Annotated in this window: 35 protein-coding genes and 1 pseudogene (1 of these 36 only partly in view); 25 read left to right on the top strand and 11 right to left on the bottom strand. The window is 71.2% G+C overall.

Features of this window, described 5'->3' with window-relative positions; all coding sequences use genetic code 11:
• From TFC3_RS38180 to TFC3_RS21890, 5 genes and pseudogenes are all read right to left on the bottom strand, one after another.
• Window positions 1-636, bottom strand: a pseudogene (locus tag TFC3_RS38180) (cytochrome P450); the annotation flags it as partial.
• On the bottom strand, window positions 633-1,370 hold the full coding sequence (locus TFC3_RS21905) for a glycosyltransferase family 2 protein (RefSeq protein ID WP_067503061.1): 738 nt from the start codon (window positions 1,368-1,370) through the stop codon (window positions 633-635). The gene TFC3_RS21905 and the pseudogene TFC3_RS38180, both read right to left, overlap by 4 nt.
• Window positions 1,367-2,779 carry a class I adenylate-forming enzyme family protein gene (locus TFC3_RS21900; protein WP_067503058.1) on the bottom strand — a complete coding sequence of 471 codons (1,413 nt, stop codon included), beginning with the start codon at window positions 2,777-2,779 and terminating at the stop codon, window positions 1,367-1,369. Before TFC3_RS21900 ends, TFC3_RS21905 begins: the two co-directional genes overlap by 4 nt.
• The gene (locus TFC3_RS21895) at window positions 2,776-3,507 is read right to left on the bottom strand and encodes a glycosyltransferase family A protein (RefSeq protein ID WP_067503055.1); all 732 of its coding nucleotides are present in this window, start codon (window positions 3,505-3,507) and stop codon (window positions 2,776-2,778) included. Before TFC3_RS21895 ends, TFC3_RS21900 begins: the two co-directional genes overlap by 4 nt.
• The gene (locus tag TFC3_RS21890) at window positions 3,504-4,517 is read right to left on the bottom strand and encodes a 3-oxoacyl-ACP synthase III family protein (protein WP_067503053.1); all 1,014 of its coding nucleotides are present in this window, start codon (window positions 4,515-4,517) and stop codon (window positions 3,504-3,506) included. The genes TFC3_RS21895 and TFC3_RS21890 overlap by 4 nt, the downstream gene beginning before the upstream one ends.
• Before the next feature lie 126 nt (window positions 4,518-4,643).
• Here TFC3_RS21890 and TFC3_RS21885 point away from each other — a divergent pair, with 126 nt between their 5' ends.
• A complete protein-coding gene (locus tag TFC3_RS21885; RefSeq protein ID WP_067503051.1) occupies window positions 4,644-6,218 on the top strand; it encodes a Na+/H+ antiporter in 1,575 nt (524 codons plus the stop codon).
• Complete coding sequence (locus TFC3_RS21880) at window positions 6,215-6,481, top strand: UBP-type zinc finger domain-containing protein (protein WP_067503048.1); 267 nt, start codon at window positions 6,215-6,217, stop codon at window positions 6,479-6,481. Before TFC3_RS21885 ends, TFC3_RS21880 begins: the two co-directional genes overlap by 4 nt.
• Before the next feature lie 43 nt (window positions 6,482-6,524).
• On the opposite strand, the gene TFC3_RS21875 is transcribed toward TFC3_RS21880, so the two are convergent.
• Together TFC3_RS21875 and TFC3_RS21870 are read right to left on the bottom strand one after the other, a co-directional pair.
• Complete coding sequence (locus TFC3_RS21875; RefSeq protein WP_067503046.1) at window positions 6,525-7,349, bottom strand: patatin-like phospholipase family protein; 825 nt, start codon at window positions 7,347-7,349, stop codon at window positions 6,525-6,527.
• Window positions 7,346-7,525, bottom strand: a complete 180-nt coding sequence (locus TFC3_RS21870) for a hypothetical protein (RefSeq protein ID WP_067503042.1) — start codon at window positions 7,523-7,525, stop codon at window positions 7,346-7,348. The genes TFC3_RS21875 and TFC3_RS21870 overlap by 4 nt, the downstream gene beginning before the upstream one ends.
• Before the next feature lie 276 nt (window positions 7,526-7,801).
• Between TFC3_RS21870 and glgX the strand changes: the two genes are divergently transcribed.
• From glgX to treZ, 3 genes are read left to right on the top strand one after another with little or no spacing between them, the layout of a single operon-like run.
• Window positions 7,802-9,913 (top strand): glycogen debranching protein GlgX, encoded by a 2,112-nt coding sequence (gene glgX, locus TFC3_RS21865; RefSeq protein ID WP_067503039.1) that lies wholly within the window; start codon window positions 7,802-7,804, stop codon window positions 9,911-9,913.
• A complete protein-coding gene (gene treY / locus TFC3_RS21860; protein WP_067503036.1) occupies window positions 9,913-12,186 on the top strand; it encodes a malto-oligosyltrehalose synthase in 2,274 nt (757 codons plus the stop codon). Before glgX ends, treY begins: the two co-directional genes overlap by 1 nt.
• Window positions 12,183-13,916, top strand: a complete 1,734-nt coding sequence (gene treZ / locus TFC3_RS21855; RefSeq protein ID WP_067503033.1) for a malto-oligosyltrehalose trehalohydrolase — start codon at window positions 12,183-12,185, stop codon at window positions 13,914-13,916. The genes treY and treZ overlap by 4 nt, the downstream gene beginning before the upstream one ends.
• Window positions 13,917-13,981: 65 nt before the next feature.
• On the opposite strand, the gene TFC3_RS21850 is transcribed toward treZ, so the two are convergent.
• On the bottom strand, window positions 13,982-14,683 hold the full coding sequence (locus TFC3_RS21850) for a hypothetical protein (RefSeq protein WP_067503030.1): 702 nt from the start codon (window positions 14,681-14,683) through the stop codon (window positions 13,982-13,984).
• An 81-nt stretch (window positions 14,684-14,764) separates the two neighbouring features.
• Here TFC3_RS21850 and TFC3_RS21845 point away from each other — a divergent pair, with 81 nt between their 5' ends.
• From TFC3_RS21845 to TFC3_RS38175, 5 genes are all read left to right on the top strand, one after another.
• Window positions 14,765-15,877, top strand: coding sequence for a transporter substrate-binding domain-containing protein (locus TFC3_RS21845; protein WP_082772215.1), 1,113 nt, complete (start codon window positions 14,765-14,767; stop codon window positions 15,875-15,877).
• Window positions 15,874-16,917: a hypothetical protein gene (locus TFC3_RS21840; RefSeq protein WP_067503027.1), complete on the top strand. Its 1,044-nt coding sequence runs from the start codon at window positions 15,874-15,876 to the stop codon at window positions 16,915-16,917. The genes TFC3_RS21845 and TFC3_RS21840 overlap by 4 nt, the downstream gene beginning before the upstream one ends.
• Window positions 16,918-17,008: 91 nt before the next feature.
• Window positions 17,009-17,731, top strand: a complete 723-nt coding sequence (locus tag TFC3_RS21835) for a PP2C family serine/threonine-protein phosphatase (RefSeq protein ID WP_067503024.1) — start codon at window positions 17,009-17,011, stop codon at window positions 17,729-17,731.
• A 102-nt stretch (window positions 17,732-17,833) separates the two neighbouring features.
• Window positions 17,834-20,332 (top strand): bifunctional diguanylate cyclase/phosphodiesterase, encoded by a 2,499-nt coding sequence (locus TFC3_RS21830; RefSeq protein ID WP_236718247.1) that lies wholly within the window; start codon window positions 17,834-17,836, stop codon window positions 20,330-20,332.
• A gap of 113 nt (window positions 20,333-20,445) precedes the next feature.
• Window positions 20,446-21,051 carry a hypothetical protein gene (locus tag TFC3_RS38175; protein ID WP_161952653.1) on the top strand — a complete coding sequence of 202 codons (606 nt, stop codon included), beginning with the start codon at window positions 20,446-20,448 and terminating at the stop codon, window positions 21,049-21,051.
• A 91-nt stretch (window positions 21,052-21,142) separates the two neighbouring features.
• On the opposite strand, the gene hrpB is transcribed toward TFC3_RS38175, so the two are convergent.
• Window positions 21,143-23,614: an ATP-dependent helicase HrpB gene (gene hrpB / locus TFC3_RS21820; protein WP_067503019.1), complete on the bottom strand. Its 2,472-nt coding sequence runs from the start codon at window positions 23,612-23,614 to the stop codon at window positions 21,143-21,145.
• A gap of 28 nt (window positions 23,615-23,642) precedes the next feature.
• Between hrpB and uraD the strand changes: the two genes are divergently transcribed.
• The 12 genes from uraD (at window position 23,643) to TFC3_RS21760 (ending at window position 36,513) form a co-directional block, all read left to right on the top strand.
• Complete coding sequence (gene uraD, locus TFC3_RS21815; RefSeq protein ID WP_236718246.1) at window positions 23,643-24,137, top strand: 2-oxo-4-hydroxy-4-carboxy-5-ureidoimidazoline decarboxylase; 495 nt, start codon at window positions 23,643-23,645, stop codon at window positions 24,135-24,137.
• On the top strand, window positions 24,134-24,457 hold the full coding sequence (gene uraH / locus TFC3_RS21810) for a hydroxyisourate hydrolase (RefSeq protein ID WP_067503013.1): 324 nt from the start codon (window positions 24,134-24,136) through the stop codon (window positions 24,455-24,457). Before uraD ends, uraH begins: the two co-directional genes overlap by 4 nt.
• A gap of 6 nt (window positions 24,458-24,463) precedes the next feature.
• Complete coding sequence (gene pucL, locus TFC3_RS21805) at window positions 24,464-25,324, top strand: factor-independent urate hydroxylase (RefSeq protein ID WP_067503009.1); 861 nt, start codon at window positions 24,464-24,466, stop codon at window positions 25,322-25,324.
• On the top strand, window positions 25,321-26,661 hold the full coding sequence (locus TFC3_RS21800; protein ID WP_067507220.1) for an 8-oxoguanine deaminase: 1,341 nt from the start codon (window positions 25,321-25,323) through the stop codon (window positions 26,659-26,661). The genes pucL and TFC3_RS21800 overlap by 4 nt, the downstream gene beginning before the upstream one ends.
• 163 nt (window positions 26,662-26,824) lie before the next feature.
• Window positions 26,825-28,285, top strand: coding sequence for a DUF1996 domain-containing protein (locus tag TFC3_RS21795; RefSeq protein ID WP_236718245.1), 1,461 nt, complete (start codon window positions 26,825-26,827; stop codon window positions 28,283-28,285).
• 187 nt (window positions 28,286-28,472) lie between these two features.
• Complete coding sequence (gene aceB, locus TFC3_RS21790) at window positions 28,473-30,002, top strand: malate synthase A (protein ID WP_067503001.1); 1,530 nt, start codon at window positions 28,473-28,475, stop codon at window positions 30,000-30,002.
• A gap of 5 nt (window positions 30,003-30,007) precedes the next feature.
• The gene (locus TFC3_RS21785) at window positions 30,008-31,162 is read left to right on the top strand and encodes an aldolase/citrate lyase family protein (RefSeq protein ID WP_067502999.1); all 1,155 of its coding nucleotides are present in this window, start codon (window positions 30,008-30,010) and stop codon (window positions 31,160-31,162) included.
• Window positions 31,163-31,188: 26 nt separating this feature from the next.
• On the top strand, window positions 31,189-32,502 hold the full coding sequence (allB, locus tag TFC3_RS21780) for an allantoinase AllB (RefSeq protein ID WP_067502998.1): 1,314 nt from the start codon (window positions 31,189-31,191) through the stop codon (window positions 32,500-32,502).
• Window positions 32,503-33,507 carry an allantoicase gene (gene alc / locus TFC3_RS21775; RefSeq protein ID WP_067502996.1) on the top strand — a complete coding sequence of 335 codons (1,005 nt, stop codon included), beginning with the start codon at window positions 32,503-32,505 and terminating at the stop codon, window positions 33,505-33,507.
• Window positions 33,508-33,523: 16 nt separating this feature from the next.
• Entirely contained in the window at window positions 33,524-34,720 is a 1,197-nt protein-coding gene (locus TFC3_RS21770) for a phosphotransferase family protein (protein WP_067502994.1), read from the top strand.
• Between the two features lie 19 nt (window positions 34,721-34,739).
• Window positions 34,740-35,834 (top strand): protein-L-isoaspartate O-methyltransferase, encoded by a 1,095-nt coding sequence (locus tag TFC3_RS21765; RefSeq protein WP_067502993.1) that lies wholly within the window; start codon window positions 34,740-34,742, stop codon window positions 35,832-35,834.
• Between the two features lie 40 nt (window positions 35,835-35,874).
• Window positions 35,875-36,513, top strand: coding sequence for a DUF4241 domain-containing protein (locus TFC3_RS21760; RefSeq protein WP_067502990.1), 639 nt, complete (start codon window positions 35,875-35,877; stop codon window positions 36,511-36,513).
• Window positions 36,514-36,569: 56 nt separating this feature from the next.
• On the opposite strand, the gene TFC3_RS21755 is transcribed toward TFC3_RS21760, so the two are convergent.
• Complete coding sequence (locus TFC3_RS21755) at window positions 36,570-37,856, bottom strand: hypothetical protein (protein ID WP_067502988.1); 1,287 nt, start codon at window positions 37,854-37,856, stop codon at window positions 36,570-36,572.
• 76 nt (window positions 37,857-37,932) lie between these two features.
• Entirely contained in the window at window positions 37,933-38,055 is a 123-nt protein-coding gene (locus TFC3_RS40070; protein ID WP_255363784.1) for a hypothetical protein, read from the bottom strand.
• A gap of 118 nt (window positions 38,056-38,173) precedes the next feature.
• Here TFC3_RS40070 and TFC3_RS21750 point away from each other — a divergent pair, with 118 nt between their 5' ends.
• The 3 genes from TFC3_RS21750 to TFC3_RS21740 form a co-directional block, all read left to right on the top strand.
• Window positions 38,174-39,751: a phospholipase D-like domain-containing protein gene (locus tag TFC3_RS21750; RefSeq protein WP_067502985.1), complete on the top strand. Its 1,578-nt coding sequence runs from the start codon at window positions 38,174-38,176 to the stop codon at window positions 39,749-39,751.
• A 72-nt stretch (window positions 39,752-39,823) separates the two neighbouring features.
• Window positions 39,824-41,188 (top strand): sensor histidine kinase, encoded by a 1,365-nt coding sequence (locus TFC3_RS21745; protein ID WP_067502983.1) that lies wholly within the window; start codon window positions 39,824-39,826, stop codon window positions 41,186-41,188.
• Window positions 41,185-41,762 carry the 5' portion of a response regulator transcription factor gene (locus TFC3_RS21740; RefSeq protein WP_067502981.1) on the top strand. The gene runs 61 nt beyond the window's last position, so only the first 578 of its 639 coding nucleotides appear in the window; it begins with the start codon at window positions 41,185-41,187; its stop codon lies beyond the right edge, outside the window. Before TFC3_RS21745 ends, TFC3_RS21740 begins: the two co-directional genes overlap by 4 nt.

Genomic DNA, 41,762 nt, shown 5'->3' with positions numbered 1-41,762 from the left:
GGGGAGAGCGGCGATCGTCGTGGTTATGGCTGCTACCGCGAGCATGGTGGCCAGGCCGTCGCCATCACCGTCGCGCGACAGCAAGGCCGACAGGCGGGCTGCGGCATCGGTGGCGCGGCGGGGGGTTCGGGTGCTGTGCCAGCCGGGGAGGTGGGCGCGGGCGGCGGTGGCTGCGGCTGTGGTGGCGTGGGTGGCCAGGGTCAGGGGGTCGGCCGGCACGTTGAGCAGGGCGGCGGCGGTGGCGCCGGCGGCTTCGGCGACCAGGGGGACCAGGTCCACCTCCTCATCCTCGGCCAGGGGTTGCAGACGGCGGCTGAAGATGCCGGTCCAGATCGGGCGGAGGCGAGCCACGTCGATCCTGCTCGCAGCGTCGCGGCGGGTCTGGCGGTGGGCGGTGCCTTGCTGGTCGAACAGCAGGCTGCCGCCGGTCAGCCGGCCCGCGGCGCCGCCGGTGGTGCCGGGGGCGGTGCGGTCCAGGGGAACGGTGGTGAGCGCGGCTACGTAGGCGTCGCGGTCGTGCACCAGCAGGGTCCTGCCGAGCCGGAGTACGGGGCGGTGCCGGGTGGCCGCGAGCAGCGCGAACAGCACGGGATGGCTGGCCAGGTAGACGCGGCGGTCGCGGGTGCGGCCTCTCATCGGATGTGCACCTCCTCGGACGACGGGGGGACATATCGGCGGTTCCAGCTCCACAGCAGCGTCCGGAGGGGGCCCCAGGCGCGCAGGCGGCGCAGGCTGGCCTGCACGACGAACTCCTCAGCGCGGATGATCCGCTCGGTGTGCTGGCGGGCCCGGTTGAGCAGGGTGACGTCCTCGGAACCGTCGCGCAGGTCCTCGCGGGCGGTGCCGCCGCAGCGCAGGTACAGCTCGGCGGTGATGGCGAGGTTGTGGCCGTGGATCAGCACGAACGGGGCCCGGGCGGAGGGACTGCGGTGCAAGAGCCGGCCGGCGCGGGCGAGCAGCCGCATTGTCAGGGGATAGCCGGCGCGCTGGAACCAGGAGGGGTGCTCGTCGGCGCGCGGGAGGCTGCGGCCGCAGACCAGATCAGCGGAGTCGAGCAGCTTGCGGCCGGTGGCGACCCAGCTGGGATCGGGCAGGCAATCGGCATCGGTACGAAGAAGCTTGCCCGCCCCGCCCCGGATCGCATGCCGGAAACCCGTGTCAGCCGCCGTGCCCGCGCCGGGCAACGGCTCACCGATCACCTCGACGTCGCCGGGGAAACCAGCGGCGATGCGCGCCGTGCCATCGGTGGAGGCGTTGTCCACGACGACCAGGGTGAAGTCCGCGTCGGACTGGGCGGCGAGCGCGGTGAGCGTACCGGCGAGGAGTTTTTCTTCGTTGTAAGCCGGCACCACGACGGCCAGGTCTCTCATGATGCCGCCGCCAACCGGGTGGCCGCCGCGCGATCGGGCTTGCGCGAACGCCCGGCCAGCGGCACGTCCGCGACCACGACGGCGTCCGGGCGGGCCGACCCCATCCGGCTCAGCGGCTCGCGCAACGCCGCCCGGACCTGCTCCGGCGACGTGCCGGCGGACGGCTGCACGACCGCGACCACGCGCTCGTCGCCGTCGTCCGCGGGCACGCCGACCAGCACCGCCAGCTCGACGCCGGGCACGTGCAGGGACGGCTCGTACAGGCCGGGGTAGATGTTCTCGGCGCCGCGCAGGATCATGTCCTTGGCCCGGCCGCCGAGCACGAGCCGGGAGCCCGCCAACCGTCCGATGTCACCGGTCTCGATCCACTCATGGGGTTGCTCGCCGAGGTAGCGATCCGCGGCGTTGGGGCCGGCCAGCAGCACCTGACCGGCGTCGTCGATCCGGGCCCGCACCCCGGGCAGCAGGTCACCGGCCAGGTCGCCGCCGCCGGTGTGCGCGTTCTTGGCGGTGGCTTCGACAACGGCGGCGGGGAACACCTCGGTGAGCGCGTACACCCCGAACGCCTGGTCGGCGCCGGCCCGGCGGACCCGGTTGAGCAGCGTGGCGCTGACCGGGGCGGATCCGCTGTAGACCCGGCCGGTGAAGCGGGTGCCGGCGGCCAGCTCGGCGCGTAGCTGCGGCGGGGTCAGATAGGTGGCCTGCGGCCGCAGCTTGCTCAGCGACCGGGTGGACAGGGCGACCGGGGCGCCGCCGGCCAGCGAAGGCACGAGCACGAAGAACGTGCCGCCCAGCACGGGCCGGCCGGGCCGCGGTGCGACCAGGTCGTGCACGGTGCGCATGCCGGCTTCCAGGCTGGCGCGGGTGTGCACCACCGCGCGGGGACGGCTGGTGGTGCCGGAGGTGAACACGATCACCGCGTCGCCGTCGCCGTCGTAGCCCGCCGGACGCGGGCCTGGGAGCGGCGCGAGCACGGGGGCGGTGCCGGGCAGGCGGCGGCCGATGGTGGCCACCGGGGCGAGCGCGCTCAGCTCGGGCAGGGCGAGCCGGGCGCGGCGGGCCAGGGGAGCGGCCCATCCGGCGACGGCTTGTGCGGCGGCGTCGGCGAGCACCAGCCGGGGCTCGGCGAGGCGCAGGCGGGCCAGCAGCACGTCCGGGCCGGCGGTCGGGTCCAGCACGGCGATGCGCAGGCCCAAGTGGTACGCCGCCAGCAGCACGGCCAGCGACCGCGCCCCCGGCCGGATGGCCAGCCCGACGGTGTCCCCAGCGGTCAGGCCCTCGGCGTGCAGCGCGGCCGCGTAACCGCTCAGCAGCCGTTCGATGTCGCCGCGCGTGGCGACCCCGCGGCGGCCGATGATCGCCGCTTGATCGTCGTCGGGCTGCAGCGCCGCGATCAGGGAGCCGATCATCGGGGGTCCACCGTGAGTGAGCCACTGCCGCGGTCGAGGTACCACTTGGCCGTGCCGGCGATGCCGTACGCGCTGAGCCGCCGGGTCGAATTCTCCACCACCATGTGCCGGCTGTGCCGGATCGCCCGGGTGGTGCGGCGCACCCGGTTGAGGAAGGTCCGATCGGTGGGCGAGGGCCGCCGGGGCATGCCCCCGCAGGCCAGGTAGAGCTCGGCGGTGATCGCCATGTTGTTGCCCGCGTGCATGCGGTAGGGCGCCAGGAACTGCCCGGAGCGGTGGGCCGGGCGCAGCCGGCCGAACCCGGCGGCGAGCGCCACCAGCACCCGGAACAACGCCCGCCCGGCGATCCCGTGCTCGTCGCGGCGCGCGGTGATCCGCCCGCACATCAGCCCGGCGCCGCCGGTCAGCCCGGATCGAGCCGCGGCGAGCCAGCCCGGCCGGGGCAGGCAGTCTGCGTCCGTACGAGCCAGCAAGGTCGCACCCCGCGCGATCGCGTAGCGAAAGCCCGAGTCCACGGCGCACCCCACGCCCTTCTCCGGCTCGCTCAGCACGTGCACCGGAAACGCCGCGGTGAAGGCGCGGGCGATCGCGGCGGTGTCGTCGGACGAGCCGTTGTCCACCACGAGCAGCTCGAACGCCCGGTCGGTCTGAACCGCCAGCGCCGCCAGGGTCTGCCCGATGCGGGCGGCTTCGTTGTAGGCGGGCACGATCACCCACAGCTCGGTCATGACGGCACCTCCCACACCATCGTCATCAGCGAGACGCCGCCGCCGAGCCCGACCATCAGCACCCGGTCGCCGGGGTTGAGCCGTGGCTGGACGCGGTCGAGCTGCACGCCGATCGTGGCGCTGGCGATGTTGCCCAGCTCGGGCACGGTGATCACCAGCTTGTCCTCGGGCACCCCGGCGATCTCGGTGAAGCGCCGCAGGTACGGCATGGTCACCTGGTGGACCAGCACGGCCGCGTAGTCGTCCCATCCGAACCCGGTCCGGTACGCCACCCGCTCCAGCAACCCCGGCCCGATCTTCTCGAACACCCCGCGCAGCCGGGTCCCGTCGCCGGTGAAATAGGTGTGCTCGTCACCGCGCGGATGCCGGGAACCGCCGCCGAAGATGCCCCCGACCGCCCAGTGCTCGGAGTGGGTCTCGCTGTCCACGTCGAGGATGCCGCCGCTGGGGACCGGCTCGAGCAGCACCGCCGCGCCCGCGTCGCCGAACGTGTAGCCGGCCAGCGCGCTGCGGGCCTGCACCATGCCGTCCAAGCGCGGCCGCATCGCCCGGGTCGGGGTTTCGCCGGTGACCACGAGCGCCCGCCCGGCGCGCCCGGCCAGGATCATCGCCCGGGCCAGGTCGATGCCGTTGAGGAAGCTGTTGCAGGCATTCGTGACGTCCAGCGCGTGGGCCCGGCTGCCCAGCTCGGCCTGCACCACGTGGGCGGTGGCCGGTTCGATCATGTCCCGGGTGGCCGAGGCGAACACCAGCAGATCGAGGTCGAGCGGGTCGAGCCCGGCCGCGGCGAGCGCCCGGCGGGCCGCGGTGACGGCCAGATCGGAGGCGTACTCCTCGGGGCCGGCGATGCGGCGCCGTTCGATGCCGGTGGCGCGGGTCATCATCGCCGGGGGCAGCGGGAGCCCGCTCGCGGCGGCCACCCGCTGCTGCAGCTCGGCGGTGGTCACCTCCTGCGCGGGCAGCGAACTGGCCACCGCGGTGATGCCCACCCGCTCAACGATCAAGGTCATGGGCGCAAGCTTCTCCCGTAAGACCCCCCTGGTGCCTGAGTAGAACGGCCTATTTCCGCTGGCGTTGACGGCTTACGTGGTTGCCGCCATACGGCTGAGGCGGTGCATCCCCCTAAGCTCTGCGGCATGGAAAGCATTGTCGAGACGGTCGTGGTGGTGGCGATCTCCGTGCTCGGCGCGGCCCTCGCCCGCCGGCTCGGCTTCATCGCCCCCCTCGTGCTGCTGGTGGCCGGTCTCGGACTGTCGTACGTGCCCGGCGTTCCCGCGGTGCACCTCGAGCCGGAGCTCGTGCTGATCGGCATCCTGCCCCCGCTGCTGTACGTGGCCGCGCTGCAGACCAACCTGGTCGCTTTCCGCGCCGCGATCCGGCCGATCCTGCTGCTCGCCGTCGGCCTGGTGATGCTCACCGCGTTCGTCATCGGTTTCGTCCTGCACGCCCTGCTGCCCGACGTGCCGCTGGCCGCCTGCGTGGCGCTCGGCGCGGTGGTGGCCCCGCCCGATGCGGTGTCGGCCACCGCGATCGCCCGGCGCATCGGGCTGCCCCGGCGGATCGTGGTCATCCTGGAGGGCGAGAGCCTGCTCAACGATGCGACAGCGCTGGTCACCGTGCGCATCGCGGTCAGCGCGCTGCTCGGCTCGGCGGTCGGGTTCTGGGAGATCACCGGCGAGGTGGCGCTCAAGGCCGGGGCCGGTGTGCTGCTCGGCCTGATCGCCGCGGTGGGCGCCGCGTGGCTGCACAAGAAGATCACCGACCCGCTGCTGGACGACGCGGTGTCGCTGCTCACCCCGTTCGTGGTGGTGATCATCGCGGAGGAGTTGAAGTCGTCGAGCGTGGTCGCGGTGGTGGTGGCCGGGCTCTACCTGGGCCACCGCATTCCGTACCTGTTGTCGGCGGAGTCGCGGCTGCAGATGGAAGCGGTCTGGCGGCTGGTCAACTTCCTGCTCGAAGGTGTCGTGTTCCTGCTGGTCGGACTGCAGTTGCGCGAGCTGATCGAGAACATCGAGGTGGGCTGGGCCACGACCGTACGGGTGACGCTCGTGGTGTTCCTGGTGCTGGTGGCCGTACGGTTCCTGTGGATGTATCCCGCCACCTACCTGGCCCGGCTGATGCCCCGGATCCGCGCCCGCGAGGACCGGCCCCCGATCACCCATCCCACGGTGATCGCCTGGGCCGGCATGCGTGGTGTCGTCACCCTGGCCGCAGCGCTCACCTTGCCGCCCAACGACACGTTCCGAGGCAACGACTACCCGCGCGAGCTGTTCGTCTTCGTGGCGTTCGCAATCATCGTGCTGAGCCTGCTGATCCAGGGCACCTCGCTGCCGATGGTGGCCCGGCGCCTCGGCGTGACCGAGGACACCAGCACCGAGGATGCGCTCGCCGAGGCCAACGTCCAGCACGCCGCCAGCCGGGCCGCGCGGGAACGGCTGGAGAAGCATGCCGACGGTGCGCCGCTGTCGGTGGTCGAGCGGCTGCGGGCGCTGACCGACAGCCGGTCCAACAACGCCTGGGAGCGGCTCGGCAACCAGGAGCAGGAGACCCCGTCGGCGGCATACGGCAGGCTGAGGCGGGAAATGATTACCGCGGAACGGCACATCTTCAAGATCGCTCGCAATGAGGGCCGGATCTCCGAAGAAGTGCTCACCCGCGCCCAGCGTGAACTCGACTTGGAAGAATCCCAGCTGACCCGGAGCGACGATTGACCTGCCAGCACCTCAAGGAAGCCACCGAACCAACCCCGCAGGCGCCGTACCAGGGCGGTTGCCCCGAGTGCGTGCCGATGGGCTTCGACGACTGGGTGCACCTGCGGATGTGCCTCGACTGCGGCTATGTGGGCTGCTGCGATTCCTCACCGCGGCGCCACATGTCCGCGCACTTCGAGCAGACCGGGCACCCGGTGATGCGTTCGTACGAGCCGGATGAGAAGTGGAAGTGGTGCTACGTGGACGAGCTGCTGGGGACCTGACGTGCGCACCTGCGGCCTGGACGCCATCGGCAAGCCGGCACCGTCATGACCAGGTCGCCTTGACGGATTCGGCGACGGCCTTGGCTTGTTCGATGCCGGCGGCCAGGCCGTGGGCGCGCCGGCCCGGGTCGAGGACGTTGCCGCCCAGGGCTGCGCGGGCGGTTGAGTCCGGCGTCAGCAGCAGCGACCGGGGGGCGTTCAGCTCGGCCAGTTCGGCCTGCGGGGTGGCGCGCAGCATGCCGCCTCCGCTGGGGGCCAGCACGATCGCCGCGTCGGCCCCCGCGGCGAGGTCCGCGTTGACGACCGCGTGCACGCCGCCGTCCATGTGGTAGCTGCCGGCGAGGTGGACCGGGGGGAACACCCCGGGCAGGGCGCAACTCGCCGCCACAGCCGAGGGCAGGGGGACCTGCGCACTGGCATCCCAGGCGACCCGCTCGCCGGTTTCGGTGTCGACGGTGGTGACCACCAATCGGGGGCTGGCCGGCCAGGTGTGCACCGGCAGGTGGTCGGCGAAGCGGGCGATGTGCGGGCCTTCGTCGCCGACCGGGGCGCGCCGGGCCAGCGTGCCGAGCCGGGCGCGCAGCTGGGTGGGGGAGAGGTTGCCCGCGGTGAGCAGGCTGAACCCCTCGGCCATCAGGCCCGGGTCGATGCGCGGGGACAGTTCGATCTCGATCTCCGCGGCGGTGGCGATGGCCTCGTCCAGGTCGGCGCCGGTGGCCAGCAGGGCCCCCACGAACGCGCCGGCCGAGGTGCCCACGATCAGGTCGGCTTCGCCCAGCTCGATGCCGAGGCGGCGCAGACCGGCCAGCAGGCCGAGTTCCCAGACGATGCCGGTGATGCCGCCGCCACCGAGGATGAGTGCCTTCATGCTGGTGAGCCTTCCAGGTCGGCCGGCGCGAGAACGGCCTCGCGGGCGGTCAGCGGCACGTCGAGGTGCTCGCGCCACATGATCGCGGTGTGCGCGACCAGCCGTTCATGCTCGCCGCCGCCATCCGTGGCCGGCGACCCGCAGGTCTGGGGACCAGCCATGATCGGCTGGGTCATGACTGTCTTTGATCACGTGACGGCACGCTTCCTGGTTGCTCGAAACGCCCGAAATCAAACCTCCCTTCTGAGGTGACCGCCCCTACATCACCCAGGGCATATAACCCATTCCAGTGGGTAAGCGAGCCTCGTGCCACCCTCGGGGGCTGCATCGGTGAGAATGACCGTGGACGCGCCGCGCAAGGATTAACGCCGGGCGAAGCGGGGAAACGGTGCCCCGCTCGCGGCGACGCCTCGCGGCTGCGGGCACCGACGGTCAAGGGTGGGAGCAAACAGATGCAGGTGTGGCCGGGTCACCGGTATCCGCTGGGCGCAACGTACGACGGGACGGGCACCAACTTCGCGATCTTCTCCGAGGTCGCCGAGGCCGTGGAGCTGTGCCTGTTCGACGCGTCCGGCAACGAGCGCAAGGTTCAGCTGCACGAGCAGGACGCGTTCGTCTGGCACGCCTACCTGCCGGGTGTGGAACCCGGCCAGCGGTACGGCTATCGCGTCTACGGGCCCTACGACCCGTCGCGCGGGTTGCGGTGCAATCCGCACAAGCTGCTGCTCGACCCGTACGCGCGTGCGGTGGACTCGGACATCGACTGGCACCCGTCGCTGTACGCGTACGACTTCGACAACCCCGATTCGATGTCCGACCTGGACAGCGCGCCGCACATGGCCAAGGGCGTGGTCGTCAACCCGTACTTCGACTGGGGCAACGACCGGCGCCCGGACATCCCGTACCACCACTCGGTGATCTACGAAACCCACGTCAAGGGGCTGACCGAGCGGCACCCCGAGGTGCCCAAGGACATGCGCGGCACGTACGCGGCGATCGGGCACCCGGCGGTCATCGAGCACCTGGCCAAGCTGGGGGTGACCGCGGTCGAGCTGATGCCGGTGCACCAGTTCGTGCACGACAACCGCCTCGCCGACCTGGGCCTGCGCAACTACTGGGGCTACAACACGCTGGGCTTCTTCGCGCCCTACCACGGCTACTCGGCGATGGGTGCGCTGGGCCAGCAGACCCAGGAGTTCCGCGGCATGGTCAAGGCGCTGCACGCGGCCGGCATGGAAGTCATCCTCGACGTGGTCTACAACCACACCGCCGAGGGCAACCACCTCGGGCCGACGATGAGCCTCAAGGGCATCGACAACCGCACGTACTACCGGCTCGTCGAGGACCAGCCGAACTTCTACATGGACTACACCGGCACCGGCAACAGCCTCAACGTGCGCAGCCCGCAGAGCCTGCAGCTGATCATGGACTCGCTGCGCTACTGGGTCACCGAGATGCACGTCGACGGCTTCCGCTTCGACCTGGCATCCACCCTGGCCCGCGAGTTCTACGACGTGGACCGGCTGAGTACCTTCTTCGAGGTGGTCCAGCAGGACCCGGTGGTCGGGCAGGTCAAGCTGATCGCCGAGCCGTGGGACGTCGGCCCGGGCGGCTACCAGGTCGGCAACTTCCCGCCCAACTGGACGGAATGGAACGGCAAGTACCGCGACATCGTGCGTGACTTCTGGCGCGGGGAGCCGGCTACCCTGGCCGAGTTTGCCAGCCGCATCACCGGCTCGGCCGACCTGTACCAGGACGACGGCCGCAAGCCGTTCCACTCGATCAACTTCGTCACCGCGCACGACGGGTTCACGCTCAACGACCTGGTCAGCTACAACGACAAGCACAACGAGGCCAACGGCGAGGAGAACCGCGACGGCGAGAGCCACAACCGGTCCTGGAACTGCGGCGTCGAGGGCCCGACCGACGACCGGGCGGTGCTGGAGCTGCGGGCCAAGCAGCGGCGCAACTTCCTGGCCACGCTGATGCTCAGCCAGGGCGTGCCGATGATCTCGCACGGCGACGAGCTGGGCCGAACCCAGCAGGGCAACAACAACGCGTACTGCCAGGACGACGAGATCAGCTGGATCGACTGGGAGAACGCCGACGAGACGCTGCTGGAGTTCACCCGCAAGCTGACCGCGTTCCGCCACCGCCACCAGGTGTTCCAGCGGCGGCGCTTCTTCACCGGCCTGCCGGTCACCGCGCGCGGCGGCGGCGACCCGCTGCCCGACCTGGAATGGTTCACCCCCGACGGGCGCCAGATGGCCGGCGACGACTGGGGTAACGACTTCGGCCGGGCGGTAGCGCTGTTCGTCAACGGCGAGGGCATCCGTGAGCGCGGCCAGTACGGTCAGCGTCACGTGGACAGCTCGTTCCTGCTGTTCTTCAACGCCCACGATGCCCCGATCGAGTTCGTCACGCCACCGTCTGAATACGGCGAGAAGTGGGAAAAGGTCATCGAGACGGCCGAACCATCGCCGGAGCGCCCCACCGTGGTGAAGGCGGCTTCCAAGATCCTCGTGCCCGACCGCTCGCTCATCGTGTTGGACAGGACGGTTTGATGCATCCATCTGGTACCTACCGCGTCCAGATCCGCCCCGAATTCCCGCTCAAGGCCACCGCCGAGCTGGCCGACTACCTGGCCGACCTCGGGGTCAGCCACCTCTACACCGCGCCGCTGCTCACCGCCGCACCCGGCTCCGAGCACGGCTACGACGTGGTGGACCACAGCCAGGTCTCGCCGGCGCTGGGCGGGGAGGAGGGCCGGGTCGCGCTCAAGGCCGCCCTCGATGCCGCCGGGCTCGGCCTGGTCGTCGACATCGTGCCGAACCACGCGGGGGTGGCCGTGCCGGCCGCAAACCCGACCTGGTGGGACGTGCTCAAGAACGGCAAGGACTCGGCGTACGCGAAGTTCTACGACATCGACTGGGACCGCGGCCGGGTGCTGATCCCGGTGCTGGCCGACGACCCCGACGCGCTGGACGAGCTGCGCGTTGAGGACGGCGAGCTGCACTACTACGACAAGCGCTATCCGATCGCCGAGGGCACCGGTGAGGGCAGCGCCCGCGAGGTGCACGACCGGCAGCACTACGAGCTGGTCAACTGGACCCGCGGCGACGCCGAGCTGACCTACCGCCGGTTCTTCGCGATCGTCGACCTGGCCGGGTTGCGCGTCGAGGACCCCGAGGTCTTCGAGGCCACCCACAAGGAATTCCTGCGGTGGTACGCCGAGGGCGCCGTGCAGGGTCTGCGCGTCGACCACCCGGACGGACTGCGTGACCCCGGGGAGTATCTGCGCCGGTTGCACGAGGCTGCCCCGGACGCGTGGCTCGTGGTGGAGAAGATCCTCGAACCCGGCGAGGAGATGCCGGACTGGCCGGTCGCCGGCACCACCGGCTACGACGCGCTCGCCGAGGTCGGCGGGGTGTTCGTGGACTCGACCACCGAGCGCTTCTTCGACACCCTCGACCACCACCTGACCGGCGGCGACACGAGCTGGCAGAACCTGGTCCACGACTGCAAGTACCACCTGGCCACCACGCAACTGGCCGCCGAGCTGGCCCGCATGGCCCGCCTCGCTCCCGAGATCGAGGCCGCTGAGCGGGGCCTGGCCGAGCTGGCCGCGTGCTTCCCGGTCTACCGCTCGTACCTGCCGTTCGGCTCGCGGCACCTGGCCAAGGCGAGGGCCGAGGCCGGTCGGCGCCGCCCCGGGCTGATCCCGGCGCTCGACCAGCTCACCGCGCGGCTGCGCAACTCCGGCGACGAGCTGGCGGTGCGGTTCCAGCAGTACACCGGTGCGGTGATGGCCAAGGGCGTGGAGGACACCGCGTTCTACCGCTACACCCGGTTCACCGCGCGCAACGAGGTGGGCAACGACCCGGCGAAGTTCGGCGTCACCACCGACGAGTTCCACGACAGCACCACCGAGCGGCAGCGGCGCTGGCCCGAGGGCATGACGTCACTGTCGACCCATGACACCAAGCGCAGCGAGGACGTACGGGCCCGGCTCACCGTGCTCTCCGAGCTGCCCGGTGACTGGACCGAGGTGGTGCGCCGCTGGGTGCGGATCAACCCGCTGCCCGACCCGGCACTGGCCCACCTGATCTGGCAGGCCGCCGTGGGTGCGTGGCCGCTGGAGCGCGAGCGGCTGCAGGCGTACGCGTTGAAGGCCGCCCGGGAAGGCGCGGTCGGCACGAGCTGGACCAGCCCGAACGAGAACTTCGAGACCGCGCTGCGCGAGATGGTCGACAAGATGTACGACGACCCGGCGCTCAACGCGGAGATCACCGGGTTCGTCGAGTCGATCACCGGCCCCGGCTGGTCGAACTCGCTGGGCCAGAAGCTGGTGCAGCTCACCATGCCCGGCGTCCCCGACGTCTACCAGGGCACCGAGCTGTGGGACTTCTCGCTGGTCGACCCGGACAACCGCCGCCCGGTGGACTTCGCGCTGCGCCGCGAGCTGCTCAACCGACTCGACGACGGGTGGCAGCCGCCGATCGATGACAGCGGTGCCGCCAAGCTGCTGGTGACCAGCCGCATCCTGCGCCTGCGCCGGCAACGCCCGGAGCTGTTCGCCTCCTACAAGCCGCTGTTCGCCAGCGGCCGGGTGGCCGAGCACGTGCTGGCCTACGACCGCGGCGGCGTGGTGGCGCTGGCCACCCGGCTGCCGGTCGGATTGTCACGTCACGGCGGCTGGCACGACACCACCCTGTCACTTGACGGCAACACGTGGACGGAAGTCTTCACGGGCACCAGCTTCGGCGGAGATCGCCTTGCGGTGGCCGACTTGCTGCACACGTACCCGGTCGCCTTGCTGGTGAAGGAGTCACAGTGACCGTCTTTGAGGTGTGGGTTCCCGAGAAGACCGTCAAGCTGCGGATCGACGGGACTGATCGGGACATGGAACGCGGGGATGACGGGTGGTGGCGCCTCGACGTGCCCGACGCCGGCCCCGGCACCGACTACTCGTACGTTCTGACAGAACACGACAGTCCCCTTCCTGACCCGCGGTCCAAGTGGCAGCCTGACGGGGTGCACGGCCCCAGCCGGGTGTACGACCACGCGGCCTACCCCTGGTCCGACGGTGCCTGGACCGGCCGTCAGCTACCGGGCTCCGTCCTCTACGAGCTGCACGTCGGCACCTTCACCCCGCAAGGCACCTTCGACGCCGCCGTCGAGCGCCTGGACCACCTCGTCGAGCTCGGCATCGACATGGTGGAGCTGCTGCCGGTCAACTCGTTCAACGGCGAGTACAACTGGGGCTATGACGGCGTCTGCTGGTTCGCCCCGCACGAGGCGTACGGCGGCCCGGACGGGTTGAAGCGCTTTGTCGACGCCTGCCACCAGCGCGGGCTCGGTGTGGTGCTGGACGTGGTCTACAACCACTTCGGCCCCAGCGGCGCGTACGCCCCCATGTTCGCGCCCTACCTCAGCTCGGCCGGCGCCAACCCGTGGGGCGACTCGGTGAACCTCGACGGCCCCGAGTCCGAGGAGGTGCGCCGCTACATCATCGACAGCGTGCTCTCCTGGCTGCGCGACTACCACGTGGACGCGCTGCGCCTGGACGCCGTGCACGCGCTGGTCGACCACAATGCCGTGCACCTGCTTGAGCAGATGGCCGTCGAGGTGGATAGCCTGTCGGTGCATGTGGGCCGCCCGCTGGCGCTGATCGCCGAGTCGGATCTCAACGATCCCAAGCTCATCACGCCGCGTGCGGCCACCGGATACGGCCTGGACGCGCAGTGGGCCGACGACGTGCACCACGCGCTGCACACGCTGCTGACCGGGGAACGGCAGGGCTACTACGGCGACTTCGGCTCGCTGGAATGCCTGGAGACGGTGCTGACCAGCGCGTTTTTCCACGCCGGAACCTGGTCGAGCTTCCGTCGCCGCAACCACGGGCGCCCGGTCGACCGGACCCGGGTGCCGGGTCACCGCTTTGTGGCGTACCTGCAGAATCATGACCAGATCGGTAACCGGGCTATCGGCGACCGGCTGTCCGCGACCCTGTCCCCGGGCCTGCTGAAGATCGGCGCGACGCTGCTGCTGACCTCGCCCTTCACGCCGATGCTGTTCATGGGCGAGGAGTGGGCGGCCAGCAACCCGTGGCAGTTCTTCACCAGTCACCCGGAACCCGAACTGGCCGAAGCGGTGCAAACCGGGCGCCGCCGCGAGTTCGCCTCGCACGGCTGGGCCGAGACCGAGGTGCCCGACCCGCAGGATCCGGCCACCTTCCAGCGCTCCAAACTGGACTGGTCCGAGCTGGGCAAGCCGGGTCACGCGGAGATCCTCGATCTCTACAAGCGGCTGATCACGCTGCGCCGCGAGCACACCGACCTGACCGACCCCCGCCTGGACAAGGTCGAGGTCTGGCACGGCGACCAGTACGTGGTGATGCGCCGCGGCCGCTGCCTGGTGGCCGCCAACCTCGCCGCTGTCCCGCAAACGGTGAGCCTGAAGGCGGTGCCGAGCAAGGTGCTGCTGGCCACCGAACCGGGCGTGGTCCTGCAACGCGACCGCGTCGAGCTGCCCGCCGAAACCGCCGTGGTGGTGTACGCCCGCTGACGTAGCGCCGGTGCCGTGACTGCGAGATCCCGACGTCACGGCACCGGCTACCGTCCGCTCTCGCCCTACCCGGCCGGCGGGTGCTGGTGGCGCCAGCGCTGGCTCAGGCGGTAGGCCGGGGCTCGGGTGGCGTGGATCAACCCCGTGGGGTGCAGGTCGGCCGGGGCGTTGGCGGGGTTGAAGCCGAGTGCCGCGTCGGTGGCCCCGGTGAGCAGGTCGCCGAAGATCACGCGGCCGAACACCCGGCCGGTGCCATCCTTGAGCAGCAGTCGCGCGCCGTCGTCGGCGGCCGCCGTGACGACCGATTCGAGGGTACGTCCAAGGCTCGCGCTTTCCGGATCGCACGTGACGGCCAGGTACAACTTCTGCCCCGAGCCCGTCCGGTAACCGGTGATCGTGCCGTACCTGGTGTCGAAGGAGCGCCGCGGGGCCGGCAGGTGCCTGGTCAACCGGTGCTGACCGGCGGTGGAGAACAGCAGATCGGTGCGGCGACCGGCGACCGGGCCGTGCACCCGCAGCGCCACGCCCAGCACGTCGGGCCAGCCCGGTGGGGTGCCGCCGCCCTTGGAGACCCGTACCGTCACCGGGTGCCGGGCCGGCCGGTCCAGCAGGTTGGCGCCGATGGGGGCGCCCCCGCCGAAGATCTCCAGGCAGCCGGTGAACGAGCGGCCGTCGGGATGCAGCGACCGCTGATGGCGTGAGCGCGCGATGCGGACGCCGGCGGCCCCCACCACGCCGGCGATCACCAGAGCCCGTGCGACCTTCATGCGCCGCGGGTACCCCTTCCTGTCGCACCCATGCGCCACCATGATGATGGCGACACCGGGTCGATCATGGACGGGAGGCCCATGCACGTTCGTAAAGTCGTGATCCGCCGGCCACCGCGGCCGCGCCGGCAGCTTCCGCTGGGCAGTGGTCCCCGCGCGCGGCGGGGGGAGCGGGCACTGGAGGGTCTGAGGCGTACGTTCACCCTGCCCGAGCAGACCGTGCGCTCGTTCGGTGCCTCGCTGGCGCCGTGGCGGCTCGCGGGCATCGGAGTGGTGCTGGTGCTGGTGCTCGCCTTCTCCTGGGTGCGGCTGTTCCACCTCGGGCCGCCGTCCATCGAGGATCTGCGCCGCAGCGCCGGGATCGACGAGTGGACCACGCTGCCCATCGGGGTCAAGGACGATCAGCCGGGGGTGGCCTACCGCGACCCGGAGTACGGTACGTGGAGCGGTTTCGACATCGACATCGCGTACATGATCGCCGAGGATCTCGGGTTCCGCCGCGACGAGGTGCGGTTCTACGGCATCGAGAGCGAGGACCGGTCCCGGATGGAGGCCACCGACCTCGAGCAGAACCCGGTGCCGGTCAAGCTGGTGATCGCGAGCTACAGCATCACCAAGGAGCGCGAGGACATGCCCAACGTGATGTTCTCCGAGTCGTACCTGCACACCGAGCAGTCGGTGATCACCTTGCACGGCCATCCGCCGGTGGCCAGCCTGGAGGAGTTCGCCGGCAAGACGGTGTGCACGCTGTCCGCCTCGACCAGTGCCACCACTGCCGAAAAGTCCGGCGCTGAGCTCGTACGGCGAAATCGTGTCTCTGAATGTTTTCAGTTGCTCGACAAAGCTGATGTCGACGCGGTCAGCACCGATGCGGCGATCCTGGGTGGCTACAAGTTCCTGCACCCGGCCAAGTACGACCACTGGGACCTCGGCGACGACAGAACCGAGCCGTGGGGGGTCAGCGTGGGTGCCAACGAGGCGTTGCGGGACCTGGTGAACGTGACGCTGTACCGCTCCTGCACCGATCCCAAGGACAACCGCTGGGAGACCGCGTACGCCAGGAACTTCATCCCCGAGGCACCGTTGCAGACCAGCGCGCCGGGTAAACCGCTGACCCCGCTGGCCCGCCCGCAGCAGCCGGTCACCAAGCGGCCCGATGTCCGCGAGCTGCCGTGGGAGGACCTGACCCCATGAGCGTTGAGGTGATCGACCGCCGCCCCCGGTTGCGCCGCGCCCAGCTCAACTGGCTGCTGACCGCGCTGCCTGCCTTCCCGCTGGTGCTGCTCGTGCTGCGGCTGTGGTACCTGAGCCGGCAGGACCTGCCCACGATGCTGCTGCTCGTGCAGTACGTCAGCCCGCTCGGCATGATCAGTGCCCTGATCATCGCGCTGATCGGGATCATTCCGGCAATCGTGCTCGTGCTGCGTACCCTCGGCGGCATTCTGCTGGTCAGCTCGCCCGACCCGAACGAAGCGGCCCGCCGTTCGCTGCTGGGTCTGACCGCATTGCGGATGCCCGACTGGGTGGTGGTGCTGGCCGTGGGCCTGGCCGGGTTCACCTGGCAGATGCGGATGCTGCCGGCGCTGCTCATGCTGGTGGTCGCGATCCTCGGGCTGACCGCGGTGCAGCGCTTCCCGGGCGAGCGGCGGATGCTGGTGGTGGCCACCCTGGCCGTACCGATCGCGCTCGGTGTGGTCGAGCTGATCTGGGTGTGGCCGGGCATCCGGGTGGCCCTGTCCGCCGGCGAGACGAGCACCGCACTGCTGCTGGTCGTGCCGCCGCTGCTGGGCTGGTTGCTGACCGGTCCGGTGCCCCCGCGTGCCGCCCGGCTGGCCACCCACTGGCCCGCGGTTCTGGCCACCCTGGCCGCTCCGATCGTGGTGGGGGCGCTGTTCCTGCGAGCGCCGGTGCTGCCCAACAGCGCCGTGGAAATCGACGACGGGGCAGGCATCCGAGTGGTACGAGGACAGCTCGTCACCGTCGATGACACCGCCACCACCGTGCTGCAGCGTGGTGGCGACGTGGTGTTCATCCCCAACGCCCAAGTACGCTCCAAGACCTTGTGCCCCGAACCCGTGCGGGCACAGCACAGCCGGATCACCGTACGGGGCTGGGCGGTCGACGAGTCCGCACTCGAATGGGCCGCCCCGACCCGGCCGGTGACCGGCGAGGTGGATCCGCGCTGCCTCGGGCGGGCGCTGGAGCCGACGACAACCAAGGGGGTGGGCCGGTGATCATCCAATTTACGCAGGTGAACGGGCTTTGTTGCGGCGCGCCGCCGACCGCGTGCAGACACGGTGGAGCCGACCTGGCAGGCTGCACGCCATGACCTTGCACCTGCGGTGGGCGGCCGTCACCGATAGAGGCCACGTGCGAAGCAACAACCAGGACTGTCATTACGCCGGCGACCGGCTGCTGGTTGTCGCCGACGGCATGGGTGGCATGGCCGCCGGGGACGTGGCGAGCCGCATCGCCGTGGAGGCCATGGCCTCGCTCGACGTGCCGATCGACAACGACCATCAGATGGACGCGCTGCACAAGGCGCTCGAGGTGGCAAACGGCCGGATCGCCGAGACCGTGCAGGGCGACGCGGCGCTGCAGGGCATGGGCACCACGCTGACGGCCGTGATCTTCTCGGGCGACCGGGCGGCCCTGGCCCACGTCGGCGACAGCCGGGCCTACCTGCTGCGCGACGGCCGGCTCAACCAGCTGACCAAGGACGACACGTACGTACAGATGCTCGTCGACCAGGGCCTGATCCGGCCCGAGGAGGCGGCCGGGCATCCGCGGCGGGCGGTGGTCACCCAGGCGCTGCAGGGTGAACCGGTCAGCCCGTCGTACGTAATCGTGGAACCCGAGGAAGGCGACCGCTGGCTGCTGTGCAGCGACGGGCTGACCGGCCCGGTGCCCGCCGAGCGCATCGAGGCGGAGCTGCTCACCTGCCCCGACGCGCAGACGTGCGCCGAACGCCTGGTCGACCTCGCGCTGCAGGGCGGCGGACCCGACAACATCACGGTGATTGTCGCCGATCTGAGCCTGCGAGGCTGATGGTCCGCCGGTGAGCGGCGCGGGGTGCTGGCAGGGCCCGGGACTGCGGTACGTTACTGCGGTCGCTCCCATTCCTCTGCTGGTGCGCGGGTGGTGATTCGCTTGACGGGAACCGCGCTGCGGGTGGGCGCCCGCACGCCGCTCACGCTGGTGCTCGCCGTCACCGGCGCGGTCGTCGTGACGCTCGTCGGCGCGCTGGCCATCCCGGCCGGCTCCGGCCAGCGGCTCTACAACGACGCCGCCCAGCTGGCCGCCGGGGCGCTCGCCGCGTTCGTCTGCCTCACCGCCGCGCGCGAGCACCGCGGCCTGCGATCGCGCTGGCGCACCCTGCTCGGCTTCGGGCTGACCGGTTGGACGCTGGCCCGGTTGTGGTGGGTCGCGCGCGACGTGCTCGACCCGGGCCGCGCCACGGGGGTGGGCCCGGCCGACTTCGGGTTCCTGATCCTGCCGGTGTGCGTGTTCCTGGCCCTGCTCGCGATGTCGGCCGCCCTGCCCCGGCCGGTGCGTGCGTCGCTGCCCCGCGACCGGGTCGTGCTGGTCATCGACAGCGTGCTGATCACCGGCTCGCTGGTCGCGCTGGCCTGGTCGGCCCTGCCGCACAGGGTTTTTCGCGAGGTGGGGGAGAGCCCCTGGGCCGCCGGGGTGGCCGCGGCCTACCCGGTCGCCGACCTGGTCCTGATCGTGATGGCGTTGCTGGTGCTGGCATCCCGGCCGACGTGGCGCCCGGCGCGGGCCACGCTGATGCTGGCCGTGGCGGGTCTGGTCGCGCTTGGCTGCTCCGATACGGTACGGCTGCTGACCCTGAGCACCGGCACGCTCACCCCGCTGCAGGCCACGGGCTATCTGCTCGGCCCGGCCCTGCTCGCCGTGGCTGCGCTGACCAACCCGGGCACCGCCGCGCCGCCCGCCGTGGACAAACTCGAAGCCGACTGGCTGCACCTGATCCTGCCGTACGTGCCGGTGGTGGCGACCGGGATTGTGATCGCGGTGCGCACCGGGGCGGGCGGGCAGCTGACGTCGTACGAGGCGTATCTGGGGTGGCTGGGGTTGGGCCTGGTCGTGGCCCGGCAGATGTTCACCATCGTCGACAACACCGTGTTGCTGGCGCGGGTGTCCGAGGGTCAGGAGCGGCTGCACCACCAGGCCTACCATGATCCGCTGACCGGGCTGGCCAACCGGGCGCTGTTCCGCGAACGGCTGGCGCTGGCGCTGGATTCGTACCGTTATCAGGGCCTTCCGGTAGCTTTGATCTTCGCAGATCTCGACGACTTCAAGCTCATCAACGACAGCTTCGGCCACGCCATCGGCGACCGCCTGCTGCGCGCCATCGCCGACCGCCTGCGCACCTGCGTAGGCCCTGCCGACCTGGTGGCCCGTCTGGGCGGCGACGAATTCGCCGTGCTGCTCGAACACCGCGCCGGCGAGGCCGACCCGATCGCCGAGGCCATGCTCGCCGCCCTGCGCGCACCGTTCGAACTGGACGGCCACACCGTCGCCATCAGCGCCAGCCTCGGTCTGGTCCGCCCCCACCTGGGCGAACGCGACCTCTCCGCCGATATCCTGCTGCGCCGCGCCGACGCCGCCATGTACGCCAGCAAACGCCGCGGTAAGAACGCCCTGGTCCGCTACGCCGGGAGTGCGGACGGTGGCCCCAACGCCGACCTGCCGCACCTGCTGATGCGTGCCCTGGCCGGGTCCCCGGCCGACTACGGCTTCGAGGTCCACTACCAGCCGATCGTCCATCTAGCGGACGAAACGGTTCTGGCGGTGGAGGCCCTGGCCCGCTGGAACGACCCCATCGCCGGCCCGGTCGATCCCGAGGTGTTCGTCACCGTGGCCGAACGCGCCGGCCTGGTAGCCGCCATCGACGACTTCGTCCTGGACCGGGCCTGCTCCGACGCCGCAGCGCTGGCCGCCACCTACGGGCGCCCGATCGACGTGCACGTCAACGTCTCGGCCGCCCGCTTGGGTCAGCACGGACTGGCGCAGGGCGTGCTGGCGGCGTTGCACCGCCACGACGTACCAGCATCCCGCCTGGTAGTCGAGATCACCGAAACCAAGCGCATCCCCGACCTGTCCCGCGCGGTCGAGGTCACCGAAACCCTGCGCCGCCACGGGGTACGGGTAGCCCTCGACGACTTCGGCAGCGGCTACAACGCCCTTGCCCAGCTGCACTCCCTACCCATCGACATCGTCAAACTGGACTCGTCCCTGACCGATGTGGACGTAGCGCCCGAGCGGGCGGGAGCCTTGTGCCGGTCGGTGTTGACCATTTGCGCCGATATGGGGGTCGCGGTGATCGCCGAGGGGATTGAGACGCGGGAGCGGGCGGTGGACTTGGCTGGGCTGGGATGCAAGCTGGGGCAGGGGTATCTGTTCGGGCAGCCGCGGGCGGTGCATCGGCTGGTGGAGGTTGTGCCCGCGCAGCCGGGACCGGATAGGGGTGGCGCGGCTACTTCCGGCCGGGCGCCCTCTCCTTCTGGCGGCGGGCCTGCTCCTTCCGATGCTGCGGCTGTTCCTGCCGGCGGCGGGTCTGCCGGTTCCTCATCTCGATCTCCGGCGGGGACTTCTGCTCGCTGGCGCCCACCTCAAGGGCCCTGACTTTCGTTGCCTAGCCTCCTAGGATGCCCTGTCGGGTGTGAGGATTGGCGAACCGGACTGTGAGGCCGGCCTGCGTCGGCGGCCCGGAAGCGCTGGTCGTCTACTGTGGCCTCGTGCCAGCGTTGCGGGGGGCTTTCACGGGAGCTGCGATCGCCGTCGGCAGCGGCGTGGCCTTGGCCGTCGTGGCGGCGGTGGCCAATGACGTGCCGGTGATGATGAACGAGGTGTGGCTGGCGCGGGCCGATCGTAGCGCCGGGGCGCAGGTGGCCGAGTTCGTCAGCCTGATCCTGGATTCGGGGTGGGCGTGGGCTGCCCTCGCGGTCTTCGCCGGCTGGGCGGTCCACCGCGGGTTGTTGGCCGGGGCGCTCGCCGGTTGCGTCGCGCTGCTGGTCGCGACGTTCGTGTACGACTCCCTCGAGGCCGCCTTCGCCGACGGCCCGGTGTGGGGTTCGGTGCGCCACTTCTGGCTCCTGCAAAGCCTCCTCCTCGGACTACCTCTCGGTGCCATCGGGGCGCTCATCCGGCGCCCGGGGCCGGCCGGGGTGCTGGCTGCGCTGGTCGTGCCCGTGGGTGCGGTCCTCAACATGGCCGTGGTGCCACCGCCCTCGGAGAGCCCGGTCGCCGCCTTGGTCACGGCGACGGTCTGGGTTGCCGCTGTCGCCGTCACCGCCCTGATCCTGCTTCGAGCAAGGTTCAGCGAACGCGCAAGGACAAACTAGGTCGCATGGCGCCCGCCCCGTTTGCGCCCGTCGTCAACGGTGGATACACGGTCACCCACGCCGACCTGTGACCGCCGCCGACCGGCCGCGATCAGCGCGTCCGCGGGTTGAGCCGCCGGGTGGGCTCGGCGGCGGTCGGGTCCTCGGGCCATGGGTGACGCGGATATCGGCCGCGCATCTCGCCGCGCACCTGCGGGTACACGTTCACCCAGAACGACGCGAGGTCGCTGGTCACCGCCAAGGGCCGGCCTGCGGGTGACAGCAGGTGCAGCCGTGCGGGCACCCGGCCCTCGGCCAGGCGCGGTGCGTTCTGCCAGCCGAACGTCTCCTGCAGTTTGACTGCCAGCACCGGCGCGGCCGGGTCGCTGTAGTCGACCCGGATCTTGGAGCCGCTCGGCACCGGCAGGCGTTCCGGGGCCACCTCGTCCAGCCGGCCCGCGACCTGCCACGGCAGCAGCGACCGCAATGCCCCAGCCACATCGATCGCACCCAGATCGGCTCGTCGCCGGGCGCGCCCCAACGGCAGCCACTCAACCAAGGAGGCCGATGTGAGCGCCGCATCTGACACATCCGGCCACGGCTCGCCGAGCGCCGCGTGCGCGAATGCCAGCCGCTGGCGAAGCTCCACTGCCGACCGCGACCAGGTCAACAGCCCCAGCCCCTCCCGTCGTAAGCCCTCGCGCAGCGCTTCCTGCACCAGCTTCGGGTCCGGGTCGGTGATGCGCCGCTCGACAAGGGTGATGGCGCCGAGCCGGTCGACCCGGCGGGCCACCACGTCGCCGTCGATCCAGCCGATTTCGGTGGCGGTAGCGAGCAGGGTGGCCGCCGCCTCGCGGGCGGTGTCCTCGTCGAGCGGGGCGGCGCTGCGGATCCGGGCGGTTCGGGCGCCGGGGGCACGGTCGGCGTCGGCCACGGCCAGCCAGGTCGTTCCGGCCAGCGAGCTGCCGCCGTGCAGCTCGGCCGCGGTGCCACCGGCCATCAGGTACGCCCGGGATCCCGCCTCCCGCGCCCGTGCCACGCGTTCGGGGTACGCCAGCCCCACCACCAGCCCGGCGGCAAGGTCATCCGGTAGCGGAGAAAGCAGCGGAGGAGGAGCGGCAGCGGACACCGCCGACTTCAACCGGCGTACCTCGGACAGCCAGGCCCCGTCGCGCTCACCGCGAGCCCGTCGCCACGCCGCGACCACGTCATCGGATCCGCGGTCGGCATCCAGCAGGGCCACGATCTCCGCGGCCCGTTGCGCCCCCATCACCGCGGCCCCGTCGAGCAGAGCGCGGGCCAGCCGGGGGTGCAGTCCGGCGCCGGCCAGCGACCGTCCCCGCGCGGTGACCCGTCCGTCGGCATCCACCGCCCCGAGCGCCCGCAGTGTGCTCACCGCGGCCTGCAGCGCTCCGGCAGGTGGGGAGTCCGGCAGGGCCAGGCCGGATCCGTCCGGATGGCCCCACAGCGCCAGGTCGAGCGCGAACCCGGTCAGGTCGGCCGCGGCGATCTCCGGTTCGGGTTGGGCCGGTAGCCGCTCGTGCTGGGCCGCCGACCAGCAGCGGTACACCCGGCCGGGGGCTTCTCGACCGGCTCGTCCGGCGCGCTGCTGGGCTCCGGCGCGCGAGACCGGGACGGTCACCAGGGTGCCGAGGCCGCGGTTGTGGTCCATCCGGGGCACCCGGCTCAGCCCGGCGTCGACGACCGCCCGGACGCCGGGGACGGTCAGGCTGCTCTCCGCCACGGCGGTGGCCAGCACCACCCGGCGGGATGCGGACGGGCGGAGGGCGGCGTCCTGGACCGCGGCGGGCTGGCGGCCGTGCAGGGGGACCACGTCGACGCCGAGGCCGCGCAGGTGGCCGGCCACGATGTCGATCTCGCGGGCGCCGGGCAGGAAGGCCAGCACGTCGCCGTCGCCGTCGGTGAGCGCGCGGCGGACGGTGGCGGCAATGTGGTCGAGCAGGCGGGGGTCGACGCGCAGGCCGTGCGGGGGAGTGACCGGTTGCGGTGGTGGGCACCAGCGGACGTCGATCGGGAACAGGGCTGCGTCGGCTTCGACGACGGGGGCGTTGCCGAGGATCGCGGACAAGCGCTGGGATTCGGCGGTGGCCGAGGTGGCGAGCAGGGTGAGCTCGGGGCGCAGGGCCTGGCGGACCTCGATCAGGAAGGCGAGCGCGAGGTCGGTGTCGAGGTGGCGTTCGTGGCACTCGTCGAGGATGACGGCGGCGGTGCCGGACAGGTCGGGGTCGCGGTGCAGGCGGCGCACGAGCACGCCGGTGGTGACCACCTCGATGCGGGTGCGGGCGGAAACTCGGCGCTCACCTCGTACCGTAAATCCGACGTCTTCTCCCACCTGCTGGCCGAGCAGGGACGCCATCCGCCGGGCCGCCGCCCGGGCCGCAACCCGGCGTGGTTCCGCGACCACGATGCGTCCTTCGGTGGTGTCGGCGAGCGCCAGCGGGACCACCGTCGTCTTGCCCGTGCCGGGCGGCGCGACCAGTACCGCGGCGCCTCGATCCTTGAGCGACGCGGCCACCTGCGGCAGCACCGCTGTGATGGGCAGGTCCGGCAGGGCGATCAGCATGAAACCCATTTTCCCGTACGCTCACAGCGTGCGGACGTTCAACTCCCGGCCGACCGGTGAGCTGCTGACAGAGCTGCTCGCCGTGTGTGCCGTGCCGGCCTGGGCAACCGCGGTCGCAGCCGGGCGTCCGTACCCGTCCAAGGATGCAGCGCTCGCCGCCGCGGACTCGGCGGCGCGCCAACTCAGCTGGGCCGAGGTGCTGCAGGGGTTGTCCGCGCACCCGCGAATCGGGGAGCGCGCGGCCGGCGACTCGCACGAAGCAGCCTGGTCACGCCGGGAGCAGTCGGCGGCCGCGGCGAGCGCCGACGAGGTCACCCGGGCCGCGCTGGTCGAGGCGAACCGGGCCTACGAACAGCGCTTCGGGCACGTGTTCCTGATCTTCGCCAGCGGGCGGTCGCAGGCCGAGATCCTGGCCGCCGCGCGGGAACGGCTCGGCCATGACGAGCCGGCCGAACACGCGATCGTGGCCGATGAGCTGCGCAAGATTGCGTTGTTGCGGCTGGAGAGGCTGCTCGGCTCATGATCTCTACCCACATCCTCGACACCGTGACCGGCGATCCGGCGCGGGACGTGGACGTGCGGCTGGAACGCGGTGACGCCGGTGGCTGGCAGCTGATCGATCAGGGGCGCACCGACGGCGACGGGCGGCTGCGCTTCGCGATCACCCCGTCCGAGTGGCGGGCCGGCGCTTATCGACTGATCTTCGCGGTGGCGCCCTGTCTTGGCCCGGACGCGTTCTTCCCGGAGATCACCATCGCGTTCCACGTGGCCGACGCGGACCGGCATCATCACGTGCCGTTGCTGCTGAGCCGGTACGGCTACACCACCTATCGAGGGAGCTGATGGCTCGTGGCGATCGTGCTCGGCGACAACCGGTACGGCAAAGCGGAGACCCGGCTGGTGCGGGTCACGCGGGACGGCGACTCGCACGGGCTGGCCGACGTCAACGTCAGCGTGGCGCTGTCCGGCGACCTGGCCGCCACTCATCTGAGCGGGGACAACTCGGGGGTGCTGCCGACCGACACGATGAAGAACACGGTGTACGCGTTCGCCCGCAGCCACGGCGTGGGTGAGCCGGAGGCGTTCGCGCTGCTGCTGGGCCGCCACTTCGTCGACACGCAGCCGCAGATCACCCGGGCGCGGGTGCGCATCGAGTCGTACGGGTGGGAGCGCCTCGGCCCGCACTCGTTCCGGCGCAAGGGCGACTACGTGCGGACCGCGCAGGTCGACGTGACCGGCGACGGGGTGCAGGTGGTCTCCGGGCTCAAGGACTTCGTGGTGCTCAACTCGACCGACTCGGAGTTCCACGGTTTCGCCACGGACCGGTACACCACCCTGCCGGAGACGACCGACCGGATTCTGGCCACCGCGGTTGACGCACGCTGGCGGCACCTGTCGGACGCGGCGGACTGGGCGGAGTCGTTCGAGGGGGCCAAGGGCGCGTTGGTGAACGCATTCGTGACGACGTACAGCTATGCGCTGCAGCAGACGCTGTACTCGATGGGCAGCCGGGTGCTGGAGCATTGCCCGGAGATAGCCGAGATCCGGCTGGCCCTGCCGAACAAGCACCACTATCTGGTCGACCTGTCCGCGTTCGACCTGGAGAACCCGGGTGAGGTGTTCATCGCCGGCGACCGGCCGTACGGGCTGATCGAAGGAACCGTGACCCGCGACGACGCGCCCCCGGCTCTCGCGGAGTGGCACCCGTGATTGCCATCGAGAACGTCACCGTCGCGACCGTTGACGCCGCCGGGACCGAGTTCGCCGACGGACACGTGGTGGTGGGCGACGACGGCCGGATCGCCGCGGTGGGGGCCGGCTCCTCGGGGGTGCCCGGCGCGCTCGACGGCACCGGCTGCCTGCTCACGCCGGGGCTGGTGAACACGCACCACCACCTGTACCAGTGGGCCACCCGCGGGCTGGCGCAGGACGAGACGCTGTTCGGCTGGCTGCGCACGCTGTACCCGATCTGGGGGCGCATCGACGCCGAGACTGTGGGCGCGGCGGCCGGGGCGGCGCTGGGCTGGCTGGCGTTGTCGGGCTGCACCACCAGCACCGACCACCACTACGTGTTCCCTCGCGACGGCGGTGATGTCCTGGAGGCCGAGATCCTGGCGGCCCGCGAGATCGGGCTGCGGTTCCACCCGGCCCGCGGTTCGATGGATCTCGGGCAGTCCCAGGGTGGTCTGCCGCCGGACCACGTGGTCGAGGACACCGACGCGGCGCTCGCCGCGACCGAGGCCGCCATCGACAAGTGGCACGACCCGTCGCCGGATTCCCTGCTGCAGATCGGGGTCGCGCCGTGCTCGCCGTTCTCGGTCACCTCGCGGCTGATGAGCGAGGCCGCCGAGCTGGCCCGGCACAAGGGGGTCCGGTTGCACACCCACCTCGCCGAGACCGACGACGAGGAGGACTTCTGCCGGGAGAAGTTCGGCTGCACCCCGGTGGAATATGCCGAGCGGCTCGGCTGGCTGGGCGAGGACGTGTGGCTGGCCCACGGCGTGCATCTGGACGACGCATCCGTGGCGAAGCTGGCCGCCACGGGCACCGGCGTGGCGCACTGCCCGAGCTCCAACGCGCGTCTCGGGGCCGGCCTGGCCCGGGTCCGCGAGCTGCTCGACGCCGGGGTGCCGGTCGGGCTGGGCGTGGACGGTTCGGCCTCGCAGGAAGCCGCGCATCTGGGCGAGGAACTACGTCAGGCCCTGTACGTAGCCCGGCTGCGCGGGGGGCCGGGAGCGCTGACCGCCCGCGAGTCGCTACGGCTGGGCACGATGGGCGGCGCGCGACTGCTCGGGCGAGCCGGGGATGTCGGCAGCATCGAAGTCGGTAAGCTCGCCGATCTGGTGCTGTGGCGCCTCGACGGGCTCGGCCACGACGGCATCGATGACAAGGTGGCGGCGCTGGTGCTGGGCCCGCCCGCCCCGGTGGAGCTGGCCCTGGTCGGCGGCAAACCGGTCGTGCGGCGCGGCGAGCTGGTCACCGCGGACGCGGCGGCGCTGACCCGGCGGGCACGCACCGCGCATCGCCGGCTACTCGACGGCGTTTAAGGATCTTTTAAGGTTCCGCGGTCGAGAAAATGTTATTGAAATCCGAAATCGCGGCGACCAGCGGGAGCGGAGGAGGGCCTTCTTAAGTCTTCTTTCCGAAGTTGATACAAGCATGCTGAGCTGCTCATACTCCTTTCCGACAGCAGTGGTGGAAGGGATGGGAATGCACTCCAGGAAGCGAACCCGCATCGTGCTGGCGGCCGCGGTCGCCGCGGCGCTGGGCGGCAGCGGCATTTACATTGCCAGCGCCAGCGCGGAGGAGACCGCGGTGCCGGGCCGGGTGCAGGCCGAGTCGTTCACGGCTCAGTCCGGCGCGCAGACCGAGGGCACCAGCGACGCCGACGGCGGCAAGAACGTCGGCTGGCTGGCCGGCGGCGACTGGCTCAAGTACGACAACGTGTCGATCACCGGGACCGCCCTGAGCGCCCGGATCGCCTCGGACAACAAGGCCGGCGGCTCGATCGAGCTGCACCTTGGCTCGCAGAGCGGCACGCTGCTGGCCACGTTCCCGGTGGCCTCGACCGGCGGCTGGCAGAAGTGGTCGACAGCCACCGCCACGGCGGCCGGCGTGCCCACCGGCCCGCAGACGGTGTTCGCGGTCCTCAGAAGCAGCACCGCCGGCAACTTCGTCAACCTCAACTGGTTCACCTTCGGCGCAGCCGCAGCCTCCCTGGCGCCGTCGGCCTCCCCGGCCCCGTCGACCTCCCCGGCACCGTCGGCCCCCACCCCGTCAGCGAGTGGATCCGCCGGAACCCCGTCGGGCGACGGCTGGGTGACGATGGACCAGGCGGCGTGGAAGAAGCAGGTCGCCGAGTTCGACGCGCTGCCCACCAACACCACCATCCCGGCCGCCAACGTGCGGGTGCCCGAGTTCAACGCCTCCTGCAAGGTCAGCCATTCGGCCAAGGACGACGCGATGGTGTTCCCGAACATGCCGGGCGCCTCGCACATGCACACGTTCCTGGGCAACAGCAGCACCGACGCGTCCACCACGCTCGCCTCGCTGCTGGCGAACAAGAGCACCAGTTGCGCGCCGGCCAACGAGGACCTGTCGGCGTACTGGATCCCCGAGATGACCGAGGACGGCAAGCCGGTCGAGCTGGAGGGTGTGACCGTGTACTACGGCTCGCGCCTGAAGGACACCACCAAGACGATGCCGTTCCCGCAGGGCTTCCGCATGATCCAGGGTGACGCCAAGAAGCAGGCCGGCACCCCCGAGGGCGCCCCGGGCCAGTTCTGGTGTGCCGGGCAGGGCGGCGAAGTCGGCCGCAGCGACGACGGCAACTGGCCGGTGTGCGCGAACACCGCGACCATCACGTACCAGCTCACCTTCCCCGACTGCTGGGACGGCGTGCACCTGGACAGCCCCGACCACAAGTCGCACGTGGGTTACGCCGACGGCCAGGGCGTGTGCAGCGGCAAGTTCCCGGTGGCGATCCCGTCGCTGTCGTTCGTGATCGGCTACCAGACGCACGGCAGCAAGGCCGGGCTCAAGCTGTCCTCGGGCAACGCCTCCTCGATGCACGGCGACGCGTTCTTCGCCTGGGACAACAAGGCCCTGGGCAGCCGGGTCAAGAACTGCATCCGCCAGCGCGCCAAGTGCGACAGCTACGGCAACTTCTGACGCCGTCCCCCGTCAGGAGGGCGCCTCCCCACCAGGAGGACGCCATCTCCCGGCAGGAGGACGGCCGGGAGAAGGAAATAGAGCAGCGGCCCTCGATTCCCCGCGAGGGCCGCTGTTTCGTGCGCCGCCCCGAGCCGGACCGATAACGTACAGAAGGAGAGCCCGCCGTCCGAAGGGAGTCACCCCCGTGACCGAGATCCTGTCCGATGCGGCCGTGGCGTTCGTCGCCGAGCTGAACCGGCGGTTCCGCGGCCGCCGCAACGAGCTGCTGGCCGCGCGAGCCGAGCGCCGGGCCGCCATCGCCGCCGGGGGCTCGCTGGACTTCCTGAGCGAGACCGCCGAGATCCGCGCCGGGGACTGGACCGTGCCGGGCGCGCCCGCCGACCTCACCGACCGCCGCGTCGAGATCACCGGCCCCACCGAACGCAAGATGACCATCAACGCGCTCAACTCCGGGGCCAAGGTGTGGCTGGCCGACCTCGAGGACGCCAACACCCCGCACTGGGCCAACGTCATCGACGGCCAGCAGAACCTCTACGACGCCGTGCGCCGCGACATCAGCCTCAAGACCGACAAGAAGACGTACGAGCTGAGCGCCGGACCGTACCCCACAATCGTCGTGCGCCCCCGCGGCTGGCACCTGGACGAGCGGCACCTGCCGGTCGACGGTGAACCGGCGGTCGGTGCGCTCGTCGATTTCGGGCTCTACTTCTTTCACAACGCGAAGGAGCTGCTGGAACGCGGCAGTGGACCGTACTTCTATCTGCCCAAGATGGAATCGCACCACGAGGCCGCGCTGTGGAACGATGTCTTCACCTTCGCCCAGGAGCAGCTGGGCATCCCGGTCGGCTCGATCCGCGCCACTGTGCTGATCGAGACCATCCCCGCCGCGTTCGAGATGGACGAGATCCTGTGGGCGCTGCGCCCGCACATCTGCGGGCTCAACGCCGGACGCTGGGACTACCTGTTCAGCATCATCAAGTACTTCCGCGACAACCCGGCGATGGTGCTGCCCGACCGCGCGGCGGTGACCATGACCGCCCCGTTCATGCGCGCCTACACCGAGCTGCTGGTGTCGACCTGCCACCGCCGCGGCGCGTTCGCGATGGGTGGCATGGCTGCGTTCATCCCGAGCCGGCGCGACCCCGAGGTCAACGAGGTGGCCCTGGGTAAGGTCCGCGAGGACAAGGAACGCGAGGCCGGCGATGGCTTCGACGGCTCCTGGGTGGCCCATCCCGACCTGGTGCCGGTGTGCCGGGAGATCTTCGACAGGGTGCTGGGGGAGCGGCCCAACCAGCTCGACCGGCGCCGCGAGGAGGTCAGCGTCACGGCGGCGCAGCTGCTCGACGTGGCCGCCACTGCGGGTTCGGTGACCGAGGCGGGGCTGCGCTCGAACGTGTCGGTGGCGTTGCAGTACCTGGAGGCGTGGCTGCGCGGCAACGGCGCGGTGGCGATCTTCAACTTGATGGAGGATGCGGCCACCGCCGAGATCTCCCGCTCGCAGGTGTGGCAGTGGATCCACAACGGTGTGACGCTGCCGGACGGCACCCCGGTGACCGCTGAGCTGGTCACCCGGCTGGAGGACGAGGAGCTGGCCAAGATCGACCAGCCCGGGGGCAACCGCTTCGCCGAGGTGCGCACGTTGTTCGAGCGGGTGGCGCTGGCCGATGACTTCGCCGGCTTCCTCACCACCGCCGCCTACGACGCGATCGACTGAGCGCCGTGCGCCTTTCCGATCACGACTACGGCGCGTTCGACGATCGGCTCGCCGCGCACGACGCGTTCCTGCGTGACCGCTATCCGGGAGACCGGCCCGGACGTCAGCCGGTGCACACCGTCTACCTCGCCGCGGACCGCATCGCCGGCTTCCGCGACTGGGGGGCGCAGGCCCTGGCCGCCCTGGATGCCCACCCGCCGGTGCCGTTCCCGGCGGCGCGCGAGCAGCAGGTCCGCGAGAAACTGGCCACCGAGCCGATCGAGGATCTGCGGGTGGACTTCGAGGACGGCTACGGCGTGCGCGACGACGACCAGGAGGACGCCGCGGTCAAGCAGGCCGCGGCGGTGCTGCTCGAAGGCCCCCGCCCGCCGTTCGTGGGCCTGCGGATCAAGTCGCTGGAGTCGCCCACCCGGCATCGGGCACTGCGCACTCTGGACCTGTGGCTGGCGCACTTCCCCGAGCCGTTCATCATCACCCTGCCCAAGGTCAGCGGGCCGGCCCAGGTCGAGGCGATGGCCGCGCTGTGCGAACGACTGGAGACGCTGTACGGGCTGCCGCCGGGCACCCTGCGCTTCGAGATCCAGATCGAGCTGCCCGCAGCCGTGCTGGGCGCCGACGGGGTCGCCACAGTGGCCCGGCTGATCACCGCGGCGGCGGGCCGCTGCACCGGGCTGCATTACGGCACATACGACTACAGCGCGGCAGCCGGGGTGGCGGCTGCGCATCAGGCCCTGGACCATCCGGTTGCTGACTACGCCAAGGCGGTCATGCAGGCGGCTGCGGCGGGCACCGGGGTGCGTCTGTCCGATGGCTCGACAAACATTCTGCCGCTGGGCCCCGACATCGCCGTACACGAGGGTTGGGCGCTGCACCACCGGCTCGTGCGCCGCTCGTTGGAACGCGGCTTCTACCAGGGCTGGGACCTGCATCCGGCGCAGTTGCCGACCCGGTTCGCGGCGACGTACGCGTTCTTCGCCGACGGCATGGACGCCGCGGTGGTGCGCCTGCGCCGCTACCGGGACCGCCGCTCGGGGGGCATCCTCGACGAACCGGCCACCGCCCGCGCCCTGGCCGGCTATCTGCTGCGCGGGCTGGACTGCGGCGCGCTGTCCAGCGAGGCGGTCGGTTTCAGCCGGGCTGAGCTGGTCGCCCTCTCCTGAGCCGCGGGGACCGTTACGCTCGGCGCATGGCCGATCTCGTTGTGCGATCCCGGCGCACCGTCACCCCTGGCGGTGAGCGCCCAGCCGCCATCTCGATCACCAACCAGAAGATCACTTCCATCGACCCGTACGACCACAGCCCCCCGGCCGCCGTCGAGCTGGACCTCGGCGATCTCGCGTTGCTCCCCGGTCTCGTCGACACCCACGTGCACGTCAACGAACCGGGTCGTACCGCCTGGGAAGGGTTCGCCACCGCCACCCGCGCGGCCGCCGCCGGCGGGGTCACCGCCATCGTGGACATGCCCCTGAACAGCCTGCCCCCGACCGTCAGCACCGAGGCGCTCGCCGTCAAGAAGGCCGCCGCCGGTGGCCAGATCCACATCGACGTGGGCTTCTGGGGCGGCGCGATCCCGGGCAACGCCGCCGACCTGCCCGCCATGCACGCCGCAGGGGTGTACGGCTTCAAGGCGTTCCTGGCCGATTCGGGCGTGCCGGAATTCCCGCCGCTGGACGCCGCTGAGCTGGCCACGGCTCTGGCCGCGGTGGACGCCCAGTTCGTCATCCACGCCGAGGACCCGGAGCACCTGCACGCGGGCGCGTCGTCCCCGTCGTACCGTCAATTTCTCGCCTCGCGTCCCCCGCAGGCCGAGCATGCCGCCGTTGCGACCGCCATTGCCGCCGCCCGCACCGCCGGCGCCCGCGTGCACATCCTGCATCTGTCCGCCGCCTCCGCGCTGCCGTTGATCGCCGCCGCGCAGGCCGAGGGGCTGCGCGTGACCGCCGAAACCTGCCCGCACTACTTGACCCTGGACGCCGCCGAGGTCCCCGACGGTGCCACCGAGTTCAAGTGCTGCCCGCCGATCCGGGACACCGCCAATCGCGAGCAGCTGTGGTCCGCGCTGGCCGACGGCCTGATCGCCTGCGTTGTCAGCGACCACTCGCCGTGCACCCCCGAGCTCAAACGCCGCGACACCGGCGACTTCGCGGCGGCCTGGGGTGGCATCGCCTCGCTGCAGCTGGGCCTGCCGATCATCTGGACCGCCGCCCGGGCCCGCGGGCACACCCTGGCCCAGGTCGTGGACTGGATGGCCCGCCGGCCAGCCGACCTGGTGGGGCTCACGGGCAAGGGCCGGATCGCCGTGGGCGCCGACGCCGACCTGGTCGCCTTCGACCCCGGCGCCACCTTCGTGGTCGACCCGCCGGCCCTGCACCACCGCAATCCCATCACCCCGTACGCCGGGCGCACGCTGACCGGAGTGGTCCGCACGACTTGGCTGCGCGGGCGCACGGTGACCGGCGAAGCCCCTGACGGCCGCTTCCTGACCCGAGGAGACTCCTGAATGGAAGAGTTCACGCTGCTGCCCGACCTTGCGTCGCGCCTGTTCGGCGGTGGGGTGGTGTTCGCCACCGACGAGTTCTTCGCCGCCGCCGACCACCTGGTCGAGCCGGCCGCGCCGGTGTTCGCCCCGAAGACCTTTGGCCAGAAGGGACAGGTGTACGACGGCTGGGAAACCCGGCGACGCCGCGACCAGGGCACCCACGACTCCGCGATCGTGCGGCTCGGCGCGCCCGGGATGGTGCACGGCGTCGACATCGACACCGCGTTCTTTACCGGTAACTTCCCGCCGTACGCCTCGGTCGACGCCTGCGCGGTGGAGGGCTACCCGGACCCGTTACAGCTCGCCGAGGCGCCCTGGCAGCCGATCGTGCGCCGCTCACCGCTCAGCGGCGACAGCCAGAACCTGTTCCCCGTGGACTCGCGCGAGCGTTTCACCCATGTACGGCTGAACATCTACCCCGACGGCGGGGTGGCCCGGCTGCGCGTGCACGGCGAGATCGTGCCCGACCCGCGCCTGCTGCCCGCCGTGTTCGACGTCGCCGCTGCCGAGTACGGCGCTCGCATCGCCAGCTGCAGCAACATGTTCTACGGCCACCCACAGCACCTGATCAACCCGGGGCTGGCCCGGTCCATGGGCGACGGCTGGGAAACAGCGCGGCGCCGCGACGACGGCAACGACTGGGTGCTGGTGCAACTCGCCGCGCCCGCCGTGGTTGAGCTCGCCGAGCTGGACACCAGCCACTTCAAGGGCAACGCTCCCGGCAGCGCCACCCTGCGTGGCATCGACGCGCGCCTCGGGCTGCTCGACGACCCGACCGACTGGTTTGAGCTGCTGCCGCAGATCCGGCTCAGCCCGGACACCCGCCACCGCTTCCCGATCCCGGTGGTGCCGGTGGCCACCCACGTGCGCCTGGACATCTACCCCGACGGGGGCATGGCCCGCCTGCGCCTGTACGGCCGTCCGGACACCGGCGCACTGCGCGCCCGCTACGAGGCCACTACATAGGTATACGTTCGCATGCGTGAATCGGATAGTGACGCTGGTGCTCGTCGACGCGGCCGGGACGGTGCTCGGTGCGCTGCCCCCGTTCGAGACGCCGGTCCCGTGGTGGCAGGAGAGTGCCGACCTGGTCGCTGAGGCCCGGCACCGGCACGGCGTCGAGGTGAGCATCCTGCGCCTGCTCAGCAGCTCCCACCCGGCACCGCCCGGCGGCAAGATCACCTATCTGGCGCAGGTGGACACCCCGGTACGGACCGAGCTGACCCCCGTCGACCTGCGGTTGGACGATGAGCCGCTGCGCGCGCCTTGGGTCGTACCCGATGGTCCGCAGGCTTCTGTGCGGTGGGCGCTGCAACACCTGCCTCCCGGGGCGCAGCCGGTGCAGAGGCGCACCTGGAACCTGTCCTCGATCTGGCGCTTCGACCTCGGCGGACGTCCCGTGGCCTGGCTCAAGCAGGTGCCCGCCTTTTTCGCCCATGAGCCGGGCCTGCTCACCCTGCTCGCCTCACACACCCGGCTGGCGGTGCCCGAAGTGCTGGCCGTCGGTGACGCGGGCCGGATGCTGCTGGCCCACATCCCCGGCGAGGACCAGTACGGCGCCGGCGCCGATTTCCGCGCCGAGGTGGCGCGCGACCTGCACCCCGTTCAAGAACACTTCGCCACCCGTACGGACACCCTGCGTCAAGCCGGCCTGCCCGACCGCCGCCTCGACCCGAGCCGGCTCACCCGCGTCGCCGAACCCTGGCTGGAGCACATCGACGGCCTCGACGACCTGCTCGACGAGATCCCCGCCCGGCTGGCCGCCATCGCAGCGTGCGGGCTGCCCGACACCCTCGTGCACGGCGACCTGCACCCCGGCAACGTACGCGCGCAACCCGGCGGCCCGCGCACGATCATCGACTGGGGTGACGCCGGCATCGGGCATCCCGCGTCCGACATGATCCGGCTGACCGGCGGGATCGCGGGCCGCGCGGTGCTCGACGCGTGGGCGCAGCGCTGGCAGGCGTCGGTGCCCGGGAGCGAGCCGCTGGCCGCCCTGGAGCTGATCCGCCCGGTGACCGCGCTGCACCAGGCGGTCACCTACCAGCACTTGCTCGACCACATCGAGCCCGCCGAGCACCCTTACCACGCAGCGGACGTGCCGCGCTGTCTGTCCGAAGCGGTCGCCGCCGCGCAGCCCAGCGACCCGAGGGCCGCGGCCCGCCTCGATGCCCGGTGAGCCGACTACCGTGGCAGGAGTGAGCGACCTGGGGCGCCGCCTGGTGGACGAGATCGAACGCGACGGCGGCCCGTTGCCGGCCGCGCTGGCTGCCGCGTTCGCCGCGGTGCCCCGCGAGGCCTTCGTCGCCGAGGGCTTCCAGCGCCGCGACGGTCGCTGGGCGACCCCCGGCACCGCTGGCTTCCTCGACACCGTCTACCGCGACGACGTGCTGGTCACCAAGGTCGATGCCGGGGTGCCCGTGAGCTCGTCGAGCCAGCCGTCGCTGATGGCGATCATGTTGGACGCGCTCGCCGTCGTCCCCGGCGACCGGGTGCTGGAGATCGGCGCGGGCACCGGCTACAACGCGGCCCTGCTGACCCGGCTGGGCGCCGAGGTGACCAGCGTCGACGTGCAGGCCGACGTGGCCGAGCGAGCCCGGCTGGCGTTGCTGCACGCCGGGATCGCCGGCGTGCGGGTGCTGACCGGCGACGGGTACGCGGGCTCGCCCGGCGACCGCTTCGACAAGGTGATCGTCACCGTCGGCGTGGCCGGGGTGTCCCCGCAGTGGCTGGCGCAGGCCCGGCCCGGCCTGGTGGTGGTGCCCGTCCAGCATGCCGGGACCCATCCGGTACTGGCCGTACGCGGCGAGCCGGGCGGCCCCGTGACCGCCTCGGTGATCTGCTCCTCGGGCTTCATGACCGCGGCCGGCCCGCTGAGCGCGGCGCACCCGGCCGGGCACCCGGCGCCAGTGAGCTCGGGCGGGCTGACCGGCCTGCACCCGGCGGCCCCGGCCCGCTGGCCGCGTCCGCTGACGTCGCTGCGCTACCGCGACCTCTGGTACGCCGCCGGGGTGTGGAGCACCCGCGCCACCCACGCCGCGCTGCCCGGCCAGCAGCAGAACACCTTGATCCTGCTCGACGACGCGGGCACCGGCGGCGCGGCGATCCTGCCCGACGGCACGGTGCTGGCCGGCGGCCCCGAAGCCGCCCGCTGCGCCACCACCGCGGCCACCATCCTGGACCGCTGGCAAGCCGCCGGCCACCCGCCGATGCAGGCCTGGCGCGTCACCCTGCGCCCGGCCGGCGACCCGTCGGCCCCGATCCTGGCCCCCGCAACCTGGGAACTCACCTGACACCAAAATTCTGTCGGTACCCACCGATAGGGTCCCCGGCATGGCTGTGGACATCGGTGAGCTGCTGGGTCTGCTCCTGACCGAGCACGCACACCAATCCGACGACAGATACCACTACCGCCTCACGATGGTCCCGGCCGGCGAGGTCACCTTGCCGACCGGCCGCGTGGTGGCCTGCGACCCGCTGGTGCACACGGGGTCGGCACCCCCGTTCACCGTGGCGGTGAGCCCGGGACGCTATCGGCTGAGAGCCTGGGTGGCGATCGCCACCGCTGGCGGATTGGAGATCGAGCGGCGCACGGCCGCGCTGCAACTGGTCGTGCGCGACGAGCCCGCGGCGGCCTGGGAGCCGGCCCGGATGAGCGACGCCGGCCCGCCCGCCGTGCTCGACGAGGATGGCTTCGCGGCCTACCCGGCGGATTCGGGCACCGGCACCCTGGCCGACGAGCGGGCGCTGGCCGGGCTCGCCCGCTGGCCCTACGAGCGGCTGGAAAGCACTTATCTGGCCGATCAGAGCGCCGCAGCCCCCGCAGTGGTGGACGCGGTCACCGACGACGACACCGGCGCCAACGTGGTGGCCGTGCAGACCGGCTGGCACGACGGCGGCTACGCGACGTTCGTGGGTCGCACGGCCGGGGGTGCGGTGGCCAGCTTCGTCACGGACTTCCGCGTGCTCTGAGCATCGGGGATGACCGGCCCGTCCGCGGGCCGGTCATCCCCTTGGCGAGCCGGTGCTCACTGCGGGAATGCGTTCGGGTCGACGTCGCTGGTCGAGGCGTTGCCGGCGATCGACGGGGTCAGCGTGATGGTCCAGATCGTCGAGGCCGCCGACGTGGTGCTGAACTTGAACGAGTCGTCGAACTTGCTGAACGAGCAGTCCCGGGTGAAGCCCTTACGAGCCTTGTCATAGTCCTCACCGGTTGCCGAGAAGACCCGGTACGTCCCGTCCTTGATGCCCTTGGCGGTGAACGAGCCGCCGCCGCGGACGTACACCGTCATGATCGGCTTGGGTTTGGCGCCCTTGACCGGCACCAGCGAGATCGTGGTGTCATCGGCGCCGTTCTCGATCTTCAGGTGGCCCAGCCCGCCGGACGCCCGCTTGACGTAGGTGCCGGTCTTGAGCCGGCGCTTCTGCTCCTTGGGTGCGGCGGGCAGGAACGAGCCGAACTTGTACGACGCGTTCGCCCCGGCCAGCTTCTTGGCGTCCTTGCGGATGTTGTCGGCCCAGCCCGAACGCAGCAGCTCGGTATACGGCGACGCGGCCGGGCACTCGCCCTTGGTCTCCCCGGTCTCCTGCACCATCGTGCCCAGGCTCTGCAGTTCGGTGGCAAGCAACACGTGCGCCTGCGCGGCACCGTCCGGGGGAGTGGTCTTGAGCAGCTTGGCCGCCTCCGCGCGCAGGGTGCTGGCGGCGGCCGGGGCAGCCTTGGTGAACGCGGCGCTGCTGCTCGTGTTGAGCTTGCTGAACGCCGCCTTGATCGCGGTGTCCGAGCCGGTCAGCAACTGGGCGTAGGCCTGCGGGCTGATCGGCGCCGCGGACGGCGAACCCGGCTTCGGCGAGGTGGAGGAGATGATCGAGTTGCGGGTGCCGTTCTGCGCCTCGGCATCGTCATCATCGCCACCGGTGAACGCGCGGACCACGCCGAAACAGCCGATCGCCAGCAGCGCCGCCACGCCGAAGCCGATGATTTTCGTGCCCCGGCCGGACTTCCCGGGCGCGGCCGGCGCCGACGCAGGCGCCAGCCCGAATGGCTGACCGGGATACTGCTGCTGGCCGGGAAAAGGCTGCGGCGGGTAGGGCGCGCCAGGTGGCGGCATAAAGGGCATGGTCACGCGTATGGTCACGGCGACCCGGCCGCTGGGCGTGTCGACCCAGATGACCGTGCCGTCCACGGTTCCCGGCGGCACGGCGACGTTCATCGCCCCGTGCGTGGGCGACCAGACCGCCTTGATGGTGCCGGCCGCGGCCTCGGCCGGTGGAACTTCGATGGTTGCGCTGTGAAAACCCGGCTCCCCCGTCATACCGAGAAGTATGAATGAAAGCCGTCCGGGCTCGCTGCCCGCTCCCACCCGCTCCGGTCAACCGGACATTTCGCCTTCAGGAAATCAAGAACATCGCTCCGACGCCGAGCACGACCAGCAGGAGCATGGCGATCAGCAGGCCGCGCTCGGAGGCCTGGGCGGCGGGGGCTACGGTCGTGGTGAGGGGCTCGGTGCTCATAGGTGTGTCCTTCGACGCTCATGCGGTGTGTGCTGCGCCGCGATGGCCGGCTCTTCGGGTGCACTATGCCGTCGGGCGGCCTAGCGTGAGGGCGTCATCGACCTCGGAAGGATCGCCGGTGCTACTGCAAGACTGGTTCCTCACCAGCCAGGAGCGGGGCAACCCTGATTCCGACATACCCACCTGGTGCGAGGGAAACACCGCCGAGCCGCTGTTCCATGGCAAAACGTATTTCGAACGGCTGGTGAACGAGGTCGAACAACTCGGTGACGGCGATCACCTGTTCTTCACCGACTGGCGTGGCGACCCCGATGAGCGGCTGCGCGACGAAGGTCCGACCATCGCCGAGCTGTTCGCCGCGGCAGCCAAGCGCGGAGTCGTGGTCAAGGGTCTGCTGTGGCGCTCGCACATCGACAAGCTGGCCTACAGCGAGGAAGAGAACCGGGACCTGAGCGAGGACCTGGCGGCCGCCGGGGGCGAGGTGCTGCTGGATCAACGGGTACGCCGGGGTGGTTCGCATCACCAGAAGCTCGTGATCCTGCGCCACCCGGGTCACCCCGAGCGCGACATCGCCTTTGCCGGGGGCATCGACCTGTGCCACAGCCGCCGCGACGACGAGCAGCATCATGGTGACCCGCAGGCGGTTGCGATGTCCTCGGCGTACGGGAAAAACCCGCCCTGGCACGACGTGCAGCTGGCCCTGCGCGGCCCGGTCGTCGGCGCGCTCGACCACACCTTCCGCGAGCGCTGGAACGATCCCACCCCGCTGGACCAGAACGGCCCCATCTCCACGATCACCGACAAGCTCAAGCACGCCGACATGCGCGCCGACCGCCTGCCCCCGCAGCCGCCGGACCCCGAGCCGGTCGGCTCGCACAACATCCAGGTCCTGCGCACCTACCCGGCGATGCGCCCACCCTACGACTTTGCGGGCAAGGGTGAGCAGAGCATCGCCCGCGGTTACACGAAAGCCATCAAACGGGCACGCCGGCTGATCTACCTCGAGGACCAGTACCTGTGGTCCAAGGAGGTGGCCCAGTTGTTCGCCGAGGCGCTCAACGACCACCCCGGCCTGCACCTGATCGCCGTCGTCCCGCGTCACCCCGATGTGGACGGTCGCTTCGCGCTGCCGCCGAACCAGATCGGCCGCGCCGAGGCCATCGCGTTGTGCCGCAGAGCCGCGCCCGACCGCGTACACGTCTTCGATGTGGAAAACCACGAGGGCACGCCGGTATATGTGCACGCCAAGGTCTGCGTCGTTGACGACGTCTGGGCGAGCGTGGGCAGCGACAACTTCAACCGCCGGTCCTGGACCCACGACAGCGAGTTGTCGTGTGCGGTGCTCGACGAGACCCGCGACGCGCGTGCGCCGGCCGATCCCGCCGGTCTGGGCGACGGTGCCCGCACCTATGCCCGCGACCTGCGGCTGGCCCTCATGCGCGAACACCTCGACCGCACCGACGATCACGACCTTCTCGACCCGGACTCAGCGGTACGAACAATCAGCGCGGCCGCCGACGAGCTGCTGGCCTGGCACGACGGTGGCCGCCGCGGCCCCCGCCCACCGGGAAGGCTGATGCCCCACCGCCCCGAACGCCTGCCCTGGCACCAGCGCATCTGGGCAATCCCGGCCTACCGCCTCATGTACGACCCCGACGGCCGCCCCTGGCGCGACCGCCGAGCCGGCACTTGGTAGACCTGGCTATACCCCGAACACTAGTCCTGGACGGCTGGTTCACCCCCGGCGCCGTTCCATAGCGTCGAACCCGTGCAAACAACCCTGCTGAGCCGACGCTATCTGCTGACCAGCGGCCCCTGGCGGTCCCTGGTCTACCTCGTGACCACCCTGCCCATCGCCGCCCCCGTGTCCATCGCGGCCGGCCTGCTTGTGCTGCCCTACGTGGCCACCGCCGACCACCTGCAGGACGGTCTGCCACCCACCGGGGCGTTGCTGTTCCTCATGCTCGTCGCGCTGATCCTGTTCGCCGGCTTCGGCCCGCTGATCGCCGTGCCACTCGGCATCGTCGAGCGCGCCCGCCTGGCCCTGATCGACCACCGCCCAGTGCCTTCGCCGCACCCGCCAGCGCCCCGCGACCCCATCACCTGGCTGCGCGCCCGCTACGCCGAAACCGCCACCTGGCGCGAACTGGCCTACCTGCTGTTCCTGGCCACCATCATCCCCGCCGCATACGCGATCATCGCCCTGCTGGTCATGCTCGACGTGGCGTTCCTGCTGAGCCCGCTCTATGCCACCAGCACCGCCGGCCTGACCCTCGGCACCTACACCGTGCACAACCCGGGACAGGCCGTGCCGTTCGTGCTCCTCGGCCTGATGCTGGCCCCGGCGCTGGGCTACGTGATCGGCGCCCTCGCCACCGCCCAGGGCGCAGTGGCCCGCGCCTTGCTCGCCGACCCGTCCGGCTTGGCCCTGCGCGAGGTGTCGCAATCCCGCGCCCGCCTGGCCGACGCCTTCGACCTGGAACGCCGCCGAATCGAACGCGACCTGCACGACGGCGCCCAGCACCGCCTGACCAGCCTCACCCTGCACCTGGGCATGGCCAAACTGGACACCCCACCCGACTCCCCGGCCGCCGAACCACTCAGCAAGGCCCACGACCAGGCCAAGGACCTCATGGTCGTGCTCCGAGACCTGATCTACGGCATCCGCCCCCAGGAACTCACCGACCTGGGCCTGCCCGCAGCCCTGCGCGAACTGGCCGGCCGCTCACCCCTACCCGTGTCGGTAACCATCGCCGACGGCGTCTCCCGCCCCTCGGAGCAGACCGAAGCAACCGCCTACTTCGCCGCCTCCGAAGCCCTGGCCAACGTGGTCAAACACGCAAACGCCACCCGAGCCGACATTTTCCTGGCCCAAGCCGGCCCCACCCTCATCCTGGAAGTCCGCGACGACGGCCAAGGCGGCGCCACCCCCGCTCCCGCCTCCAGCACCGGCTCCTTCTCCGGCACAGGCTCCCCGCTCACCACCGGCACCCCCTCCGGCTCCGGCGCCGCCGCCCTCACTGCCGGCACCGGCCTGACCGGTTTGGCCGACCGCATCTCCGCCACCAACGGCCGCCTCCTGCTCTCCAGCCCGCCCGGCGGCCCCACCCTGCTCCGCATCGAGCTGCCATGACCCGTGTCGTACTTGCCGAGGACGGCCTGCTCTTGCGCGAAGGCCTGGTCAGCGTGCTGGCCCGCTTCGGCTTCGAGGTCTGCGCCGCCGTGGGCAACGCCGAAGAGTTGGTCTGCGTGGTAGCCGAGCACACCCCCGACCTGGTCATCACCGACCTCCGCATGCCGCCCACCTTCCGCGACGAGGGACTGCAAGCCGCCCTGGCCCTGCGACGCATCCGCCCCGACCTGGCCGTCGTGGTCCTCAGTCAATACGTCCAACCCGAATACGCCACAGCCCTGCTCGCCACCGGCACCGGAGTCGGCTACCTGCTCAAAGACCGGGTAGCCGACGTCAACGACTTCGCCGCCTCGCTGCGCACGGTGACCGAAGGCGGAACCGTCATCGACCCCGACGTAGTACGACGCCTACTCAACCGCCCCTCCACCCCTTTGGCCGCACTGTCCAACCGGGAACGTGAGGTTCTCGCCCTGATCGCCGAAGGCCACTCCAACTCCGCTGTCGCCGGGCGGTTGAACGTCACCGAAGCTGGGGTGGCCAAGCATGTCGGCAACATTCTCGCCAAGCTTGATCT

The sequence above is a fragment of the Actinoplanes sp. TFC3 genome (assembly GCF_001553785.1).
In the GTDB taxonomy this organism is placed as follows: Bacteria; Actinomycetota; Actinomycetes; order Mycobacteriales; family Micromonosporaceae; genus Actinoplanes.
The sequence above is the reverse complement of the archived record's forward strand: the minus strand, read 5'-3'. Positions and strand labels throughout refer to the sequence as shown.

What these genes read in the sequence shown, in the direction of transcription:
- TFC3_RS21905 (WP_067503061.1), bottom strand. Translation starts at nt 1,370, where the DNA reads ATGAGAGACCTGGCCGTCGTGGTGCCGGCTTACAACGAAGAAAAACTC.
- TFC3_RS21900 (WP_067503058.1), bottom strand. Translation starts at nt 2,779, where the DNA reads ATGATCGGCTCCCTGATCGCGGCGCTGCAGCCCGACGACGATCAAGCG.
- TFC3_RS21895 (WP_067503055.1), bottom strand. Translation starts at nt 3,507, where the DNA reads ATGACCGAGCTGTGGGTGATCGTGCCCGCCTACAACGAAGCCGCCCGC.
- TFC3_RS21890 (WP_067503053.1), bottom strand. Translation starts at nt 4,517, where the DNA reads ATGACCTTGATCGTTGAGCGGGTGGGCATCACCGCGGTGGCCAGTTCG.
- TFC3_RS21885 (WP_067503051.1), top strand. Translation starts at nt 4,644, where the DNA reads ATGGAAAGCATTGTCGAGACGGTCGTGGTGGTGGCGATCTCCGTGCTC.
- TFC3_RS21875 (WP_067503046.1), bottom strand. Translation starts at nt 7,349, where the DNA reads ATGAAGGCACTCATCCTCGGTGGCGGCGGCATCACCGGCATCGTCTGG.
- TFC3_RS21870 (WP_067503042.1), bottom strand. Translation starts at nt 7,525, where the DNA reads ATGACCCAGCCGATCATGGCTGGTCCCCAGACCTGCGGGTCGCCGGCC.
- glgX (WP_067503039.1), top strand. Translation starts at nt 7,802, where the DNA reads ATGCAGGTGTGGCCGGGTCACCGGTATCCGCTGGGCGCAACGTACGAC.
- treY (WP_067503036.1), top strand. Translation starts at nt 9,913, where the DNA reads ATGCATCCATCTGGTACCTACCGCGTCCAGATCCGCCCCGAATTCCCG.
- TFC3_RS21850 (WP_067503030.1), bottom strand. Translation starts at nt 14,683, where the DNA reads ATGAAGGTCGCACGGGCTCTGGTGATCGCCGGCGTGGTGGGGGCCGCC.
- TFC3_RS21845 (WP_082772215.1), top strand. Translation starts at nt 14,765, where the DNA reads ATGCACGTTCGTAAAGTCGTGATCCGCCGGCCACCGCGGCCGCGCCGG.
- TFC3_RS21840 (WP_067503027.1), top strand. Translation starts at nt 15,874, where the DNA reads ATGAGCGTTGAGGTGATCGACCGCCGCCCCCGGTTGCGCCGCGCCCAG.
- TFC3_RS21835 (WP_067503024.1), top strand. Translation starts at nt 17,009, where the DNA reads ATGACCTTGCACCTGCGGTGGGCGGCCGTCACCGATAGAGGCCACGTG.
- hrpB (WP_067503019.1), bottom strand. Translation starts at nt 23,614, where the DNA reads ATGCTGATCGCCCTGCCGGACCTGCCCATCACAGCGGTGCTGCCGCAG.
- uraH (WP_067503013.1), top strand. Translation starts at nt 24,134, where the DNA reads ATGATCTCTACCCACATCCTCGACACCGTGACCGGCGATCCGGCGCGG.
- TFC3_RS21795 (WP_236718245.1), top strand. Translation starts at nt 26,825, where the DNA reads ATGCACTCCAGGAAGCGAACCCGCATCGTGCTGGCGGCCGCGGTCGCC.
- allB (WP_067502998.1), top strand. Translation starts at nt 31,189, where the DNA reads ATGGCCGATCTCGTTGTGCGATCCCGGCGCACCGTCACCCCTGGCGGT.
- alc (WP_067502996.1), top strand. Translation starts at nt 32,503, where the DNA reads ATGGAAGAGTTCACGCTGCTGCCCGACCTTGCGTCGCGCCTGTTCGGC.
- TFC3_RS21760 (WP_067502990.1), top strand. Translation starts at nt 35,875, where the DNA reads ATGGCTGTGGACATCGGTGAGCTGCTGGGTCTGCTCCTGACCGAGCAC.
- TFC3_RS21755 (WP_067502988.1), bottom strand. Translation starts at nt 37,856, where the DNA reads ATGACGGGGGAGCCGGGTTTTCACAGCGCAACCATCGAAGTTCCACCG.
- TFC3_RS40070 (WP_255363784.1), bottom strand. Translation starts at nt 38,055, where the DNA reads ATGAGCACCGAGCCCCTCACCACGACCGTAGCCCCCGCCGCCCAGGCC.